This window comes from Marinilabiliales bacterium (genome assembly GCA_007695015.1).
Taxonomy (GTDB): Bacteria; Bacteroidota; Bacteroidia; order Bacteroidales; family PUMT01; genus PXAP01.
Genome location: REEN01000039.1, coordinates 1 through 41,517, shown reverse-complemented (window position 1 = coordinate 41,517; position 41,517 = coordinate 1). Strand labels below are relative to the sequence as shown.

The 41,517-nt window shown below is 48.3% G+C and carries 36 protein-coding genes; 15 read left to right on the top strand and 21 right to left on the bottom strand.

Annotated features, from left to right (window positions below; all coding sequences use genetic code 11):
• Nucleotides 1–1,343, bottom strand: a 1,343-nt coding sequence (locus tag EA408_03810; GenBank protein ID TVR73965.1) for a hypothetical protein, incomplete at its 3' end; no start/stop codon positions are given.
• A 27-nt stretch (nucleotides 1,344–1,370) separates the two neighbouring features.
• Nucleotides 1,371–1,832 (bottom strand): 23S rRNA (pseudouridine(1915)-N(3))-methyltransferase RlmH, encoded by a 462-nt coding sequence (locus EA408_03805; protein TVR73964.1) that lies wholly within the window; start codon nucleotides 1,830–1,832, stop codon nucleotides 1,371–1,373.
• A 155-nt stretch (nucleotides 1,833–1,987) separates the two neighbouring features.
• On the opposite strand from EA408_03805, the gene EA408_03800 reads away from it, so the two are divergent.
• A complete protein-coding gene (locus EA408_03800; GenBank protein ID TVR73963.1) occupies nucleotides 1,988–2,401 on the top strand; it encodes a DUF4783 domain-containing protein in 414 nt (137 codons plus the stop codon).
• A 145-nt stretch (nucleotides 2,402–2,546) separates the two neighbouring features.
• Here EA408_03800 and EA408_03795 read toward each other — a convergent pair whose 3' ends face one another.
• The 4 genes from EA408_03795 to EA408_03780 all read right to left on the bottom strand — a co-directional run bounded on the left by EA408_03795 (nucleotide 2,547) and on the right by EA408_03780 (nucleotide 6,412).
• The gene (locus EA408_03795) at nucleotides 2,547–3,062 is read right to left on the bottom strand and encodes an RNA polymerase sigma factor (GenBank protein ID TVR73962.1); all 516 of its coding nucleotides are present in this window, start codon (nucleotides 3,060–3,062) and stop codon (nucleotides 2,547–2,549) included.
• 328 nt (nucleotides 3,063–3,390) lie between these two features.
• Complete coding sequence (locus tag EA408_03790; protein TVR73961.1) at nucleotides 3,391–4,275, bottom strand: MerR family transcriptional regulator; 885 nt, start codon at nucleotides 4,273–4,275, stop codon at nucleotides 3,391–3,393.
• 194 nt (nucleotides 4,276–4,469) lie between these two features.
• Entirely contained in the window at nucleotides 4,470–5,114 is a 645-nt protein-coding gene (locus tag EA408_03785; protein ID TVR73970.1) for an O-methyltransferase, read from the bottom strand.
• A 77-nt stretch (nucleotides 5,115–5,191) separates the two neighbouring features.
• A complete protein-coding gene (locus EA408_03780; GenBank protein TVR73960.1) occupies nucleotides 5,192–6,412 on the bottom strand; it encodes an insulinase family protein in 1,221 nt (406 codons plus the stop codon).
• A 121-nt stretch (nucleotides 6,413–6,533) separates the two neighbouring features.
• Here EA408_03780 and EA408_03775 point away from each other — a divergent pair, with 121 nt between their 5' ends.
• Entirely contained in the window at nucleotides 6,534–7,088 is a 555-nt protein-coding gene (locus tag EA408_03775; GenBank protein TVR73959.1) for an HDIG domain-containing protein, read from the top strand.
• 106 nt (nucleotides 7,089–7,194) lie between these two features.
• Here EA408_03775 and EA408_03770 read toward each other — a convergent pair whose 3' ends face one another.
• Complete coding sequence (locus EA408_03770) at nucleotides 7,195–8,490, bottom strand: DUF5103 domain-containing protein (protein TVR73958.1); 1,296 nt, start codon at nucleotides 8,488–8,490, stop codon at nucleotides 7,195–7,197.
• Nucleotides 8,491–8,736: 246 nt separating this feature from the next.
• Between EA408_03770 and EA408_03765 the strand changes: the two genes are divergently transcribed.
• Genes EA408_03765 through EA408_03735 form a run of 7 tightly spaced genes read left to right on the top strand, consistent with a single transcriptional unit; the run spans nucleotide 8,737 to nucleotide 15,635 of the window.
• Nucleotides 8,737–10,089: a Na(+)-translocating NADH-quinone reductase subunit A gene (locus tag EA408_03765; GenBank protein ID TVR73957.1), complete on the top strand. Its 1,353-nt coding sequence runs from the start codon at nucleotides 8,737–8,739 to the stop codon at nucleotides 10,087–10,089.
• A 56-nt stretch (nucleotides 10,090–10,145) separates the two neighbouring features.
• Nucleotides 10,146–11,315 (top strand): NADH:ubiquinone reductase (Na(+)-transporting) subunit B, encoded by a 1,170-nt coding sequence (locus EA408_03760; GenBank protein TVR73956.1) that lies wholly within the window; start codon nucleotides 10,146–10,148, stop codon nucleotides 11,313–11,315.
• Nucleotides 11,316–11,328: 13 nt separating this feature from the next.
• Nucleotides 11,329–12,060 (top strand): NADH:ubiquinone reductase (Na(+)-transporting) subunit C, encoded by a 732-nt coding sequence (gene nqrC / locus EA408_03755; protein ID TVR73955.1) that lies wholly within the window; start codon nucleotides 11,329–11,331, stop codon nucleotides 12,058–12,060.
• Complete coding sequence (locus tag EA408_03750) at nucleotides 12,057–12,710, top strand: NADH:ubiquinone reductase (Na(+)-transporting) subunit D (GenBank protein ID TVR73954.1); 654 nt, start codon at nucleotides 12,057–12,059, stop codon at nucleotides 12,708–12,710. Before nqrC ends, EA408_03750 begins: the two co-directional genes overlap by 4 nt.
• A 13-nt stretch (nucleotides 12,711–12,723) precedes the next feature.
• Complete coding sequence (gene nqrE / locus EA408_03745) at nucleotides 12,724–13,341, top strand: NADH:ubiquinone reductase (Na(+)-transporting) subunit E (protein ID TVR73953.1); 618 nt, start codon at nucleotides 12,724–12,726, stop codon at nucleotides 13,339–13,341.
• Nucleotides 13,342–13,377: 36 nt separating this feature from the next.
• Nucleotides 13,378–14,634 carry an NADH:ubiquinone reductase (Na(+)-transporting) subunit F gene (locus EA408_03740; GenBank protein TVR73952.1) on the top strand — a complete coding sequence of 419 codons (1,257 nt, stop codon included), beginning with the start codon at nucleotides 13,378–13,380 and terminating at the stop codon, nucleotides 14,632–14,634.
• Nucleotides 14,634–15,635 (top strand): FAD:protein FMN transferase, encoded by a 1,002-nt coding sequence (locus tag EA408_03735; protein TVR73969.1) that lies wholly within the window; start codon nucleotides 14,634–14,636, stop codon nucleotides 15,633–15,635. The genes EA408_03740 and EA408_03735 overlap by 1 nt, the downstream gene beginning before the upstream one ends.
• A gap of 414 nt (nucleotides 15,636–16,049) precedes the next feature.
• Here the strand turns inward: EA408_03735 and EA408_03730 are convergent, their stop codons facing one another.
• The gene (locus EA408_03730; GenBank protein TVR73951.1) at nucleotides 16,050–16,268 is read right to left on the bottom strand and encodes a hypothetical protein; all 219 of its coding nucleotides are present in this window, start codon (nucleotides 16,266–16,268) and stop codon (nucleotides 16,050–16,052) included.
• Between the two features lie 157 nt (nucleotides 16,269–16,425).
• Here EA408_03730 and EA408_03725 point away from each other — a divergent pair, with 157 nt between their 5' ends.
• Nucleotides 16,426–18,858 (top strand): transketolase, encoded by a 2,433-nt coding sequence (locus tag EA408_03725; GenBank protein TVR73968.1) that lies wholly within the window; start codon nucleotides 16,426–16,428, stop codon nucleotides 18,856–18,858.
• A gap of 35 nt (nucleotides 18,859–18,893) precedes the next feature.
• On the opposite strand, the gene nhaC is transcribed toward EA408_03725, so the two are convergent.
• Nucleotides 18,894–20,369 (bottom strand): Na+/H+ antiporter NhaC, encoded by a 1,476-nt coding sequence (nhaC, locus tag EA408_03720; GenBank protein TVR73950.1) that lies wholly within the window; start codon nucleotides 20,367–20,369, stop codon nucleotides 18,894–18,896.
• A 49-nt stretch (nucleotides 20,370–20,418) separates the two neighbouring features.
• The gene (locus EA408_03715; GenBank protein ID TVR73949.1) at nucleotides 20,419–22,161 is read right to left on the bottom strand and encodes a serine hydrolase; all 1,743 of its coding nucleotides are present in this window, start codon (nucleotides 22,159–22,161) and stop codon (nucleotides 20,419–20,421) included.
• A 180-nt stretch (nucleotides 22,162–22,341) separates the two neighbouring features.
• Between EA408_03715 and EA408_03710 the strand changes: the two genes are divergently transcribed.
• Nucleotides 22,342–22,878: a LytTR family transcriptional regulator gene (locus EA408_03710; GenBank protein TVR73948.1), complete on the top strand. Its 537-nt coding sequence runs from the start codon at nucleotides 22,342–22,344 to the stop codon at nucleotides 22,876–22,878.
• Nucleotides 22,879–22,939: 61 nt separating this feature from the next.
• On the opposite strand, the gene EA408_03705 is transcribed toward EA408_03710, so the two are convergent.
• Nucleotides 22,940–23,119, bottom strand: a complete 180-nt coding sequence (locus tag EA408_03705) for a hypothetical protein (GenBank protein ID TVR73947.1) — start codon at nucleotides 23,117–23,119, stop codon at nucleotides 22,940–22,942.
• 125 nt (nucleotides 23,120–23,244) lie between these two features.
• Between EA408_03705 and EA408_03700 the strand changes: the two genes are divergently transcribed.
• Together EA408_03700 and EA408_03695 are read left to right on the top strand one after the other, a co-directional pair.
• The gene (locus EA408_03700; GenBank protein ID TVR73946.1) at nucleotides 23,245–23,562 is read left to right on the top strand and encodes a LytTR family transcriptional regulator; all 318 of its coding nucleotides are present in this window, start codon (nucleotides 23,245–23,247) and stop codon (nucleotides 23,560–23,562) included.
• Nucleotides 23,563–23,676: 114 nt separating this feature from the next.
• A complete protein-coding gene (locus tag EA408_03695) occupies nucleotides 23,677–24,792 on the top strand; it encodes a hypothetical protein (protein TVR73945.1) in 1,116 nt (371 codons plus the stop codon).
• 5 nt (nucleotides 24,793–24,797) lie between these two features.
• Here EA408_03695 and EA408_03690 read toward each other — a convergent pair whose 3' ends face one another.
• The 6 genes from EA408_03690 to EA408_03665 form a co-directional block, all read right to left on the bottom strand.
• Entirely contained in the window at nucleotides 24,798–25,640 is an 843-nt protein-coding gene (locus EA408_03690; protein TVR73944.1) for an ion transporter, read from the bottom strand.
• A gap of 137 nt (nucleotides 25,641–25,777) precedes the next feature.
• The gene (treY, locus tag EA408_03685; GenBank protein TVR73943.1) at nucleotides 25,778–30,205 is read right to left on the bottom strand and encodes a malto-oligosyltrehalose synthase; all 4,428 of its coding nucleotides are present in this window, start codon (nucleotides 30,203–30,205) and stop codon (nucleotides 25,778–25,780) included.
• A gap of 39 nt (nucleotides 30,206–30,244) precedes the next feature.
• The gene (treZ, locus tag EA408_03680) at nucleotides 30,245–32,038 is read right to left on the bottom strand and encodes a malto-oligosyltrehalose trehalohydrolase (protein TVR73967.1); all 1,794 of its coding nucleotides are present in this window, start codon (nucleotides 32,036–32,038) and stop codon (nucleotides 30,245–30,247) included.
• A 108-nt stretch (nucleotides 32,039–32,146) separates the two neighbouring features.
• Entirely contained in the window at nucleotides 32,147–34,279 is a 2,133-nt protein-coding gene (gene glgX, locus EA408_03675) for a glycogen debranching enzyme GlgX (protein ID TVR73942.1), read from the bottom strand.
• An 11-nt stretch (nucleotides 34,280–34,290) separates the two neighbouring features.
• Nucleotides 34,291–34,587: a hypothetical protein gene (locus tag EA408_03670; GenBank protein ID TVR73941.1), complete on the bottom strand. Its 297-nt coding sequence runs from the start codon at nucleotides 34,585–34,587 to the stop codon at nucleotides 34,291–34,293.
• 11 nt (nucleotides 34,588–34,598) lie between these two features.
• Nucleotides 34,599–35,222: a type 1 glutamine amidotransferase gene (locus EA408_03665; protein ID TVR73966.1), complete on the bottom strand. Its 624-nt coding sequence runs from the start codon at nucleotides 35,220–35,222 to the stop codon at nucleotides 34,599–34,601.
• Between the two features lie 488 nt (nucleotides 35,223–35,710).
• On the opposite strand from EA408_03665, the gene EA408_03660 reads away from it, so the two are divergent.
• Together EA408_03660 and EA408_03655 are read left to right on the top strand one after the other, a co-directional pair.
• Nucleotides 35,711–36,685, top strand: a complete 975-nt coding sequence (locus tag EA408_03660; GenBank protein TVR73940.1) for a hypothetical protein — start codon at nucleotides 35,711–35,713, stop codon at nucleotides 36,683–36,685.
• A gap of 97 nt (nucleotides 36,686–36,782) precedes the next feature.
• Nucleotides 36,783–37,289 carry a hypothetical protein gene (locus tag EA408_03655; protein TVR73939.1) on the top strand — a complete coding sequence of 169 codons (507 nt, stop codon included), beginning with the start codon at nucleotides 36,783–36,785 and terminating at the stop codon, nucleotides 37,287–37,289.
• 33 nt (nucleotides 37,290–37,322) lie between these two features.
• Here EA408_03655 and EA408_03650 read toward each other — a convergent pair whose 3' ends face one another.
• Genes EA408_03650 through EA408_03635 form a run of 4 tightly spaced genes read right to left on the bottom strand, consistent with a single transcriptional unit; the run spans nucleotide 37,323 to nucleotide 41,482 of the window.
• Entirely contained in the window at nucleotides 37,323–38,681 is a 1,359-nt protein-coding gene (locus EA408_03650) for a gfo/Idh/MocA family oxidoreductase (protein ID TVR73938.1), read from the bottom strand.
• Between the two features lie 20 nt (nucleotides 38,682–38,701).
• Complete coding sequence (locus EA408_03645) at nucleotides 38,702–39,553, bottom strand: hypothetical protein (protein TVR73937.1); 852 nt, start codon at nucleotides 39,551–39,553, stop codon at nucleotides 38,702–38,704.
• 13 nt (nucleotides 39,554–39,566) lie between these two features.
• Nucleotides 39,567–40,619, bottom strand: a complete 1,053-nt coding sequence (locus tag EA408_03640; protein TVR73936.1) for a peptidase S41 — start codon at nucleotides 40,617–40,619, stop codon at nucleotides 39,567–39,569.
• 14 nt (nucleotides 40,620–40,633) lie between these two features.
• Nucleotides 40,634–41,482 carry a hypothetical protein gene (locus EA408_03635; protein TVR73935.1) on the bottom strand — a complete coding sequence of 283 codons (849 nt, stop codon included), beginning with the start codon at nucleotides 41,480–41,482 and terminating at the stop codon, nucleotides 40,634–40,636.
• Nucleotides 41,483–41,517 lie beyond the last annotated feature (35 nt).

Genomic DNA, 41,517 nt, shown 5'->3' with positions numbered 1-41,517 from the left:
TATCGTATGCCTGTCATGCTGAGGGATAGTACAATAAAAAATGACAACGCATATGTGTTTGTCTGCCCGCCAAGCATCCTGTAGACGACAAACCCCCCGGCAAATGACATCAGAAATATTGCCAGGAATGTCTTGAATCCTACAAGTGTTGATGCAAGAAAAACGACCTTGTCAGTAAACAAAACCAATGAACCCAGAAGCATTGCAAGTGTAAGGTATGCGACCAGGCTGTAACGGTTAAGATAGAAGAAATTATGGACCTCAAGCTGAATGTTTGAATTAAATATAAGTCCGGAAAATATGTAATGAAAAAGAAACATGAATCCTGAAAGAAACAGGGAGAGGGCAATAACCCACGTCAGGCTCCTGGCTCTGGATGGTCTGGTTTCCCTGTCAATAATACTGAAATGAGAAGTAAAGAAAATAGATATAAAAAATATCAGGGCAGTATTCACCAGAAGATCTCCAAGGGAAGGAAACAGGGAAGACTTTGCATACAGGTGGGGCTGAAAGATTGAGAACTCCCTGAAGAGTTGCGGAAATCCCGTTTCAAGCATTCCAAGTCTCAGTGTCACTAAAACAATTATGGTCAGCAAAAGCAACGAGTTTTTTGATGCATTTGAAACTGATCTCCTGCGGCTGAAGCTTTTGTGGAGAAAGAGAAATAATAATATGATGCCTGCTGAATAAAGGCAGCATGAGATGATTGCGAATGTATTGGCATGAGGTGGAGAGGAGGGCGGGGAAATGGAGAACAGAAAATCTCCTGAAGGGGAATAAACGGGATGTCCGTCCTCTTTTTTCTTACTCAGTTCAGCTTCGGGATAAATTCTGAAATCATCATGAAAGTCATTTACAAGGAATTCATTCTCAAAAATATAATCATGCCGGATCAATATCAGCCCCAGGAGATTGATGGTGTCATTCAATTGATGCCTGATCACCACATACCAGCCGTTTCCTGGATTAACCAGCTCATTCTGCTTCCATTCGGGTACCCGGTTAAGGTCAACAGGAAGGACATTGCTGTTCCAGAAAACAAGATTTCCCTCCCTGTAACCAAGTATTACCAGCCCGTCATTACGGTATACCCCATAATACTCTTCAGCATATTCGCTAATAAACCGGTCCGGATTGCCTGAATTCATTCTTTGCCCTGCAGTTTCCAGGATTTCTGTTGCCGTCCTGAATTTGGCATCCAGTACTGACTGGAAATGTTTGGAATTGATCCGTTTTTCATCCAGGACGTGCCTGTTGATATCAATTACAGTACCACAGGCAATAAGCAGCAACGCCAGGAGGAGCAGCCGGTAGTTTCGCAATATGTTTCCCGTTGTTTGCATCTGTTATGCACTTTTCCCGGATTTTTGTCACTGATGATGGTAGGGTTCTCCCCTTATTATTGTCATTGCCCTGTATATCTGTTCAACCAGGATCAGCCTTACCATCTGGTGTGTGAACGTCATATCCGACAGGGATATTACCCGGTCTGCCTTCTCAAAGGTTTTTTCCGGAAATCCCCAGGCTCCTCCTGTGTAAAAGACCAATTCTTTATAACCCGCAGTCATGGCTGATTCTATCAATTTTGAAAATTCGACAGAGTTGAACTTTTTACCCTTTTCGTCAAGTATCATCAGTAACGATGAACCCGGTTGCCGGACCGGTTCAGTCATAATCAGACTTCCTTTACGTGAGCGGCGCTTTTTGCCGGGTGTTTCAGCTATTTTGATTTCGACCGGAATGTAGTGCTTTAGACGGTCAATATAAATATCTATACCCTCGCTGATGTACTTTTCTTCAGTCCTGCCCGTAAAAACAAGGGTTATCTTCATTTTCTAAATGAGGTTGAAATTATTATATTGCAAATAATTTTTCACATTAACATTTCAGAATGAATGATTGGCTTATTTTTTGTTGTTATGTAAAGGTTACAAATATACAAGCTTTGTCTGATGACTTTTTAATTAACAGATTAATTCCTTGAGAAATGTCAACTTTAAACAGGCCCCCCCTGGTTATTACCTTGTTTCTGCTGACTGCATTTCTAACCGGTGCAACCGTAACGCGTGAGCTTCCCGAAGGCATTGCAGAGGCTTTCAGCAAGGGACATTCGCGGAACCTTGCACGTCATTTCAATAATAATATTGAACTGGTTGTTCCGGATCACGAAGATGTATACAGCAAATCTCAGGCCGAACTTATACTCAGGGATTTCTTTTCCGAACATAAGCCGGTTAAATTTGAATATCTCCACAAGGGCGGCAAGGAAATATCAAGATATGGCATCGGCAGCCTGGAAACGGAAAAAGGCGATTTCAGGATATATTTTCTACTGAAGGTTACCGATGGAACGCCGCTTATACATCTCCTCAGGATTGAACGTGCAGAGGAATCTCCTTAAACAGGATTTCCTGCAGGCACAAAATCATACACCCGCTCCATTTTATGGATACGGGTGCTGTTTTTAAAAGGCTTCTTGAAGGTATGTCTGCACAAAAACTAATGTGCCTTGATTATTCAGTAAGTGAACTCAGTTATATGCTAATTCATTGATTGACGGGATTGTAATCTTCGAGTGCCTTCATCAGCTTTTTCCTGCTGAAGAATATTCTGCTCTTTACGGTCCCTATGTTCAGATCCATCTCTTCGGCGATCTCCTTGTACTTGTAGCCTGAAGTATGCATTTTGAATGGGATTTTAAACTCGTCATCAAGTTCTTCGACTTTTCTGTTGATCTCTTCGAGTGAGATGTTACCTTCAGGTTTTGAGTCGGCCGAATCGCCGGCTTTATTTAGAAAGTACAAATCTTTTGTGTTGTCAAACGTCGTATTCTGTTTTACAGCCTTCCTGTAATTATTTATGAAAGTGTTCTTCAAAATAGTGAATGTCCAGGCTTTTAAATTAGACTGGTCTGTAAATTGTTCCCTGTATGTTAATGCCTTTAGAAATGTTTCCTGAACAAGGTCCCTTGCATCTTCATGGTTGGATGTAAGGCTGTATGCAAACCTTTCAAGATTTTTCTCGAGGGTTACGAGCTGATGGTTGAATTCTATTGCAGTCATTGTTGTTCAGATTTTAGGTTATAAATGTTTAACAAATATAAGCACAAAATGAACAGTGTCCAAATGTTTTAATAAGAAAAAGTCTAAATAAATGTTAAATAAGCTGTAAATGACTGCATAAAAGTAAAATAGAATGATTTAAAATAACAATATGATTAATAGAAAACAAGAAAAAATGAACAAAGGTTTGGGCATGCGTATATCAGGGGCCCCTTATATCAGCTAATTGTTAAAGGGAAACCGGGGCAATATAAGTTTTACCGGCAAGCAATATTATCTTGCCCGGATGGGTAATGCGCGCTTGTAAGTGGCCAGGAGGGCTGATACTCTAGCGGATTGAGCCTATGTACTGCCTGAAATGGGTTACCGATTCAATTTTGACAAGATTTTGGGGAAGGCTCCCGTTTATTTTTGCCGTTTGCAGTCCGGTATACAAAATCCTGTGGTTCGGGAAGGACGATGACAGGTTCTGAAGATATTTTACAAGGTTTCCTTCAGTAATTCCTGTTGTGAAGGATGTGAGGAAATACTCCGCTTTCTGGATCTTTGTGATCTTCTCAAGATCATCAAAGGGAACGGCCTGTCCCAGATATATTACCTTAATGCCGTTCTTTTTCAGCAGATATGAGTAGAAAAGGAGCCCCAGCTCATGAAATTCACTTTCGTGAAGAAAAAGTATGAAGTTGACCGGATTGTCGCGTTGTACAGGCGCCTGGCCATCAATTGCAACGATCAGTTTCTGGCGGAGAAGATTTGATACAAAGTGTTCCTGGGCGGGATTGATAGATCCGGTTTGCCACAGCAACCCGATCTTTTCAAAAAACGGATGCATTAGTCGCACCAGGGTATCTTCAAAGCCTAGTTTTATTATAGTATCGTTCAGTATCTTGTCGAACTTCCACTCATCCAGTTCAAGCATTGATATAATCAGGTTCTCTATTTGCAATCCGGTGTCTGTGGATTCCCTTGATATGTGAATCACCTTATCTTTAAGCTCCTCCTCGTCCATCCGGGCAAGATGTGATATTTTCAATCCGTACCTGTTAAGTATGGAAATGTTGAGAAGTTTTTTAAGGTCATTGTCACTGTACAGCCTGATATTTGTATCTGTCCGGGCCGGAACCACTATACCATACCTTTTTTCCCATATTCTTATTGTATGGGCTTTTATTCCGGAAAGCTCCTCAAGGTCTTTTATTGAATAGCTGGCCATATATTCTTATTTGTTAATGTTTTTAGTTGTAAAAATGCACATATTCATGTTCCGGGTGAACGTTATCTGTTCTACGAACGCACAAAATGGGCAAGTAGCGGCTGGATATGAAGGTTTTTTTTTAGATCGCCGTGTATAACTATTAACAGTAACAAATAAAACAAAAAAAAGTTTTATTGCCGGGGTAACGGGGGCTATTTTTTCCTTATAATCATAAGTCCGTCCCTGACAGGCAATAACAGGTTCTCAACTCGGGTGTCATTTGCAATCTTCCTGTTGAACTCATACATGTAACGTGTAAATTCATCATTTATGAATTCGGGTTTGTAAACCTTGTTGTACCATAATACATTGTCGGCAATTATTATTCCGCCTTTTCTGACCTTCGGGAAAGCAAGGTCGTAATACCGGATATATTCCGATTTGTCACCGTCAATAAAAACCAGATCAAACGGCCCGGTCAGCGACGGAATTATTTCCAGTGCGTCGCCGGTATGCATTATTATACGGTTCTCAAGGCCCGTCTCCCTAATGTATTTCAATGCAAAATCCCTTATCTCATCATTTTTCTCGATAGTATGAAGCTCACCTGTTTCACCAAGTCCCCTTGCAAGGCATATGGCTGAGTACCCGGAGTAGGTGCCGATTTCCAGAATTCTTGACGGGGCGATCATAAGGCTGATCATTTCAAGGAGCTTTCCCTGGTAGTGCCCTGAGAGCATCTCAGGGTTAAGCAACTTCAGGTGTGTCTCCCTGTTAAGTCCTGAAAGCAACGGATCTTCAGGTGTTGAGTGGGCAATGATATATTTTTCTCTGTTTTGCTCATGATCTGATGACATGGTTACAGCTTTTAATGTTATATAATATTGGTCAGGTTTTGCACCGTGGCAGCATAATCCTGCCAGAATAGCCGGCATCAGGTGTAAACAAGTTCAGAGAGTGATCCCGGGTCCAGTATATAATTGGCAACATCCATAATATCCATGGCAGTTACAGCATCAATTTTCCGGTATACCTCCTCCACCGTATCAACCCGGTTGAAAAGAAGGTAGCTCTTGCCTATAGCCATCATAAGATTCTCCCTGCTTTCCCAGCCGATTGCCAGTTGTCCTTTCAGCTGCCGCTTTGCCCGGTTAAGCTGAACCGGACTCAGCCTTTTGTTTCTCAGGGCAGAGAACTCCTTTCTTAACAGATGCCGGCATCTGTCAGTTTTATCCCTGTCGCATCCGAAGTATACATTGAAAATGCCAGTGTCGGACCATGCGGTGTAGTGTGATTCAACATTATATGCAAATCCGCTCCTCTCCCTGAGGGCCTGGTTAAGCCTGGCACTCATGCCGGGTCCACCCAGGATATTATTCAGCACTACCATCGTCATCCTTTTCCCGTCATACATGTTGAATGCCCGTTTGCCGGTAATGAAGTGCACCTGGTGGGTTTTCCTGCTGAGTATTCTTGATGCAGGGTGATAGGTGTTGTGCTTTTGGCGGATCCTGGCTTTCCTGTTTGCGGTTACCGGCTCAAGATGTTTTCTGGCATACCTGAGAACAGAGTTGAAATCATGGTCGCCAACGGAAGCGAAGACCATCTGGTCGGTCCGGTAGTTATTATTCATAAACCTGATAATGTCATCCCTGTTAAATTTCATCAGATGTTTCGGAGTGCCGAGTATGTTGCGGCCTATAGGGTCATTGCAGAATACGATCTCCTCAAAGTCATCAAATATCTGCTCTGCCGGGTTATCCATATATGACAGTATCTCATCTATGATGACCTGTTTTTCCCTGTTAAGCTCTTTTTCAGGAAAGACCGAATGAAAGGTCATGTCACATATAAGTTCCAGGGATCTTTCAAAGTCTTCACGCATAAAAGATGAATATATGCAGGTCTCCTCTTTGCCTGTATATGCATTTATCTCTCCTCCGACGGCCTCAAGCCTGCTTATAATATGGTGGGCTCTCCTCTTCTTGGTGCCCTTAAAGAAAAGATGCTCAATGAAATGTGCAATGCCATGCTCTCCTGGCTCCTCATCCCTCGACCCCGCATTGATATACAGTCCGCAATGAGCAACCTGTGAAGGCACCCTGAAGTGTATGATCCTGATCCCGTTGTCAAATTCGTGAGTATGAAATGTCATAAGGCGCAAATTTATATACAGTTTTGCATCTTCAAGCAGAAACGCAATTTTTTTTTATGGTCCATACGTACTATTTTTATCGTGATTAAAATTCATCTGTTGTTGGATTATATAATATATTATGGACAGGGAAAGTGCATTCGAATTGCTAAAACAGCATGTAAAAGATGAGAAAATGCGTATTCACTGCCTGGCATCGGAAGCGGTGATGCGTGCCCTGGCTCAAAGGTTGGGCGAGGATGCAGATAAATGGGGACTTGCGGGACTGCTGCATGATATTGATGTTGAGGTTACCAATGCCGACCCTGAAAGGCATGCACTTGAGGCCCGTAATATCCTCAAAGATTACAGTCTTGATCCTGAAATTATCGATGCGATAACCATGCATAACGAGAAGGCTTCAAAAAAAGAGAGGAGCACTCTTTTCCAGCATGCCCTTGCAGCAGGAGAGACGGTTACCGGACTTGTTTATGCCACTGCTCTGGTCTATCCCGACCGGAAGATAGCTTCGGTCAAACCAAAGTCCGTGGTAAAAAGAATGAAGGAAAAAGCCTTTGCTGCCTCGGTAAACCGTGATCACATCATGGAGTGCGAAAAGATCGGCGTTCCGTTGCCTGAATTTGCCGAACTGGCTGTAAATGCCATGAAAGAGATAAGCGATGATATCGGGTTGTAGCGATAATTGGGCTCCCCTTCTTAGCCGGCTGCATTCATAAAACATGAGTCAACTGCAGGAAAAACAACCATAAGGGTCACCGAAGTAAGGTGAGGTATCTGTGCCGTCAGTTCCTGGAGTTGATCTGCATTGTCCCCACCAGGCGGTCATAGCGGCTGCCTGGGGGACGGTGGTAAACCATGATCAGGTAGTCGTTTTCGGTTTCAAAAAAGTTACCCTCAAACAGGGTGGCATCGGCGGTGCCGGGTCCATATTCCCTGAACACGAACTTGTAATTGTAGTAGCCCTGTTTCAGCAACATGCCAAGTTCGTAGGCACGGGTATCGAAATTGTATTGCATTCTGTTCCATGGATAGAAGTTCCAGTCGCTCAGTGCACCAAGCACATATACATTGCCATTGTCAAAGGGTGTTTCCCACGGAAGGGTGAACCATACCATCAGGTAATCGGCATCATATGAGGGAGACCTTCCTTCCTCGTTTCGTATAAGGAACCGCCCGTTGATATCGTGATGGGCAAAATATCTCCCGTACTGGCGGGATGGTGAAGGGTGAAGTTCAACATGGTTTATTCCCCCGGAGAATTCCACACTTCTTATGAATTCAGTCAGGTACCTTGTGCTTTTGGTGTCAAAGTTACGGTATTCGTTACCTGCCGGGAACACCAGCTCTTCTTCGTGCTCATAGACGATCTCCCTGTCCCTTACGTACATTGGCTGAAGGGGACCGGTCATATTGTCCTGCCTGCCGTTCTGCATGACCGTCACAAACAGTTCCGTTCTGGGATCAGTAATCCTGAGTTCCGGGTGACGAACTGAGAAAGTGACCTGCTGACCCGTGTCATAGTAACGTGTCATATGCGGCCTGTGAACCCGTGCAGCAATGTCCACCTGCGGCTGGCTTACCATAAACCTCCTTGTCAGTACTGTCCTGGATTCGTCAAAATCTTTGTAAACCTTAATCACATAGTTGCCCGGGATCCTCAGGCTTACATCATGATTGGGTATTTCGAGCGAGTAATGGGTATATCGTACGAATGTATTGAAGGAGTAACGGAAATTGTCCAGGTTGTTTTCGAAAAAGCCGTCCATGTAATCTGACGGAAAAAGTGTAGAAGGCGTCCAGTCCGCATTGCAGTGAATGATCCTGTACTGGTAACTTTTCACGTCGCCGTCAAGGTCGTCAAAGCTGAAGTGCAGTCTTTCGTTGCTGCCCAATCTTATTACCGGGTAAGACATTTCCCAGCCGCTTACATGCATCCGGACGGTCCTGATATTCTCATTATAGACCAGATCTTCGTAGAACCTGTCACCAGAAGCATAAGCGTGCAGTGATGACGAGATTATAATAATAGAAGCAGTAAGACCTGAAAAAAGGTTGCTGACAGGCTGAACATTTTTCATTGCATCTTGTTATTTTGGTAATTTGTAAACGTTTTTTGCACCCGTTAATTGTGAAAGTATTAACAACCGGTTTTGGGAGCGGTTTAAAACCGGATCAAATTTACAATAATGCATTTCCTGTTTCCTGAAATTGTTATGAGCGGCAACCGTTGAACGGAATGAGCATAAATAATCCATGATTCCGGGATATGGTTTGTGCAAAATAACTAAATTTGTTCCATTTTGAAGAACAATCAACAGAATAAGATGTCGAAGGTAATCAGGTTAAGAAAAGGTCTGAATATTCCTCTCAAGGGCAAAGCTGAAAAGGTTCTTGTCAATCCGGGGCTGCCGGACAAGTTTGCAGTCAAGCCTGGTGATTTTCCGGGGATCAGGCCCAAGATGCTGGTGAAACCGGATGATGAAGTTAAGGCAGGTACACCTTTGTTTTTTGACAAGTACAATCCCGATGTGATGTTCACATCTCCGGTAAGCGGACGCGTTGTTGCCGTAAACCGTGGGGAGCGACGCAAAATTCTGGAGGTTGTTATCAAACACAGCGGTTCAATGGATCACGAGGAATTTGAGAAGGCAGACCCCGCTTCGCTTGATCGTGATGCTATTACCAAACTACTTTTAAAGAGTGGCCTGTGGCCGATGTTCCGGCAGAGGCCTTACGGAATTATCCCCAGACCGGGAGATAGACCCCGTTCGATATTTATTTCAGGGTTTGATACGGCACCCCTTGCACCTGATTATGATTTTGTGATGCAGGACAGCGGAAATGAATTCCGGAAGGGAATAGATGTAATCAAGAAGCTTACTGAAGGGAAGGTTTATCTAAGCCTCAATGCAGATTACCCTCCATCGGATGTGTTTGCCGGTATAGACGGCCTGGAGGTGAACTATTTTTCCGGGCCGCATCCATCAGGTAATGTTGGTGTACATATTCATCACCTTGATCCGGTTCATAAAAACGGCAGGGTATGGTATATAAATCCGCAGGATGTGCTTGTTCTGGGAAGGCTCTTCATGAACGGTATTGTTGATTTTTCCCGCATTGTGGCACTAACCGGTTCAGAGGTTGTGAAGCCCCGGTATTTCCGGTCTGTGATGGGAGCATCTGTTGATATTCTTGTTCGTGACAACTTAATTGAAGGTAATAACCGTTTTATTAGCGGAAACGTCCTGACCGGATCAAGAATCCCGTCAGACGGGTTCATCGGCTTTTACGATTCACAGGTAACAGTTATACCGGAGGGTAACCACTACAGGTTCATGGGCTGGGCTGAACCGGGTTTTGACCGTTTCAGTTCCTCGCGCACATTCTTTTCATGGCTTATGCCTGGCAGGAAATACAGGCATGACACCAACTATAACGGGGGTGAGCGTGCATATGTGATTACCGGTGAGTATGAAAAAGTGCTGCCCATGGATATTATTCCACAGCAACTTGTAAAGGCGATCATGGTAGAGGATATTGACAAGATGGAGAATCTTGGCATCTATGAGTTGGTGGAGGAGGACCTTGCCCTCTGTGAATATGTCTGCACCTCAAAGATCGAGGTACAGACGCTTTTGCGCCGGGGGATAGAGCTTATGATAAAGGAGACCAGCTAAGCGGCTCACTGTTTAGGCAAAGATATTTTGGATAAAACAAACAAACCAGACTGCAAGTGAAGTTACTCAGGAAACAGATTGACAAGATTAAGCCTCATTTCCAGAAGGGCGGGCGTTTTGAAATGCTTCATTCCACTTTTGATGCCTTTGAAACGTTCCTCTTTGTACCTGACAAGGTGACATCAAAGGGGGCGCACATTCGTGACAGCATAGATATGAAGAGAACAATGATAATCGTTGTTGTTGCCATGCTGCCTGCACTTCTGTTTGGAATGTGGAATGTGGGATACCAGCATTTTATTGCCACCGGCACCGAAGCCGGTTTCTGGGATGAATTTCTGCACGGACTGGTAAGGGTATTACCCATCGTAATTGTTTCATATGCAAGTGGTCTTGCAGTGGAGTTTGCATTTGCCCAGATAAGGGACCATGAAGTCAATGAAGGGTTCCTTGTAACCGGAATGCTTATACCGCTTATTGTTCCCGTGGATGTTCCCCTGTGGATGGTATCTCTTGCTACAATATTTGCAGTCATAATCGGCAAGGAGGCTTTTGGAGGCACCGGCATGAACATACTCAACCCGGCGCTTACAGCCAGGGCATTTTTATTCTTTGCATACCCTACCTATATGTCGGGAGATTTTGTCTGGATAAGCGGCCTTCTTAAAGGTGAAGGGATCGTGGACGGTTTCTCCGGGGCCACTCCCCTTGCAAATGCCACGCTTGGAAATGCAGAGGCTATACCTTCATCCCTGGCGATGTTTTTGGGAACCATACCCGGATCGATAGGGGAGACATCGACTCTTGCTATTTTGATAGGGGCCCTGATATTGTGGTTTACCGGTGTCGGAAGCATTAAGATCATGGCGTCGGTATTTACAGGGGGTCTGGTTATGGGATTTATACTGAATCTTTTTGCCGTAAATCCTTTCATGGAAATACCGGCCTGGGAGCAGCTGATAATGGGAGGATTTGCATTTGGAGCGGTATATATGGCTACAGACCCGGTCACGGCATCACAGACGGAAACAGGAAAGTACATATATGGGTTCCTTGTAGGGTTCCTGGCGATCCTTATAAGAGTGCTCAATCCGGCCTATCCCGAGGGAATGATGCTGGCCATTCTGTTTATGAACGTTTTTGCACCCCTGATTGACCATAATGTAATGCAGGCCAATATCAGGCGAAGGCTCAGAAGGGCTGCAGCAGCAGATGCAAATAATTAAAACCGAATGATCGATGAAGCAGGGTAATACATATATTTTTCTATACTCCTCGGCGATGGTGGTAATTGTTGCAGCCGTTCTTTCTGTAGTTGCAACGGTTCTGAGGCCTTACCAGGAGCTAAACATTGAGATAGCCAAAAAGCTTGATATTCTGAGGAGTGTTGAGAAAGCGGAGCAGGCACAAGAAGTGCGCGACCGGAACTCTTATGTGGAAGAGGAGTATGACAGGTACATAGTTGACAGCTATGTGATAAGTCATCTTGGCGAGAGGAGGGATGATATTGATGCATTCGGGGTCAATATGCGGGAAGAGATGCGCAAACCCCTTGAAGAACGTAATCTGCCGGTTTTCGTTGCACAGGATGATGATGGAAGTGAGTATTATATATTTCCTGTTCACGGCAGGGGCTTGTGGGGCCCGGTATATGGCTATGTTGCGCTTATGGGTGATATGAATACCATATTCGGGGTGATTTTTGACCATGACAGTGAGACTCCCGGACTGGGCGCAGAGATAAATACTCCCAGGTTTGAGAGCCAGTTCAAGGGCAAGAAGCTTTTTGACGAGACCGGTGAATTTGTCTCAATCAGAATTAATAAGCCAGGAGCTGTTCCCCCGGGAGATCATAATGTGGATGGTATTTCGGGAGGTACAATTACCAGCCAGGGTGTTGAGGAGATGCTCTATGATGTTCTTGGCAGCTACAGGACATATTTCAGGAACCAGAAAAACAGCGAGATATGAGCAGTATGGATAAAGAGCCGTTGTTTTCGGCAAAGAATGTTAAACTTTTAACTACACCGCTTAATGATGAGAACCCGATCACGGTGCAGGTTCTTGGCATCTGCTCGGCTCTTGCGGTTACGGTCAAACTGGAACCTGCTGTAGTGCTTGCTGTAGCAGTTGTTGCGGTAATGGGCGCTGCAAATGTGATCATTTCTGTGCTTCGCAGGACTATACCGCAGAGAATAAGGATAATAGTGCAGCTTGTTGTTATTGCCTCGCTTGTTATCCTGGTCGACCAGGTACTAAAAGCATTTCTGTATGATGTAAGCCGGCAGCTGTCGGTATTTGTCGGCCTCATAATTACCAACTGCATCATAATGGGCCGGCTTGAGGCTTTTGCACTGGGTAACAGGGTGTGGCCCTCGTTCCTTGACGGGGTGGGCAATGCGGCCGGCTATGGCTGGATACTTATAGTTGTTGCTTTTTTCAGGGAGCTTCTGGGATCTGGCACTGTATGGGACTATCCCGTAATGGAAAAGCTCGGACTCTACACCATAGGATATGAGAATAACGGCTTTATGATTCTTCCCCCTATGGCCCTTATAACTGTCGGTATCATCATCTGGGTCCAAAGGTCAAGGAACAGGAAGCTGATTGAATCAAAATAATAAAACCATAATCATGGAAGGATTGGTCAATATATTTGTCAGGTCTGTATTTATCGATAACATGGTTTTTGCCTATTTCCTTGGCATGTGTTCATACCTCGCGGTGTCGCGGACAGTGAGCACGGCTAACGGCCTTGGTATAGCGGTGATCTTTGTGCTTGGAATTACAGTACCTGTGAATTATCTTATCGAGAACTATTTTCTCAGCTCCGGGGCCCTGGCCTGGCTTGGTGCCGGCTTCGCCAATGTGGATCTGAGCTTTCTCAGTTTTATAATGTTCATTGCTGTTATTGCATCTATGGTTCAGCTTGTGGAGATGATGGTTGAAAAGTTTGCGCCGGCGCTGTACTCCTCCCTTGGTATATTTCTTCCGCTTATTGCTGTTAACTGTGCCATTCTTGGGGGGTCCCTCTTTATGCAGGAGCGGGAGTATGCCAATATTGCCGAAGCTTCAGCATTCGGACTTGGTTCGGGGGTTGGCTTCTACCTTGCCATTGTGGGTATAGCAGCGATACGTGAGAAGATAAGGTATTCAAATGTTCCCGGTCCGCTGCGGGGACTTGGTATCACATTTATTGTAACAGGTCTTATGGGGATAGCTTTTATGAGTTTTATGGGTATAAAGCTTTAAGGACGGCCTGCAAATACAACAAAAAATTAAACCAAAATGATATTAACAGCATCGCCGGGGTTGGTCATTGTAATCAGTATAGCCGTATTTTTTGCCGTTATCCTGACACTTGTATCTGTCCTCCTTTTTGCAAAATCAAAGCTTACGCCATCGGGTGAGGTAAAGCTTACCATAAACGATGAGAAGGAACTGACAGTCGAGCCCGGGGCGACAGTACTTTCAACCTTGTCAGGGAGCGGGATCTATCTCCCTTCTGCCTGTGCCGGGGGCGGCACCTGTGGGATGTGCAAGTGCCAGGTTGTAGAGGGTGGCGGTTCCATACTGCCCACCGAAAAGGATTTCTTCACACGCCGTGAGCAGAACGAGAAGTGGAGGCTTGGCTGCCAGGTCAAGATAAGGGAGGATATGCAGCTCAGGGTACCCAAGGAGGTGCTTGGTATCAAAAAGTGGGAATGCGAGGTTGTCAGCAACAGGAATGTTGCGACATTTATTAAGGAGTTTGTTGTTAAGCTTCCGGAAGGTGAGCAGCTCGATTTTAATTCAGGAGGTTATATTCAGATTGATGTGCCCAAAGTCGAGGTGGACTTCAGCGATATTGAGGTGGAGGAAGAGTTTCGTGACGAATGGGACCAGTTCAAAATGTGGGACCTCAAAATGAAAAACCCCGAACCTACCTACCGTGCATATTCAATGGCCAATCATCCGGCAGAGGGTAACATCATCATGCTTAATATCCGTATAGCAACACCTCCGTGGGACAGGGCAAAGGGTGCATTTATGAATGTGAATCCCGGAGTTTGTTCATCTTTTATATTCTCAAGGAAGCCCGGCGATAAGGTTAATATTTCCGGACCTTATGGCGATTTCTTTATCAAGGAGTCTGATAATGAGATGGTTTATATTGGCGGTGGTGCAGGCATGGCACCTCTGCGTTCACACATATTCCACCTGTTCCATACCGTGAAGACGGGACGTAAGGTATCATACTGGTATGGGGCCCGTTCGCTCAGGGAGGTGTTTTATGAGGAGGAGTTCAGGAAAATAGAGAAGGAATTCCCGAACTTTAATTTTCATATAGCACTGTCCGAACCCAAGCCCGAGGATAAATGGGATGGTTTTACCGGCTTCATTCACCAAATAGTGTACGACAACTACCTGAGCAAGCATGAGGATCCCGATGAGATTGAATATTACCTCTGTGGCCCTCCGATGATGAACGACGCAGTGCTGAAAATGCTATATGACCTCGGTGTTCCCGATGAGATGGTTGACCTTGATGATTTCGGGGGATGATGAAAAAGTACGTTTATATTATAATTGCAATTACGGTTTTAAGCTCTTGCCAGGCAGGGCAGGAGAGGATGTTTATCTATCTCGACGGGTTCACCCAGGGAACCAGCTACCTGATCGCATACAACTCTCCCGATTCAACGTGTTACCATGATGAGATCAAGGAGCTTTTCAGGCAGATTGATTATTCGATGTCAATTTACAATCCGCAATCGGTTATATCGGCCATTAACAGAAATGATGCCGATATCCGGCCGGATGAATATTTTTTGACCGTTTTCAACAGGGCCGCCCTGATTTCCGAAAAGACAGGAGGCGCCTTTGATATTACTGTCGGACCCCTTGTCAACGCATGGGGGTTCGGGTTTACCGAAGGAGAAAATATTACACCCCAACTGATTGATAGTTTGCTCAACCTGGTAGGCTGGCAGAAGGTTCGCTATGAGGACGGCATGATTGTCAAGGACCACCCGGGTGTTGTGCTGGATATGAATGCAATTGCCAAGGGATATACGGTCGATGTGGTGGCGGAGTTTCTGGACAGCCGGGGTATAACCGATTACATGATAGAGGTGGGAGGAGAGATACGTGTAAAGGGTACCAACAGAAACAATCAGCTCTGGCGTATAGGCATTGACAAGCCTGTTGAAGATCCTGCAGCCGTTTCACGGGAGCTCCAGGAAATTTTGCATCTCACAGGAGTATCGCTGGCAACCTCAGGAAATTACAGGCGGTTCTATGTAGAGGACGGGCAGCGGTATGCCCATACAATAGATCCTCATACTGGTTATCCGGCAAGACATAGCCTCCTTAGCGCCACGGTTGTAACATCTACGAGCATGGATGCAGATGCATATGCAACAGCTTTCATGGTGATGGGGCTTGAAGAGAGTATGGACTTTGCATCCTCACACCCCGACATAGAAGCCTATTTTATCTATGACCTTGACGGTGTCTTCGCTGTGGCATATACCGACGGCATAGCCGGCATGATGCGCAGGTGAAGGAGGTGAGGGGGCCTGCCGGGAACAAGTGGCCCGGCCGGCATAATTGACATGGCCTGCCCGGGTCATGTTTTGTTATCAGACGGCTTACTACAGGGTTCTTCACTGCCGCATCCGCATGTTATGCCCCTGCCTTCCAGCTCAGGGGTGCTTCTGCATGAGCCTCCCGAGAACCGGCCTCCTTTAACAAAAAGCAGCCTGACAGACATAAGCACTACCGCCAAAACCACCAGAATGGCAGATATGAGGACTAATCCAATAATTTCTTGCATGTGTTTAAAGTATAGTTATTTGATAAGGATTACCATTAAGGCTTACAGGAGTTAAACAGCTTAATGAGCAGATTGTTTAATTTTGACCGGCGCGGACTTATGGAGGGTTCACCTTTTGTTGTGCGGATGTCGGTTTCCTGCCCTAAGAGCAGCAGGAGCCCCTGTTCTTACCGTTTCCGTGGCACAACATCTCATCATGTTTCACACAGGTTATGCCACGCTTTTTCATCTCGTTGTTCCGGCCAATTGAGATGACAGGGAACCTGCCGTTCTTTCTGATCAGCATGCTTATGGACATTCCTGCGAATACCATGGCCATCAGAACGACGGACGTTGCCAGTATGAGTATATATTCGGTCATAAGCCTGCTCTTTGGATCTGCAAATATAACATAATTGGGGTTCTGTGCAAAAAACCCCGTCGTTTATCAAAGGATTACAAGTTGTTTTAAACAATCCTTTGGAATTATTCTTATTAAATTTGCAGGTAATGCACATAAAACCCGAAAATGACTGATGATGGAAAAACAGCCCGATGACCACAACGCCGGATTATCATTCGACGATTTCAGGAAAGAGGTGCTCGACGACTACGGCCTTGCCATACTTAGCCGTAATCTCAGCATTACAGGGCGCAAGGAGGTGCTGACCGGAAAGGCCAAGTTCGGCATTTTTGGCGACGGGAAGGAGATTGCCCAGATTGCATTTGCAAAGCAGTTCAGTGATGGTGACTGGCGGTCGGGTTATTACCGTGACCAGACCTTCATGATGGCAGCCGGGCTGTTTACTGCCAGGGAGTTCTTTTCGCAGCTTTACGGTGATACGGATCCGAAGCTTAATCCTTCGAATGCCGGCCGGTCATTCAATAATCATTTTGCCACCCGGAGCCTTAATGAGGATGGTACATGGCGGAACCTGATGAAGCAAAAGAACTCATCGGCCGATATATCGCCCACAGCCGGACAAATGCCCAGGCTGCTGGGCCTGGCGTATGCTTCAGTTCTTTTCAGAAACATAACTGACCTGCACCGTCTTACAAGTCTGACTAGCAAAGGCAGCGAGGTGGCATTCGGCACCATTGGTGATGCAAGCACTTCGGAAGGACATTTCTGGGAAACTATCAATGCTGCCGCCGTATTGCAGGTTCCCGTCGCCCTGGCCGTCTGGGATGACGGTTACGGCATATCGGTTCCCAGGGAGTACCAGACCGCCAGGGGGAGCATATCTGAGGCCCTGAAGGGGTTTGAACGTGCAGGGTCAGATAAGGGAATAGTGATCATGAAGGGCAGGGGCTGGGATTACCCTGAGCTGTGCCGGATCTTTGCCGAGGGGGTTGATATCTGCAGGCGTGAGCATGTGCCCGTTGTCTTCCATATTGATGAGATGACGCAACCGCTTGGCCATTCCACATCGGGTTCTCATGAAAGGTATAAATCTGCCGAAAGGCTTGAATGGGAAAAGAATTTCGATCCGATAAGAAAAATGCGGGAATGGATAGTGTCGTCAGAAATTGCAACAGAAGAGGAACTTGACGGTATTGATGCCAGAATGCAGGAGGAGGTTAGGGATGCAAAAAGGGATGCATGGAAGGAATATACCAGGCCGATGCTTGTTGAAAGGGATGCCCTGGTAAAGATCATTGACAACCGCAGTTGCCTGTGCAAACGGGAGAGCTACGACAAGCCGGGAACAATAACGGGTGAACTGAGAAAGATAATTGCTCCTATAAGGAAGGACAATATAAGTGCTGCCAGAAAGATTCTGCGTCATGTATGCGCCGATTGCGAGATCAGGGAAAAGTTGCAGGCTGACCTGACCAACTGGCTGAAGCGGAACGGTGAGGACAATGCCGAAAGGTACAACACACATCTCTATAATGAGTCGCAATTCTCAGCACTGAATGTTGAGGGTGTCCCTGCCGTTTTCAGTGAAGGCTCTCCGGAGCTCCCCGGGCGCGAAGTGCTGAGGGATTTCTGGGATGCCGCACTTGCAAAGGATCCCCGGATTTTTATTTTTGGTGAGGATACAGGGAATATAGGAGGAGTGAACCAGTCATATGAAGGATTGCAGAAAAAGTATGGCGGACTTCGTGTTGCCGACACGGGCATCAGGGAGACGACAATTCTCGGACAGGGCATTGGCATGGCACTCAGGGGACTAAGGCCTGTTGCTGAGATACAGTATCTTGATTACCTGCTTTATGCGTTGCAGACCTTCAGCGATGACCTCGCTACCACGCATTACCGGACAAGAGGGGGGCAAACGGCCCCGGTGATAGTTGTTACACGCGGTCACAGACTTGAAGGTATCTGGCATGCCGGATCGCCGGTAAGCATGATAATTAATTCGATAAGGGGCGTATATGTGTGCGTTCCCAGAAACATGACCCAGGCCACGGGTTTTTACAATACCCTGCTTAAAGGGGAAGACCCTGCAATTGTCATTGAACCCCTTAACGGATACCGGCTCAGGGAGAGAAGGCCTGACAATTTAGGCGAATTCAGCATTCCCCTGGGGGTGCCGGAGATCTTGTGTGATGGCGAAGATATTACCATAGTGACCTACGGCTCCTGCGTCAGGATTGCCCTTGAGGCGGCTGGCCAGCTCAGGGATTTTGATATTTCGGCAGAGCTTATAGATGTTCAGACATTGCTCCCGTTTGACAGGCCGGATTTGATACTCGAATCATTAAAGAAAACCGGCAGGATAATCTTTTTCGATGAGGACGTTCCCGGAGGCGGCACTGCATATATGATGCAGCAAATAATTGAAGAGAGGGGAGGCTTTTATTATCTTGATGCGGAACCGCAAACGCTATCGGGTAAAGATCACAGAACGGCTTACACAACTGACGGCGATTACTTTTCCAATCCCAATGCAGAGGACCTGTTTGAAATGGCCTATGCGATGATGCACAGGTCCGATCCGGTCAAATATCCCCGCTTGTTCTGACAATGCCGCAGCCGGCCCCGTGATCCAGGTCAGGACTAATCATCGTCCATCTCAATGTTCCTGCCGCTGCTTTCAGCGTCGATCCGCCTGATCTTTATATTGAAGGCAGCCATGAATATTGACATAAAGGGGCTGATTATATTGAAGAAAGCCCATGGCAGGTAAGCAAGGGTGGGGACACCGAGAACGGCCGATTGTGTGGCGCCGCAGGTGTTCCATGGTATAAGCACCGATGTTACCGTTCCCGAATCTTCCAGTGTACGGCTAAGGACCTCGGGTTTAAGCCCCCTGTCCCTGTACGTCTTTGCGAACATCCTTCCCGGCACCACTATCGAGATGTACTGGTCGGATGCCGTGACATTGAAGAACAGGCAGGTGCTGACGGTTGTGGCAACAAGGGATCCTGTGGATCTTGCAAACTGCATCAGGGTGTTGGTTATCTTTACGAGCATACCGGCCGCTTCCATAACGCCTCCGAATACCATGGCAGTCATTATCAGCCATATTGTATTGAGCATTCCTGCCATGCCTCCTGTGCTCAGGAGGTCGTTAACCTGCGGGTCGGGTGTGATTACCGCGATCCTCCCGAACATGCTTTTCATTACCGCAATATATGAGGCGTTCAGGTAGTTGCCGGTAACTCCCGAGATCTGCTCCACTACCTGTGGCTGAAAAATGACCGCAAAAACTGCACCCAGAAGCGTGCCGGCCAGAAGGGAGGGAAGGGGAGGGACCTTGTTTACTATTATCGTTACCAGAACAGCTGGTACGATGAACAAAAGCGGTGTAATGGTGAAGCTGCTCTCAATAGCTTCAAGGGTGGACCGGACACTGGCACCATCTCCATGGGGACTGAAAAAGAAGCCGATCACCATAAACAGTATCAGGGTGATGATAATTGAGGGCCCGGTTGTAAGGGTCATATAGCGGATGTGCGTGAAAAGATCGGTCCCTGCCATTGCCGGGGCAAGGTTGGTGGTATCGGACAGCGGCGACATCTTATCGCCGAAATATGCGCCTGATATAATGGCTCCGGCAACCATACCCTCATTGAACCCCATTGCATTACCTATACCGAGCAGGGCTATCCCTATGGTTGCAACAGTTGACCATGAACTGCCGGTTGCCACCGAAACAAGTGCAGATACCACTACACAGGCAAGCAGGAATATGGTGGGGTTTAATATCTGCAGTCCGTAATAGATCATTGCAGGAACAACACCGCTGAGAAGCCACGTTCCCGCCAGTGACCCTATGAGCAGGAGAATCAGCATAGAGGGCATTGCCGATCCGATACTCTGAACAATCTTTTTCCGTACATCATACCAGTCATGACCCAGGTAAACAGCTATGCCTCCGCCAATTGCAGCAGCAAGCAGGAGGGCTATCTGGTTTGCCCCTGAGAGGGTGTCATCACCAAAAAAATAGACGTTGAGTGTGAGGAAAAATATAAGGAAGATGACAGGGACAAGTGCCTGGATCAATGACGGGTCTCTTGTTGTTTTGCTCATCAGGTATAGCTGTATTCTCAGCCGCGGTTTATGCAGCGTAGTTCAAAGTTCATTGTTTGTATTGTAACTGGTTGCTCTGACGTTCATAGCTGACCGTGCGTGTATAACCGGACGGGAACAGTCCGACTTCAATCATGTCGGGCCTGAGGGTGAAAATAACATTCAGCCGGCTGGCCCTGCCTTCATGGTCAATGTCGAAGGTGACGAACTTTTCACGCATGGCCGGGTTGCGCCATGATGCCAGGAATGTGTCAAAGTGCCAGTGCTCCAGGGTGGCAACCATATCAGGATCTCCCCAGAAACACAATTCCAGGTTGCCGTCGTTGCTAATCCTCACTTCGAGATCGTCATATACCGGGTCGTGGTACATACCGGTGTAGGCTTCGGGCTTGAGCGAAGGGACTGTGCCGGTCACCCTTGCTTCTTCGATTTTTTTTCTGGCCTCGAAGAGAGTCTCTTTTTCGGCCATATACTGCTTATGGAACAACTCGTGCCAGTCATGGTCCCTTTCAATATCGAGAGCCCTATCCAGTATGTGGCTGACTATAGCCGGACGCAGCTGGCAAAAAAGATTCCCGGCAACAAAGATCCCCATATCCAGTGAGGGGGCCAGGACAATTATCGAGTTAATACCGTCGGTGGCACCTCCATGCTGGAATATCCGGTGGTCCTCATAGAAACCGCTGTTCCAGCCCAGGGCATAGGCAGTGAAATTGCTGTGCATGGGGTCTGCTGATGGAAAAGCATATTGCGGCTGAAAGATATCATTCATTACCTGCCTGCTCACAAGTCTCTCTCCTTTATATTCACCCTGGTCACCCAGGTTCAGCAGCATCCAGCTGGCCATATCCATGGCAGATGCATTGACCGATGCTGCAGGTCCCACATTGTCGAAGTTGCGCCAGGGTATCGTCTGAATGGTTCCGTTGATCTCCTGGTGGGGCCACGCGGCGTTGTCGTGTTCGCATATACTGGTTATTGACACAGATGCTGAATTCATGCCAAGCGGCTTAAAAAGCCTTTCGGGCAAAAACTGATCCCAGCTTATCCCTGCTGCGGCCTCAATTACAAGTCCCGCGACCATATACATCATATTGCTGTAGAGGTAACCTGACCGGAAAGGTATTTCAAAAGGCTGGTGCCTGACATGGTCAAGGATTGTTTTCCTGTCCCTGTTGGGCATAAACACCAGCCTGTTCCCAGTCATTCGCCCGATCCCGACACGGTGTGACAGCAGGTCCCTTACCGTTACAACATCTGAGGCCCAGGGATCTGACAGCTCAAACCAGGGCAGGTGATCCCTAACCCTGTCGTCCCAACTGACCTTGCCTTCGTCAACCAGCATACCCAGCGCAGTAACTGTCATCGCCTTTGTGGTCGATGCTACCCCGAATACTGTATGTTCATCAACCGGTGCGGTATCACCCAGCTTCCTTACACCAAATCCTTTGGCATAGATAATTTCACCGTCCTTTACCACCGAAACTGCAAGTCCGGGAATTCCCCAGTCCGCCATCCCCTTCTCGATAAATTCATCCAGCCCTTCCAGGCAAGTTGCATTTTGTGCATTTAGACTGATGTTTGTAATAACCAGGGTTATAGTTATCAGGACTGCGATGCAGGTCAGGTGCCGGAACCAATATGTTCCTGTCAGCGTATTATGTGTTATCATGACCAGGGATTTTTCCGGGGAATCATAATATGGTTTTGACTGCACCAAGATACATAATTTTTGTTTTGCCGGGGTACCTGACAAGTTCCAGATCCGGGCAATTCTTTGGGCCGTTTCCATTACCCTTAAAGAGCGGCAACCAGCCGGGAAACCCGCTCCATTTTCATGCAGGCCGGAAGATAATTTATCAACAGGGTTTAAACCGGTTAATAACAACTGTTGTCAAAGTTATGGTACAGATATACACATAGATATGCCCGGATATTAAACACTGTTGATAGTAACAGGCATAGTTATCAAGTGAAAACCGGTGTCACATTTCAGAAAAGGATGCACCTTATAACAGGAAGGTGTTGCTTAAATCAATCAGGCCCGTTGACCGGAATTATCTGCATGGCCGGTATATTATTAACTGTTTTGCAAAAACTACAGGTAATGAGAAAGAGATCAGCCAACCGTAACAGGCGGCAGCCATTCCGGAACCCTGGAGTACCCGGCCTGTGGCTGTTTGATTCTTCAGGTGCCGTAAGGATTGACCGGGATGAGATAATATACTGTTATCACAACAATGACGTAACAGAGATAGTCTATTCCGGTGGCCGCCATACCAGGGCGCAGGTACCGCTTAACAAGGTTGAGCAAAAACTGTGCAAAAGGGAGTTTTACCGCTGCCACCGGAACTACCTGGTGAACCTGAGAATTGCCGGGAGATGCCTTACGGCGGAAGATACCATCGATATTTCGGGAAGCGCCCGGATACCTGTCTCCAGAAGGCGCAAAGGGATGCTGATGGAAATACTTGACAGCAAGTCCTGCGATGGCGGCCTTTCGGCCTGAAGGAAAAATGCCTGCATGCTCCGGTTCCCTTGAGAAAGCAGAGCTGGTTGCAGAACATGTTCTATACAGGTAGCCCGGTAAAATGTTGCGGTTCACTATTGCCGGAAAGTGTTGCTGAAGGGATAATATTCTCATTACCGCTCAGGTGCATATACTGGCCCGTTAGGCCCTCAGTGGTCGTTATGTTACCAGCCGGGATAATCTTCTCTTTACCGCTCAGGTGCATATTCTGACCGTTCATCAATTTATTTGTGATTTAGTTCCGGTAATTGTGAATTTTCATTTAAATTTAATAGAGAAATGTTTTCCAGGAAATAAAATTGTAACAGGCCTGGCAGCGAACCTGGCATAAAAAGCTCATTCATTATGAATAATAACAGTGAGTGGTTTTTGCGCCCCGGTGTTCTTCGAAGCACCCTTTACTTCCAGAGTGATTGCGGTTATTCACTGATGATTATGGATAACCGTCACCAGGAGGTCATCTACCTCCCCCTGAAAAGTATCGAACAGTTGCTTCCGCCCGGGAGATTCAGAAGGGTGCACCGCAGTTACCTTGTCAATATGGAAGAGGTTGCGGCCTTCAGGTACTACAGGACCCAGCTTCTTGCGGTAATAAGGGATTACAGGATACCCGTTTCCCGGAGGTACGGCAGGGATCTTCTGTCCAGCCTCGATCAGCTTTGATCTGTTGTGGCTTGTCGGGCAGCAGCATGGTAAAGGAATTTATGACTATATTGCGTCTAACAAAAGGGGGGGCTCCCGCCCTGCTCCCTGTCGTAGTATATTAAATTAAAAACCATGATTATGTCAAAGAGGCACTTCTTTTTGCTTGTTCTTGTATTATTTATCCAGGTTATCGCAATCCCGGGAGCGGCTCTTTCCGCGGAAGCGGGAAACTCTCCTGGTAAATATGTTGTAATAATGCACCCGACAGTGGCCAATATCGGCACCTGGCAATACCTGACATCTGAGGGCATCCTGCCTGTTTGTTCTGAAACGCCTGTTCTGGGCGTCTACAGCGGCCAGGGCAATTATGACTATTCACTTACTGAACGGTATATCAGGGAGGAGGGACTCGGCCATGTCAGGCTGATGGAGATAGAGGCTCAGCTTGACCCTCAATTCCTGTTTGCAGAAAATGTGAACAGCGGGGTGTTCAGGAAGATATTTAACATGGCCGGGGGGATTGTGTTTTTCGGCGGGCCGGATATCCCGCCCGCCGTATACGGACATGAAATGAGCCTGCTTACGGTGGTTACCGACCCGCACAGGCATTACCTGGAACTCTCATTCCTTTTCCACCTTACCGGGGGATACCAGGATGAGGATTTTGTCCCGTTCCTGGAGGATGATCCCGGAATGCCTGTTCTGGGAATATGCCTGGGGATGCAGACAATGAACGTGGCTGCCGGCGGCACCATGATACAAGACATACCCTTTGATATATACGGCAGGACCACGGTCGAGCAGGTGCTTGCGATGGATGGTGACCTCCAGCACAGGAACTACTGGTCAGCCTACCGTACCGATCCTGATGTGGCGGCGCGCACATTCCACAGGATAAGAATTGAACCGGAGAGTCATATGGAAGCGGTGGCCGGCGGGAATGGCAACACCCCTTTTATCCTCAGCTCGCATCACCAGGCGCTCGATCTGATCGGCAAAGGTTACCGGGTTACCGCCTGGTGCATGGACAACAAGGTGGTTGAGGCGATCGAGCATTCCAGGTACCCCAATGTGATAGGTATCCAGTTTCATCCCGAGGTTACCAGCCTGTACGACAGGGAGAGCAGGATCACCTTCAGGCCGGGGGAGGAGGCAGAGCATTCATTCCTTGACCTGTATCCGGGAGATCTCGGAGAGGATTTCCACCGCAGCTTCTGGAGATATTTCGGTTCTTTGCTTGACAGGTGATCAGCCTATTCCATTCTTGCTCCACAAATCTTGCAGAAATTGGCCTCGGGCTCGTGGTTGGGCTCGTCACAATATTTGCAGACGGTTCTTTTCCTGTAGCGGTCGCCGAATGAGCGGGATATCTCGACGGAAACAATACCTGTAGGGATGGCTATTATGCTGTAACCCAGAAGCATGATGAACGTTGCGATGAACTTTCCCAGGTCAGTTACCGGTACAATGTCACCATAGCCTACGGTGGTCAGGGTGATCACAGCCCAGTAAATGCTCAGCGGTATACTGAAGAAACCATTGTCTCCATGCTCTACCACGTACATGATGCTTCCGAGCATTATCACCAGTATAAGGATAAACATCATGAATATCAACACCTTGCGAAAGCTGTTCCGGATGGCCAGCAGCAGCAGGTGCCCGGCACGCATAAACCTGTATAGCTTAAGGATACGGTAGATCCTCAGCAGCCTGATGCCCCGTATTACAATAAAGGGCTGTGCCTCGGGAAGGATGACTGCAATATATGTGGGTATTATGGCAAGAAGGTCGACAACGCCAAGGAAGCTGAAGATATACTTCTTCGGGTTGGCGGAACAGGATATTCGCAGGCCATATTCAATGGTAAAGGCAAGGGTGAAAAACCATTCTGCGGCATTCAGCTCCCGGCCGTATGCAGCCCTTAAATCTGCAATGCTCTCCATCATCACGACTACGATACTGAGCAGGATCATCCCGAGCAGTATCTCGTCAAACAGGCGTCCGTAGAAGGTTTCGGCCTCGAAAATGACCTCATGCATCTTCTTCTGCCATGGCTTCAGGTTTCTTCTACCTTTGGTATTGTTATCGGGGGCCATTTTTCACAATGTTTTTCTGCCAACAGCTTTAGATTTGCGAATGTATGAAAACTTTTTATATGTGCCGCAACTTTCAGCTCCCGACAAGTATATGGCGGCTGTCCCTGTCTGCTCAAAGATGCTGTCGGCCGCGTGTTTTATGTTTCCGCGAGGTCGTTCATGCCCCTGTTATATAAGACTGTAAGCCTGCTGACGGTATCCTCCAGATCGTTGCAGGGCGAGAGGTCCTTCAGTTTCCACTGCCAGTTGCCGCGGGCTGTTGCAGGGGTGTTTATCCGCGCCCGGCGTCCCAGTCCCATATAATCCTGGAACGGTACGATGGCGGTGGCAGCTGCAGAGGCATGGGCCATCCTGGTGAGCACGTGATGGACATCAGCGCCTTTCACTCTCCGGCCCGCATAATCTGCAAGCCTCGCTTTTCCTGCCTTGTCGAGCTCACTATCAAACCAGCCCCGGATGGTGTTGTTATCGTGCGTACCCGTATAGACCAGTGAATTAACCTTATGGTTATGGGGTGTATGGATACTGGATGCCATGTCGCGGCCGAAGCTGAACTGCAATACCTGCATGCCCGGCAGTCCGAACATGTCCCTCAGCTCATACACATCGCTGTCTATGTCTCCAAGGTCTTCCGCCACAAAGGGCATTGACGGGAACTTATCCTTTACAGCTTCCAGGAACCCGGCGCCGGGTCCCCTGGTCCATTTTCCACCTGCAGCCGTTCTGCTTCCAGCCGGCACCTCCCAGAAAGCCGAGAAAGCCCTGAAGTGGTCGAGGCGCAGCAGGTCGAACAGCTCAAGGTTCTTCGCAAGCCTGCTGAGCCACCATTCGTAGCCGGTATCCTTCAGCCGTTGCCAGTCATATACCGGCATGTTCCACAGTTGCCCGTTACTGTCGAAATAGTCGGGTGGCACTCCGGCCACGGTTTTCATTTTACCGCTTTCGCGGAGGTTGAAGAGCGGCCTGTTTGCCCACACGTCGGCGCTGTTGTAGCTTACGTAGAACGGGATGTCGCCGAAGATGCGGATACCCTTTGCGTTGGCATATTGTTTCAGGCTCATCCACTGGCGGTATGCTATGAACTGGCTGAACCTGACCGGCATGATCTTGTCTGCCAGCTCGTACCGAAGGGTCTTCATAGCTTTTTCATGACGGTCCCTCAGCGGGGCGGGCCACCTGTACCAGGGGTTGCCGCCCCTGTTAGCGCTGATAGCGGTGAACAGGCTGTAATCGTCGAGCCAGTAGGCCTCCTTGCGGCAAAATTCTTCAAACTGGATGTAAAGTTCACTTTCCGGTGTTTCCCTCGCATTTTCCCAGGCCTTTTCAAGAAGCGCGGCCCTGAATTCACCGGCTCTCTTGTGGTTGACCTTGTCACTTTTCCTGAAAGCTCCCGCTTCCAGGTCAGACTCCCTGATAAGTCCCCCGAAGTACAATTGCTCGGGGTCAATAAGCAGGGTGTTGAGCGCAAAGGCTGAGGGCGATGAGTAGGGTGACCAGGCCTGCATGGCCGTAACCGGCGAAAGTGGCAGGGTCTGCCAGTAAGTCTGCGATGCCCTGGAGAGAAAATCAACGAACCGGCGGGCCTCCCTGCCGAAGTCTCCTGTCCCGTATCTCCCCGGAAGGGAGGATATATGAAGCAGGATGCCTGCACTGCGCCCGGAAACGAGGGTGCTGCCGCTGAGTACCGCCACGGGAAGGTCGCTGAACAGCTCCTTTACAGGGATAAAGCCCTGCAGCCGGTCATCAGTGTTTTCCACGGTTTCGGTCTCCTGTCCGGTGAAACGGTTTTCCCACTTCACAGGCGCTCCTGCCGGAAGTATAATGCGGGTGTCTTTCCATGCGGATGGCCTGATATTGCCCTTCCCTTTCAATATTGGCTGCGCACCGGCGTGAATGGGGACTATGCAGAGCAGCCACCTGTTACCCCGTTTGCGGGCGAATGCCAATATCCTGTTGGCCAGCCTCCCGGCTGTTGCAAGCGGTATATAGTCGCCGGCGGTGAACAGGTCCGGGTCCTGCTTCCTGATATTCAGAAGTAGTGATGTGAGTAATAATTTTATCCGGCCGTCACCCGCCTTTGAAAGGAGTTTCGTTGTTGTCTTCTTTTTATCGCGGTGCCATGCACCGGTTATCCGGGTGAGCATTTCATCAAGCATTCCCAGGTCTGCAGGCCTCCTGTTGTCGGGATCAACGAGGCTGAGATCCCACAATTCGGTGCCACGGTAAATGTCGGGTATGCCGGGCGAACAGCATTTAAGTGATAGCTGTGACAGGGAATTTACAATTCCCGCGGCGGCCAGCTTCCCGTGGAAAGGCAGCAGGGTTTTAAAGAAAGTGCTGCCGGGTTTCAGCAGCGAACCGGCGAAGCTGCATACCGCCCTTTCGTACTGTTCGTCGGGCTCCTCCCATGAGCTGTTCTGTTTTGCCTCCCGCAGGGCCTTCATTATGTATTCGTCAATCCGTTTTTTATAATCATTATCGGGGTTTCCGTCAAACGGTAATGTGCCGGCGATGGTCTGGTATATGAAATACTCCTCGACGGCCGACGGAGCAGTAATCATTGCAGGCTCCTTACCGGAGTGGATCTCTTTTTCAGTCTGCTGCTTAATCATTTCGATCTTTCCCATACCCGGCCTTGCCATCGCTTTAGTGCTGCTGCCTTGAGCATCGGATGATCTTGCAGGGACCTCCTTTTTGAGCTTGCGGTTGTGTCTTTCCCATTTTGCAACCAGTTTTTTCCATTCTCTGTACAGATCACCCAGCGCGTTAAGCCTGGCCCGCACATCCTCACCACGTTTTGTGTCGTGGGTCGAGGTGCAGTTCATTGCAAGGGGGTTTTCTTCAAGCTTTTCCGACATTGCCTTGTGAAAATCTTCTGCCGCCATGCCCCTGTCATACAGGTGGTCGCCGACCTCGTTACCGGCAATAAAGCAGCTGTAACGGTACATGGCGGTGTCTTCCACCCCCTTGGCCGAGAGGGGACCGGTATACTGGTTGAGGCGCGTGAAGAACTCATTCAGGAGGCTGAAGTAACGTTCGCCGGCTTTTTCAGCCAGCATCATCTTTTCCAGTATATGTAACTCATTCTTAAGATGCCTGTTTCTTTTCAGGGCCATGCTGAAGATCTGTGCTGCCGGTTGCCGGATTTCCCGGGGCAGGGGATACTCTTCCGGGTACAGCCGGTAAACCGGGTACGCCAGCATGAATTCGCACAAGGCCTCTTTCATTGAACCGGGGGTGATATCCTTTCTGCCGTGCCAGTCTCCTACACCCATCTCTTTCGCACAGCCGGAAAGCTCTTCGAACATTTTGAAGATATTCCGGGTTTCTCCATTCATGTGAGTTTCCAGGATAAGCTTTTTGCATTCGTAAATAATGTCGCCCGGGTCTGCCTTTTCACCGGTGAATCTGCGGTAAAACTTTTTCATCCAGGTGTAGCCTCTCCTGTTTACCATGAGGTTGTTCACCAGGGCCAGGAAGTCGTACCCGCTGGTCCCCTCCACCTGCCATTTACCGGGAATCTTTTCACCCCGTTCCAGAATCTTTTCAACCACGATATACTTGTTACTGCCGGCTATTTCCCTCAGGGTGTGCAGGTATTGGGCGGGACCGGCAAGTCCGTCGACATGATCCACCCTCAACCCGTCAATAACTCCCCGTCCCGCCAGCTCACGGATAAGGGCGTGGTGTTTTTCCACCATCTCTCTATTGTCGCTCCGGAGGCAGATCAGGCCGTTGACTGTGAAGAACCTCCTGTAGTTGATGCGGTCAGAGGTCTCTTTCCAGTAACAGGGCTCGTAGTGCTGCTGATCAAGGAATGTGATTATTGAAGGGGGACTGCTGTTTATCTTCTTGAGTATCCTGGCGGCCCAGGCCTGCATTTCAGGATCGGACTCGCAAAAACCCGCGATCTCATCTTTGATGACCTCCCAATCTCCGTTAAGGAAATCTCTGTCGGCCTCCATTTCCTGCAGCCTGTACCTGTTCCATACAAGCTTCAGGCAGTCGGGTGCCTCTTTGAGGCCAGATGTGAGGAGTGACCGGAATGATTCGAAACTTGCGGGGTAGAGGTTGTCAAAGTATTTTACAGCGATACTCCCCCGGTGCAGGACCACCTGCAGTTCGAGTTTGTGGATCGCCCTGTCGGCTGTGCTTCCCAGGAATGGCAGCATTAATTTTTCTTTTCCTCCGGCCACTTCCGGTTCAACATCAAACATTCCGGCGTATTCAGAGGCAGGCCCCTTTTCAAGAAGGTCCCATATCCAGCGATTGTCAGGATGATAGGCCATGTGGTTGGGGACAATATCCTGGATCCAGCCCATGCCATTTTCTTTGAGCATAAGTGACAACCGCTGCAGCTCATCATCAGTACCTGTTTCAGGATTGACCGACAGCGGATCTGTGACGTCATATCCGTGGCTGCTGCCGGGTGTGGCCCTGAATACCGGGGAGGCATAAATGCTTTTTACGCCCAGCCTGACCAGGTATGCCAGATAATGCTCAAGGTCATCCAGGGTGAATGAACTGTTGAACTGTATCCTGTAGCTTGAGACCGGATTGTACATTGTATAGGTTTTTTTTGTTAAAGACGGCGGGGCAGTTTATTAATCCGACAATATCATTATTGACTGTGGTTCAATCATAAGTGAACCCTTTTCGTCGAGCAGCGAGGCGAACTCACTTACAGGTCCTCCCCACCTTTGGTGTGCCGAATAGAGCAAAATATTGCACGAACCTGAAGGACCCCCGGCTACCGGCAGATTGCCGGACTTCACAGAAAAGTTTATAAGCACTGTCAGCCCTGCACTCCTGATAACCACCATATCACCATTGGCAGCTTCGGCAGCCCTTACATGATCACGGCCTCCCGGTTTAAGGTCAGGGTGGGTCTTTTTCAGTTCAATCATCTTTTTGTAAAACGCCAGAAGTTTCTGTTTTTTATCATCACCGTCAATATCCCATGATAGCAGTGATCTTTTGAATGTTTGCGGGGACTGCGGATCGGGTGGTTCGCCCTTGCCAATAAAATCGGCAAACTCCCTTTTCCGTCCCTCCCTTACGGCCGTGATCAGATCCTTGTCGCCGTGGCTGGTAAAATAGAGAAAAGGGTTTTTCTCGCCGTACTCCTCGCCCATGAACAACATTGGTATGAACGGACTTACAAACATTACACCGGCTGCCAGCTTGAGGGATTCAAAACCGAGCAATGTGCCGGTCCTCTCACCCAGCATCCTGTTGCCCGCCTGGTCATGGTTCTGGGTAAAAACTACAAACCTGTCACCCGGTATTCCTTTTGCTGAACTGCCAAAGATCCTTTTGCGGTATTCCGAATACCGGCCGTCATAGACATATGCGTTGTTATATGCATCAACCAGGTGTGATGTTGTGCCGAAATCGGAATAATAGCCTTGCCGTTCACCGGTAAGCCTGGCATGGAGGGCGTGGTGAAACTCGTCGCACCACTGGCAGTCCAGGCCCATTCCGCCTTCCCCGGCGGAAGTGATATATCTTGAATCGTTAAGGTCGCACTCGCCTATAAGGAAGTGATTTCTGCCGGTTAACCGGTTCAGTCCGGCAACATGATCAGAAAGCTCGGCAAGGAAATGCCTGGCCCCGAAATCCCATATGGCGTGCACGGCATCAAGGCGCAGTCCGTCCACACCATAATCCCTCAGCCACATAAGAGCATTCTCTATGAAGTATCTCCGCACCCCGTGAGACCACCTGTCGTCAAAGTTGAGAGCGCTGCCCCAAGGGGTTGTGTATTTTCCGGTAAAATAGGGTCCTGCGGCCGGAAGATAATTTCCTTCGGGACCCAGGTGGTTGTAAACCACATCAAGTATTACTGCAATATCCTTTTTGTGGCACTCATTCACTAACCGGGCCAATTTTTCCGGCCCCCCGTAAGAGTTCTGTACTGCGAAGGGATACACTCCGTCATATCCCCAGTTACGGGTTCCCGGAAACTGTGCCACCGGCATCAGCTCTATGGCGTTTATGCCCAAAGCGGACAGGTAGTCCAGCTTTTTAATAATGCCTTCGAAGGAGCCTTCCGGGGTAAATGTCCCTGTATGCAACTCATAAATTACCAGTCCCCCAACCTCTCTACCCGGTCCGGCAGCAACAGACCGTGTTATCCGGGACAGGTCAACCACCTCCGATTGTGAATGCACCCCCTCGGGCTGATAAAGTGAAACCGGATCGGGTATTTTTGTTTTACCGTCAATCACAACCATGTACCTGTCGCCCGCCTCTATGCCGGCAAGCAGGCCTTCATGATAACCATGCTCCTTACTGTCAAGCTGGAACAGGCCCTTGTTCTCTACCTCAATGGCAGCTTTGGATGCTGCCGGCGACCAGAACAGGAAACTGGCGCCTCCTTCAGGCAGGAGGGTCATCCCAAGCTCTCTATTTTCCAGGGGGGCTTTAAGCATTATCTTGGGGTTTAAAATAACTGTGCCGTTGAGTAATCCTTAAAAGGCTGATCATTTCAATGTCATGGTGTTTTACTTCTTTTTGCACATCAGCAGCACCACCGAACGCCCGTCAAGATAAATCTCGTTTCCGGATCCATATTCCGGGCCTCCCTCCTCCGAAACAAAACAATCGTGCGTATCGATCACTTTTTGCCAGGAGTTTCCGTATTCCTCAGTGGGCAGCCTGAATATGACGGTGTCGTCATGAGCGTTGAACATCAGGTAAAAACTGTCATCCACTATCCTGTTCCCCCTCGGGTCGCGGCTTATGATCCCCTCGCCCGAAAGGAACACACCTATCGATTTGGCAAATGAGGTGTTCCAGTGCTCAAGGCTCATGGTATTGCCCTCCGGAAGGAACCATTCAATATCCTTAACCCTTGCACCGTTTACAGGTTCGCTCCTGAACCACCTGGTACGGCAGAAGACGGGATGTTCGAGCCTTAAACGTATTAGTCCGGACACAAACTTAACCATCTGCCCATCGGTTTGGTCCCAATCCACCCACGATATTTCGTTATCCTGGCAATAGGCATTATTGTTCCCTTTCTGGGTGCGCCACATTTCGTCGCCGGCAAGCAGCATGGGAATGCCCTGTGAGAGAAACAGGGTTGCCAGGAAGTTCCTTACCTGTTTTTTCCGGAGGCTGATGATCTTTTCATCACCGGTTTCACCTTCCACCCCGCAGTTCCACGAACGGTTATGGTCCTCGCCGTCTTTGCTCTCTTCCTTGTTGGCATCGTTGTGTTTGTTGTTGTATGATACCAGGTCCCGCAGTGTAAACCCGTCATGTGCGGTAATGAAGTTGATGCTGGCCACCGGCCTGCGCCAGTCATCGAAATAGAGGTCCGAGCTTCCCGTTATGCGGTTTGCAAATTCGGGTAGCATCTCATTCTCACCCCTCCAGAATTCGCGCATGCTGTCCCTGTACCTGCCGTTCCACTCCAGCCAGCCGGCAGGGAAGTTGCCAACCTGGTAACCGTTCTCGCCTATATCCCAGGGTTCAGCTATGAGCTTAACCTGCGACAGCACGGGATCCTGGTGAAGCACGTCAAAAAATGAACCCCACTTGTCCACGTCGCTGAACTCCCTGGCCAGCGCTGTTGCAAGATCAAACCTGAAACCGTCGACATGCATCTCGGTTACCCAGTATCGCAGGCTGTCCATGATAAGCCTCAGAATTGTAGGGTGAACGGTGTTGAGGGTATTTCCTGTTCCTGTATAGTCCATGTAGTGCCTGCGGTCATCCTCCATAAGCCTGTAGTATGACATATTGTCAATTCCGCGAAAGCTTATTGTGGGACCCAGGTGGTTGCCTTCTCCTGTATGATTGTACACCACATCTATGATCACTTCAATCCCTGCCTTGTGCAGTTCCCTGACCATATCCTTGAATTCGCTCACCTGCTCCTGTCCGCCGCCGCCGCTGGCGCTGTAGGCAGGATGGGGGGCGAAGAAATTGATGCTGTTGTATCCCCAGTAGTTGGTCAGGTTATTGTCAATCAGATGCCTGTCGTTGACAAACTGGTGAACCGGCATCAGCTCAACTGCATTTACGCCCAGTTTCTGCAGATAGGATATCGTTTCGGGGTGTGCAAGTCCGGCATACGTGCCCCGCAACTCTTCGGGTATGGCTTTATGAAGCCTGGTAAACCCCTTAACATGCAGCTCGTAAATAACTGTTTTATTCAGGGGTATCTTAAGCAGGGTGTCGCCTTCCCAGTCAAAATGGTCGTCAATCACAACGCATTTGGGCACGTAAGGGGCGCTGTCGGTCTTGCTGAATGACAGATCTCCCTTTTCATGCCCGATCTCATATCCGAACAGGGCGTTATTCCACTTACCTGTTCCGTTAAGTGCTTTGGCATAGGGGTCGATAAGAAGCTTGTTAGGGTTGAACCTCAGGCCTTTTTCCGGCTCATAGGGACCGTGCACCCTATAGCCGTACTGCTGGCCCGGTCTCAGTCCGGGTATATATACATGCCAGCTGTTATGGGTCCGCTCCACCACTTTAATGCGGTTTGTCTCAGCTCCGTCATTGTCGTACAGGCAAAGCTCAACTCCCCATGCGTTTTCGGCAAACAGTGCGAAGTTGACACCTTTGCCGTCGTACCTGGCACCCAAAGGATAGGGCCTTCCTGGCCAGGTTTCCGTTTTATCCATATGTCATAATTTTATGTAAAATTAAGCGAAATAAAAATAAAAAACCGGAAGCCCCCTTTTAAGAGGTTCCGGTTTATAGTTTTGTTAGTGCGGTACTCCTGGTTCCGGTGTGCCCTGACGGGCATCGGGCCTGCCAGACGGGACCCGGACCTGCCCGGGGCGATTTGGGTCTGCCAGACAGGACTACGGTCTGCCAGACGGGACCCGGACCTGCCCGGGGCGATTTGGGTCTGCCAGACAGGACTACGGTCAGCCGGACAGGACCCGGGCCTGCCCGGGGCGATTTGGGTCTGCCGGTCAGGATGCAAACAGACTTGTCTTACATTCCCGGATAGGGCGGAATTGCCCGTGGCACGGTCGGATCAAAAGATTCGTTTATTGCTTCTGCTATTGCCTGGCTGAAAACTGCCAGATCAGGCGGGGTTCGCGAGGTGATCAGGTGACCGTCAATCACAAGGGCCTCGTCAACATAGGTTGCACCTGCTCCCTCGATCTCATCCTGGATCCCGCCAACCGCGGTACAGGTGAGTCCGTCAAGCACTCCGGCGGTGACAAGGACCTGGGGCCCATGGCATATTGCTGCCACTGGCCTGCCGGTTTCGAAGAATTCCCTGGCAAACTCAACAACTTCAGGGATCTCTCTGAGGACAGATGGTGCTGTTCCTCCGGGTAGTACAAGTGCATCGAACTGGTCGACAGAAACATCTGCAACAGCTCTTTCAATGCCGATGGTAAAGTCACTGTTATAAGCCTTTACCACACCTGTTTCCGGTCCGATAACCGTAATATCCATCCCCTGGTTAGTCAGGTAGCCAATAGGCATGTAAGCTTCACCGTCATGAAAGCCTTCGGCCACCAGAACTGCAACATTGGGCCTCGGCAGAGGCTCCGTTACCTCAGCGATCTCTTCTACTGTTCCGGGACAACCGGTAAGCAGAAGCATTATTCCCAGAAAGGGAAAGAATTTCATCATCATTTTCTTCATAATACTCCGGTTTTAGGGTTAATATTAGATTGTGATGCGACTTTTTATAATTTACTGGTGGATATTGCCATTTATAAGGGTAAATAATTGTGCCAAAAAATAAGACTTGTAACTTCTATATGATAACGCATGTACTTAAAAGGTTATTGTACAGTCTTATAGGAGTCTTGTATAAATATTTGGCACCTGGCATTGAAGCCGCAACTATTATGTATATGCGGGATTGTAATCTGAATTGTGGAATAATTCCACAGCCTGGCTGAATTTTTCCTTTCGCTGATCAGATCCCGATGCAGCTTCCATGGGCAGTTATTAATGAAGACAATTACATAATTTTAGAATAACTTTGTGTGGACTGGTAATTTTAAAAATAATCATATGAGCGAGCAAGTATTTATAACTTCAGGCACGAGCAAAGGCCACTGGTTCAGAAAGGAGGGCGAAGGATGACTGTATTCAGAAGGCTAAGGTCTCTCTTCAATCCTGAAATTTACCAGGGGTGGGGAAGGAACCGGTCATATTTTGAAGGCTGGTATTTCAAGGTGTTGAGCTCTGATGAGAAAAGCGCCTTTGCAATTATTCCCGGGGTGGCAATGGATAAAGACGGAAACCGTCATGCATTTGTCCAGGTCCTTGATGGATTCAGAAAAAAAGCAGATTATCACAGGTTTGATTTCTCTGAGTTTATCCCATCCTCAGAAAATTTCAGTGTAGTTATCGGCAGCAATCATTTCTCGGCGGGATCTGCATCACTCGACTTGCCGGGACTAAGGGGGGAGCTTAACTTTTCAGGAAATGTTCCCTGGCCCAAACCATGGTATTCGCCGGGTATTATGGGCCCATATACATTTGCACCCTTCATGCAGTGTTATCATGGGATTGTAAGCATGGATCACTCAATTGATGGCGTGCTTGAATACTCCGGAAAAAAGATTGATTTTACAGGTGGCAGGGGATATATTGAGAAGGATTGGGGCAGCTCTTTCCCTGAAGGCTATATATGGATTCAGTCCAATCACTTTTCTGAACCCGGGGTTTCCCTAAAAACCTCAATTGCCAAGATACCCTGGCTGAGCGGTTCTTTCACAGGGTTTATATCCGGCGTATGGCTGCATGACAGGCTTATAAGGTTTACAACATACAACGGCTCATCATTAAAAAAAGTAGCTGTTGAAGAAGGTATGGTGGAAATTGTTTTGCAGAACAAAACTTACCTGCTGGAGATGGTTGTTTTTCGCGATACAGCAACAGCTCTTGCATCACCTTTAAGCGGCCATATGGACGGCAGGATTGAAGAAAGCATGTCGTCAGAAATGGACGTTTCCCTGACGGAGAGGAAATCGGGGAAGGTGATCTTTTCTGGAAAGGGCCGGAACGTGGCTGTCGAGGTTGCAGGAAATGTTGGGGAGATCCTGTTATGATACTGCAGGATTAAACATTACGCGCCATTTTTTTGTGCCATATGGTAGAAATCAGATCAGGCTTTAACCGGGGTACGGGTTTTAATATTAACTGAAAATGAAGACGGAGACTATTCTCAGGAAGTATGCGCGCCCTTACATCCTGACATTGCTGTTTGCAATTGTGTTGATCGTAAATTTCCTGCTTTTCCCGCTCCTGATGCCGGCGGGGCAGGGGGTGAAGCCCCTTGATGTTATGTTTGCCTACAGTCCAGCCGAAGCTTATGAGATGATAGCTTCCTACAGTGAACAGACCAGGCAAAACTATATCAGGGGACTGCTGCTGATCGATTTTGCCTATCCGGTAATATATTCTCTGCTGCTTGGCTTTGGAATTTATCTGTTGTGGCGCAATCCCCGCCTTTCACTGCAGCCTTTATTGATAATAGCTGCAGACTATCTGGAAAATACAGGTATTCTTATGATGCTTTCAGCATGGCCTGAATGGAATAGCGGACTGGCAATTGCAACAAGCATCTTCACCACGCTAAAGTGGTCAATGGTTGCATTTGCAGTTATCCTCATACTGAGCGGATTGGTGCGGAGATACATTATCCGCACCTAACCTATGTTAATCAGGCACCTGAATCCACCGGTATTATAGTTCCCATCCCTCCCTGTATTCATAGTGCAGGAACCGGTCAGCTTCCGGCAGATTGGTAAAACGCATGTTTACCGGGTCGAACTCCAGTGGGCGGTAGCTGAGTGTTTCCCTCAACTCGGGCCTGAGCGCTATGTTGCCAAGCAACACGGTTTCGGTAAGGGGCCCCGCCCAATCAAAATTCGAACCAGCAGGCGCCCCGCCCTTACAGGCATCTGTCCACTCCTTGTGGTGGCCAGGGGATGAGGGGATCCATGGCTCAGGCCTATTATAAGACTCATCCAGTGATTCCGGTAAAATACGGTTTCCAAGGATCAAACCCTGATCGCCGACGTAGAGGACTCCGCCTGCACCCATCTGTATGCCCGGATCAATCCCGGGGATACGGGGAGGCCTGATTCCCCCGTCATACCAGGTCAGCCTCAGGGCAGGCATTTGTTCCCGTCCGGGAAAGTCGTAGGTGACTATTGACCCGAGCGGAAAAGTTTCATCATTCACCAGTGTTGAAACAGCCTGTACAGAGGTTGGGTATCTCAGCCTCAGTGCCCGGAAAACGGGGTCAAATGAGTGGCAACCTATGTCGCCAAGTGCACCTGTCCCGAAGTCCCACCAGCCTCTCCAGCGGAACGGGTGATAAGCCCGGTGGTAAGGACGCATGGGCGCCGGCCCTACGAACAGGTCCCAGTCAAGGCTTGCCGGCTCCGGGGGAGTCTCGTATGGGCGTGATACACCCTGTGGCCAGTAGGTGTCGGATAGTCCCCTGTTCGGGCGGTCGGTCCATACATGAACCTCACGAATATCGCCTATGACACCATCGCTTATCATTTCACGAAGTCTTCTCGGCCAGTCGCCTGCCTGTCCCTGGTTGCCCATCTGTGTGGCGACATTGTGCTTTCTTGCTGCTTCTGTCAGCATCCTTGCTTCGTATATTGTTTTTGTCAGGGGTTTTTCCGTGTAGACATGCTTGCCTCGTTTTATTGCTTCCATGGTTGCCACTGCGTGAGTGTGGTCGGGAGTTGCCACAATAACCGCATCAATCTCTTTCATTTCGTCCAGCATGACCCGGTAATCCCTGTAACGCCTTGCTCCGGGGTATGTCTCAAAAACCCTTATTGTTGCCTCGTTCCAGTCCACGTCACAAAGCGCAACAATATTTTCTGATCCGGCCACATGGCTCAGCACACTCCTTCCCATCCCGCCTATTCCGATAGCGGCAATATTGAGTTTGTCGGAAGGTGCAGTATGGCCAAGTCCTGATACTACATGTGAAGGGACAAAGGTCAGTCCCGCTATGGCAGCAGATGTTTTCCCGATAAAGCTTCTCCTGCTGATTGTTTTTGTTTGTTTTGGCTTCATTTTCGTTTGGTTTTTAATATTTATAAATCCGGACTGCCGGCTCTCTCCAGAAAAGCAGTTACATATTCCCAGAATGCAGGGTTTGCCGATATAGTGTTGTGATTGGTATTCCGGATAACATGATAGGATTTTGCACCCTGCCATGCTTCATAAAGCATTTTTGAGTGTCTTGCCGGCACAATATTGTCGTTTGATGCAACAAGCGTCAGCATCGGATTATAAGCCTCCTGTGCAAAGGGAAGTACATGAAATTTTTGCCGCATGAGTATTCTTACGGGTATGAAAGGGAAGTTCTCCCTTGCAATATTGGCCATGCTGCCAAAAGGTGAGACAAGAACTGTTTTTGACACATCACGCCTAGCAGAAAGGTGAACCGCCATTGCTGTTCCCAGGCTCCTGCCCATGACCGCTATGTTATTTCTGTCAATGTCATCCCGGTTTGAGAAAACATCGTAAAGAAGCAGGGCATCACCAAGCAGGGCAGTTTCTCCCGGCCTCCCGGTGCTCTTGCCATAACCCCTGTAATTCATCAGAAGCACCGACCATCCCTTGAGTCCGCCAGCCTCTTCGATCATCCATGATACTTCTTCGGCGTTTCCGCCAAAGTATATTAGCAAAGGTGACGGACCATTGCCGTCGCTTTTTACCAGCCAGCCATGCAGATCCTTTCCATCATGGGTTTTAAGCCCCACCTCTTCAACTTGTTTGTAATTCTGTTCAATATACTGTTGACGGCCGGCATTGAGCGGCTGCCTGAAGAAGATGAGGCTCTCCTGGAAAAAGTAGAGTAAAGCAGCTATTATGAGGTAAACTGTGATAACCAGAAGAAAGATCCTCCTTAAGATAACGGCAGCTTCCAAAAGGTTATCCATTTTTTTGTGTTTTTCAGGTTCTCCCGTTAAGCAGGCTGACAGCTCTTTCAATTACGTCATCCTTTCCTTCGGATATGGAATCTTCGGTCATGTCAACCTTTATGTGCGGAGCCACACCCGATTCGATACTTATATTTCCAGGGCCGTAGAACCTGGAGCTTGAAACTCTCAGGAGCCAGCCGTTTGGAAGATCGTGAAAGGCAGGCATGCCGCCGCCCCCGCCTGTAGTATCGCCAATAACCGTAACATTTGGCAGTGCCTTCATATACTGTGTAAAATAGGTAGTTGCGCTGTAACTCCGGCGGTTGGTCAGCACAACTACATTGCCCGTGTACCTTTCTCCTTCATGTGGCTCTATATAGATTTCCTGTTTCCTGAAATCCTCATGGCCGGGCCCGGTCTTTACATGGTTGTATCCGACAAGCCTCTTTTCATCAGTAAACCTGGAAACCAGCTTCCTGGCATTCTCGATACTTCCCCCACCGTTATTTCTCACATCAATGATAAGTCCTTTTTTGTTTTTAAGGTTAGCCAGGATTATGTCAATGCTGTTATCACTTATTCCGCTGGCAAAGCTTGGATAATACATATATACCACATCACCTATGGGAACGAAATGAAACGGACCGATATATCTCTGCCTGCCCCTGAAATAGTTTCTCTCAATCAGGTCATAGCTGAAATTTTCGGGACTGTCGAGATACCACTCCCAGTAACGTGACCTGTCAAATGAGCTAACCAGGTTAACATGGCCGTCTTTCAGTTCATAAAGCATTGCTGCACAGAGATCGAAAAGCTCTACCGGTCCCATGTCATCGCGCACTCGCGGCCGGTAACTGCTGTATATGCTTCTCCAGTCCACTCCCTTGTATTCAAAGAAGGAGTAGTGCCTGTCAGTAAAGGTCCATATCTCTTCAAATACCGATACAGGATCGTCCCCTGCATCAGGTCTGATAAGGATCTTTTCACATGATGCCATCAGCAGCGTTACCAGCAGGCTGGTGATCCCGATGCTCATTGTGATTTGCCGCTGTTTTGGCACTTTTTCCGGTTTTATATCCATCATTGGTAAATTCTCCGCTACTGCCTGACCATGAAATACAACTCCAGGACAAGCTGGTGCAATGCGTTATTTGTGTTAAGGTTATGTTTTCCCTTCATAGTGTAATAGTCCCATAGATATCCAACCCTGAACCAGTTGGGATTGGATTCTCCCCCGAATTTTTCCCTGATGAAAACCCCTGTTGTTACATTCACATAATTGTATGGCAGAAGGACCTGCTGTTCAAACCCCTGTGTTTTAACTCCGCCGTCTTCTCCCAGTTCAAAGCTTACCCCGTATTCCGGTATCCTGACGGTATATCCCAGGAGACTTGCTGCAGCCGAAAGCTCAATATTCCAGTCCCGCCATAAGAACCGGCTGTGGGTATGAAACCCGGCCTGGGGCCTGATCTCACCAACCAAATCTGCATAGAGGTATGAATTACCCAGCCTTCCGGCAAGCCTGAAATTGCCGAACACATTAACCTGCCCCCCGATATAGATGTTATAGCTTTCTGGCGTATATATTTTCCGGAGGTGCATATATCTTATTCCGGCAGCAGGATTTTCTACCACAGTGCCTTTATGAGAGGGTGTTGAGTAGTTATACCTTAATCTGGCAAAACTCCACTCGGCAATATACCGCGGCCTGTGAGCCCGTCGCGCAAAATTCAGTATTGCACCGGGTCCCTGGTAATGCAGGTTTGACATCCTGTCATCGGTCAGCAATCCCCATGAGAAGCCCTGGTCAATATTATAATAGATTGCATCTCTTACTCTCCTGCTCTCTTCAGGTTCATTTGCCTGGGATACTCCCTTCCGGGGGAAGATAACGGCCGACAGCAGGATAATAAAGATTATATTTAATGACAGATAAGGCGTTCTCATAGAGTTACTCGATTATTTCCGGGGAAGAACCGGTT

What these genes read in the sequence shown, in the direction of transcription:
- EA408_03805 (TVR73964.1), bottom strand. Translation starts at nt 1,832, where the DNA reads ATGAAGATAACCCTTGTTTTTACGGGCAGGACTGAAGAAAAGTACATC.
- EA408_03800 (TVR73963.1), top strand. Translation starts at nt 1,988, where the DNA reads ATGTCAACTTTAAACAGGCCCCCCCTGGTTATTACCTTGTTTCTGCTG.
- EA408_03795 (TVR73962.1), bottom strand. Translation starts at nt 3,062, where the DNA reads ATGACTGCAATAGAATTCAACCATCAGCTCGTAACCCTCGAGAAAAAT.
- EA408_03790 (TVR73961.1), bottom strand. Translation starts at nt 4,275, where the DNA reads ATGGCCAGCTATTCAATAAAAGACCTTGAGGAGCTTTCCGGAATAAAA.
- EA408_03785 (TVR73970.1), bottom strand. Translation starts at nt 5,114, where the DNA reads ATGTCATCAGATCATGAGCAAAACAGAGAAAAATATATCATTGCCCAC.
- EA408_03780 (TVR73960.1), bottom strand. Translation starts at nt 6,412, where the DNA reads ATGACATTTCATACTCACGAATTTGACAACGGGATCAGGATCATACAC.
- EA408_03775 (TVR73959.1), top strand. Translation starts at nt 6,534, where the DNA reads ATGGACAGGGAAAGTGCATTCGAATTGCTAAAACAGCATGTAAAAGAT.
- EA408_03770 (TVR73958.1), bottom strand. Translation starts at nt 8,490, where the DNA reads ATGAAAAATGTTCAGCCTGTCAGCAACCTTTTTTCAGGTCTTACTGCT.
- EA408_03765 (TVR73957.1), top strand. Translation starts at nt 8,737, where the DNA reads ATGTCGAAGGTAATCAGGTTAAGAAAAGGTCTGAATATTCCTCTCAAG.
- nqrC (TVR73955.1), top strand. Translation starts at nt 11,329, where the DNA reads ATGAAGCAGGGTAATACATATATTTTTCTATACTCCTCGGCGATGGTG.
- EA408_03750 (TVR73954.1), top strand. Translation starts at nt 12,057, where the DNA reads ATGAGCAGTATGGATAAAGAGCCGTTGTTTTCGGCAAAGAATGTTAAA.
- nqrE (TVR73953.1), top strand. Translation starts at nt 12,724, where the DNA reads ATGGAAGGATTGGTCAATATATTTGTCAGGTCTGTATTTATCGATAAC.
- EA408_03740 (TVR73952.1), top strand. Translation starts at nt 13,378, where the DNA reads ATGATATTAACAGCATCGCCGGGGTTGGTCATTGTAATCAGTATAGCC.
- EA408_03735 (TVR73969.1), top strand. Translation starts at nt 14,634, where the DNA reads ATGAAAAAGTACGTTTATATTATAATTGCAATTACGGTTTTAAGCTCT.
- EA408_03730 (TVR73951.1), bottom strand. Translation starts at nt 16,268, where the DNA reads ATGACCGAATATATACTCATACTGGCAACGTCCGTCGTTCTGATGGCC.
- EA408_03725 (TVR73968.1), top strand. Translation starts at nt 16,426, where the DNA reads ATGGAAAAACAGCCCGATGACCACAACGCCGGATTATCATTCGACGAT.
- nhaC (TVR73950.1), bottom strand. Translation starts at nt 20,369, where the DNA reads ATGAGCAAAACAACAAGAGACCCGTCATTGATCCAGGCACTTGTCCCT.
- EA408_03715 (TVR73949.1), bottom strand. Translation starts at nt 22,161, where the DNA reads ATGGAAACGGCCCAAAGAATTGCCCGGATCTGGAACTTGTCAGGTACC.
- EA408_03705 (TVR73947.1), bottom strand. Translation starts at nt 23,119, where the DNA reads ATGAACGGTCAGAATATGCACCTGAGCGGTAAAGAGAAGATTATCCCG.
- EA408_03700 (TVR73946.1), top strand. Translation starts at nt 23,245, where the DNA reads ATGAATAATAACAGTGAGTGGTTTTTGCGCCCCGGTGTTCTTCGAAGC.
- EA408_03695 (TVR73945.1), top strand. Translation starts at nt 23,677, where the DNA reads ATGATTATGTCAAAGAGGCACTTCTTTTTGCTTGTTCTTGTATTATTT.
- EA408_03690 (TVR73944.1), bottom strand. Translation starts at nt 25,640, where the DNA reads ATGGCCCCCGATAACAATACCAAAGGTAGAAGAAACCTGAAGCCATGG.
- treY (TVR73943.1), bottom strand. Translation starts at nt 30,205, where the DNA reads ATGTACAATCCGGTCTCAAGCTACAGGATACAGTTCAACAGTTCATTC.
- treZ (TVR73967.1), bottom strand. Translation starts at nt 32,038, where the DNA reads ATGACCCTCCTGCCTGAAGGAGGCGCCAGTTTCCTGTTCTGGTCGCCG.
- glgX (TVR73942.1), bottom strand. Translation starts at nt 34,279, where the DNA reads ATGGATAAAACGGAAACCTGGCCAGGAAGGCCCTATCCTTTGGGTGCC.
- EA408_03665 (TVR73966.1), bottom strand. Translation starts at nt 35,222, where the DNA reads ATGCTTCTGCTTACCGGTTGTCCCGGAACAGTAGAAGAGATCGCTGAG.
- EA408_03660 (TVR73940.1), top strand. Translation starts at nt 35,711, where the DNA reads ATGACTGTATTCAGAAGGCTAAGGTCTCTCTTCAATCCTGAAATTTAC.
- EA408_03655 (TVR73939.1), top strand. Translation starts at nt 36,783, where the DNA reads ATGAAGACGGAGACTATTCTCAGGAAGTATGCGCGCCCTTACATCCTG.
- EA408_03650 (TVR73938.1), bottom strand. Translation starts at nt 38,681, where the DNA reads ATGAAGCCAAAACAAACAAAAACAATCAGCAGGAGAAGCTTTATCGGG.
- EA408_03645 (TVR73937.1), bottom strand. Translation starts at nt 39,553, where the DNA reads ATGGATAACCTTTTGGAAGCTGCCGTTATCTTAAGGAGGATCTTTCTT.
- EA408_03640 (TVR73936.1), bottom strand. Translation starts at nt 40,619, where the DNA reads ATGATGGATATAAAACCGGAAAAAGTGCCAAAACAGCGGCAAATCACA.
- EA408_03635 (TVR73935.1), bottom strand. Translation starts at nt 41,482, where the DNA reads ATGAGAACGCCTTATCTGTCATTAAATATAATCTTTATTATCCTGCTG.